The 57,047-nt window shown below is 54.7% G+C and carries 57 protein-coding genes and 2 tRNA genes (2 of these 59 cut by a window edge); 29 read left to right on the forward strand and 30 right to left on the reverse strand.

Features of this window, described 5'->3' with window-relative positions:
- A protein-coding gene (locus ABIE64_RS08160; protein WP_354377098.1) for an alpha-hydroxy acid oxidase crosses the window boundary here: on the forward strand, positions 1–4 show its end. The gene continues 1,160 nt to the left of window position 1, outside the view; only the last 4 of its 1,164 coding nucleotides appear in the window; its start codon lies off the left edge, out of view; it ends in the stop codon at positions 2–4.
- 179 nt (positions 5–183) lie between these two features.
- On the opposite strand, the gene rpsI is transcribed toward ABIE64_RS08160, so the two are convergent.
- From rpsI to ABIE64_RS08190, 6 genes are all read right to left on the reverse strand, one after another.
- Positions 184–669 carry a 30S ribosomal protein S9 gene (gene rpsI / locus ABIE64_RS08165; protein WP_007091635.1) on the reverse strand — a complete coding sequence of 162 codons (486 nt, stop codon included), beginning with the start codon at positions 667–669 and terminating at the stop codon, positions 184–186.
- The gene (gene rplM, locus ABIE64_RS08170) at positions 669–1,136 is read right to left on the reverse strand and encodes a 50S ribosomal protein L13 (RefSeq protein WP_007091636.1); all 468 of its coding nucleotides are present in this window, start codon (positions 1,134–1,136) and stop codon (positions 669–671) included. The genes rpsI and rplM overlap by 1 nt, the downstream gene beginning before the upstream one ends.
- Before the next feature lie 160 nt (positions 1,137–1,296).
- Positions 1,297–1,755 (reverse strand): PaaI family thioesterase, encoded by a 459-nt coding sequence (locus ABIE64_RS08175; RefSeq protein WP_354377099.1) that lies wholly within the window; start codon positions 1,753–1,755, stop codon positions 1,297–1,299.
- A gap of 157 nt (positions 1,756–1,912) precedes the next feature.
- A complete protein-coding gene (locus ABIE64_RS08180; protein WP_354377100.1) occupies positions 1,913–2,476 on the reverse strand; it encodes a hypothetical protein in 564 nt (187 codons plus the stop codon).
- A complete protein-coding gene (locus ABIE64_RS08185; RefSeq protein ID WP_156962635.1) occupies positions 2,476–2,814 on the reverse strand; it encodes a hypothetical protein in 339 nt (112 codons plus the stop codon). The genes ABIE64_RS08180 and ABIE64_RS08185 overlap by 1 nt, the downstream gene beginning before the upstream one ends.
- Before the next feature lie 206 nt (positions 2,815–3,020).
- Positions 3,021–3,923, reverse strand: coding sequence for a hypothetical protein (locus ABIE64_RS08190; protein WP_354377101.1), 903 nt, complete (start codon positions 3,921–3,923; stop codon positions 3,021–3,023).
- Positions 3,924–4,078: 155 nt separating this feature from the next.
- Here ABIE64_RS08190 and ABIE64_RS08195 point away from each other — a divergent pair, with 155 nt between their 5' ends.
- Complete coding sequence (locus ABIE64_RS08195) at positions 4,079–4,888, forward strand: enoyl-CoA hydratase (RefSeq protein ID WP_037987736.1); 810 nt, start codon at positions 4,079–4,081, stop codon at positions 4,886–4,888.
- Positions 4,889–4,975: 87 nt separating this feature from the next.
- Entirely contained in the window at positions 4,976–5,611 is a 636-nt protein-coding gene (locus tag ABIE64_RS08200) for a LysE family translocator (RefSeq protein ID WP_063093385.1), read from the forward strand.
- On the opposite strand, the gene ABIE64_RS08205 is transcribed toward ABIE64_RS08200, so the two are convergent.
- Complete coding sequence (locus ABIE64_RS08205) at positions 5,583–6,464, reverse strand: protein-methionine-sulfoxide reductase heme-binding subunit MsrQ (RefSeq protein ID WP_354377102.1); 882 nt, start codon at positions 6,462–6,464, stop codon at positions 5,583–5,585. The genes ABIE64_RS08200 and ABIE64_RS08205 overlap by 29 nt on opposite strands.
- A 208-nt stretch (positions 6,465–6,672) precedes the next feature.
- Here ABIE64_RS08205 and ABIE64_RS08210 point away from each other — a divergent pair, with 208 nt between their 5' ends.
- Positions 6,673–7,116 carry a CoA-binding protein gene (locus ABIE64_RS08210; protein ID WP_052268409.1) on the forward strand — a complete coding sequence of 148 codons (444 nt, stop codon included), beginning with the start codon at positions 6,673–6,675 and terminating at the stop codon, positions 7,114–7,116.
- A gap of 83 nt (positions 7,117–7,199) precedes the next feature.
- Here the strand turns inward: ABIE64_RS08210 and ABIE64_RS08215 are convergent, their stop codons facing one another.
- Together ABIE64_RS08215 and ABIE64_RS08220 are read right to left on the reverse strand one after the other, a co-directional pair.
- A complete protein-coding gene (locus tag ABIE64_RS08215; protein WP_007091645.1) occupies positions 7,200–7,841 on the reverse strand; it encodes a hypothetical protein in 642 nt (213 codons plus the stop codon).
- A gap of 173 nt (positions 7,842–8,014) precedes the next feature.
- Entirely contained in the window at positions 8,015–8,914 is a 900-nt protein-coding gene (locus ABIE64_RS08220; protein ID WP_354377103.1) for an OmpA family protein, read from the reverse strand.
- A 244-nt stretch (positions 8,915–9,158) separates the two neighbouring features.
- Between ABIE64_RS08220 and ABIE64_RS08225 the strand changes: the two genes are divergently transcribed.
- The 3 genes from ABIE64_RS08225 (at position 9,159) to ABIE64_RS08235 (ending at position 11,288) form a co-directional block, all read left to right on the forward strand.
- Positions 9,159–10,124, forward strand: a complete 966-nt coding sequence (locus ABIE64_RS08225; RefSeq protein WP_354377104.1) for a mechanosensitive ion channel family protein — start codon at positions 9,159–9,161, stop codon at positions 10,122–10,124.
- A 165-nt stretch (positions 10,125–10,289) separates the two neighbouring features.
- Positions 10,290–10,871 (forward strand): DJ-1/PfpI family protein, encoded by a 582-nt coding sequence (locus ABIE64_RS08230; RefSeq protein ID WP_037987738.1) that lies wholly within the window; start codon positions 10,290–10,292, stop codon positions 10,869–10,871.
- Between the two features lie 102 nt (positions 10,872–10,973).
- Positions 10,974–11,288, forward strand: a complete 315-nt coding sequence (locus ABIE64_RS08235) for a ribbon-helix-helix domain-containing protein (protein ID WP_007091649.1) — start codon at positions 10,974–10,976, stop codon at positions 11,286–11,288.
- Between the two features lie 38 nt (positions 11,289–11,326).
- Here ABIE64_RS08235 and ABIE64_RS08240 read toward each other — a convergent pair whose 3' ends face one another.
- From ABIE64_RS08240 to pyk, 3 genes are all read right to left on the reverse strand, one after another.
- Positions 11,327–12,265 (reverse strand): hypothetical protein, encoded by a 939-nt coding sequence (locus ABIE64_RS08240; RefSeq protein ID WP_007091650.1) that lies wholly within the window; start codon positions 12,263–12,265, stop codon positions 11,327–11,329.
- 5 nt (positions 12,266–12,270) lie between these two features.
- Positions 12,271–13,743 carry a DUF2336 domain-containing protein gene (locus ABIE64_RS08245; RefSeq protein ID WP_354377105.1) on the reverse strand — a complete coding sequence of 491 codons (1,473 nt, stop codon included), beginning with the start codon at positions 13,741–13,743 and terminating at the stop codon, positions 12,271–12,273.
- A gap of 345 nt (positions 13,744–14,088) precedes the next feature.
- Positions 14,089–15,513: a pyruvate kinase gene (gene pyk, locus ABIE64_RS08250; protein ID WP_007091652.1), complete on the reverse strand. Its 1,425-nt coding sequence runs from the start codon at positions 15,511–15,513 to the stop codon at positions 14,089–14,091.
- Between the two features lie 310 nt (positions 15,514–15,823).
- On the opposite strand from pyk, the gene ABIE64_RS08255 reads away from it, so the two are divergent.
- The 3 genes from ABIE64_RS08255 (at position 15,824) to ABIE64_RS08265 (ending at position 17,640) form a co-directional block, all read left to right on the forward strand.
- Positions 15,824–16,318 carry a deoxycytidylate deaminase gene (locus tag ABIE64_RS08255; RefSeq protein WP_354377106.1) on the forward strand — a complete coding sequence of 165 codons (495 nt, stop codon included), beginning with the start codon at positions 15,824–15,826 and terminating at the stop codon, positions 16,316–16,318.
- 279 nt (positions 16,319–16,597) lie between these two features.
- Positions 16,598–17,092, forward strand: a complete 495-nt coding sequence (locus tag ABIE64_RS08260; RefSeq protein ID WP_007091654.1) for a response regulator — start codon at positions 16,598–16,600, stop codon at positions 17,090–17,092.
- Entirely contained in the window at positions 17,092–17,640 is a 549-nt protein-coding gene (locus ABIE64_RS08265; protein WP_007091655.1) for a hypothetical protein, read from the forward strand. The genes ABIE64_RS08260 and ABIE64_RS08265 overlap by 1 nt, the downstream gene beginning before the upstream one ends.
- A gap of 67 nt (positions 17,641–17,707) precedes the next feature.
- Here the strand turns inward: ABIE64_RS08265 and ABIE64_RS08270 are convergent, their stop codons facing one another.
- Positions 17,708–18,046: a hypothetical protein gene (locus ABIE64_RS08270; protein ID WP_063093381.1), complete on the reverse strand. Its 339-nt coding sequence runs from the start codon at positions 18,044–18,046 to the stop codon at positions 17,708–17,710.
- A 268-nt stretch (positions 18,047–18,314) separates the two neighbouring features.
- Here ABIE64_RS08270 and ABIE64_RS08275 point away from each other — a divergent pair.
- The 8 genes from ABIE64_RS08275 (at position 18,315) to ABIE64_RS08310 (ending at position 25,400) form a co-directional block, all read left to right on the forward strand.
- Positions 18,315–18,391, forward strand: a tRNA-Asp gene (locus ABIE64_RS08275).
- A gap of 332 nt (positions 18,392–18,723) precedes the next feature.
- Positions 18,724–18,800: transfer RNA gene (locus tag ABIE64_RS08280), tRNA-Asp, on the forward strand.
- Positions 18,801–19,088: 288 nt separating this feature from the next.
- On the forward strand, positions 19,089–20,678 hold the full coding sequence (locus ABIE64_RS08285) for an ABC transporter substrate-binding protein (RefSeq protein WP_354377107.1): 1,590 nt from the start codon (positions 19,089–19,091) through the stop codon (positions 20,676–20,678).
- 15 nt (positions 20,679–20,693) lie between these two features.
- Entirely contained in the window at positions 20,694–21,761 is a 1,068-nt protein-coding gene (locus ABIE64_RS08290; RefSeq protein ID WP_110252306.1) for an ABC transporter permease, read from the forward strand.
- A gap of 6 nt (positions 21,762–21,767) precedes the next feature.
- Positions 21,768–22,691, forward strand: a complete 924-nt coding sequence (nikC, locus tag ABIE64_RS08295) for a nickel transporter permease (RefSeq protein WP_071241412.1) — start codon at positions 21,768–21,770, stop codon at positions 22,689–22,691.
- 2 nt (positions 22,692–22,693) lie between these two features.
- The gene (locus tag ABIE64_RS08300; protein ID WP_007091935.1) at positions 22,694–23,536 is read left to right on the forward strand and encodes an ABC transporter ATP-binding protein; all 843 of its coding nucleotides are present in this window, start codon (positions 22,694–22,696) and stop codon (positions 23,534–23,536) included.
- A 7-nt stretch (positions 23,537–23,543) separates the two neighbouring features.
- Positions 23,544–24,317 carry an ABC transporter ATP-binding protein gene (locus tag ABIE64_RS08305; RefSeq protein ID WP_503012844.1) on the forward strand — a complete coding sequence of 258 codons (774 nt, stop codon included), beginning with the start codon at positions 23,544–23,546 and terminating at the stop codon, positions 24,315–24,317.
- 54 nt (positions 24,318–24,371) lie between these two features.
- Entirely contained in the window at positions 24,372–25,400 is a 1,029-nt protein-coding gene (locus tag ABIE64_RS08310; RefSeq protein WP_354377108.1) for a dipeptidase, read from the forward strand.
- 67 nt (positions 25,401–25,467) lie between these two features.
- On the opposite strand, the gene ABIE64_RS08315 is transcribed toward ABIE64_RS08310, so the two are convergent.
- The 3 genes from ABIE64_RS08315 to ABIE64_RS08325 all read right to left on the reverse strand — a co-directional run bounded on the left by ABIE64_RS08315 (position 25,468) and on the right by ABIE64_RS08325 (position 27,328).
- Entirely contained in the window at positions 25,468–25,689 is a 222-nt protein-coding gene (locus ABIE64_RS08315; RefSeq protein ID WP_354377109.1) for a hypothetical protein, read from the reverse strand.
- Between the two features lie 28 nt (positions 25,690–25,717).
- Positions 25,718–26,752, reverse strand: a complete 1,035-nt coding sequence (locus ABIE64_RS08320) for a hypothetical protein (RefSeq protein ID WP_354377110.1) — start codon at positions 26,750–26,752, stop codon at positions 25,718–25,720.
- Positions 26,753–26,902: 150 nt separating this feature from the next.
- The gene (locus ABIE64_RS08325; RefSeq protein WP_007091942.1) at positions 26,903–27,328 is read right to left on the reverse strand and encodes an acyl-CoA thioesterase; all 426 of its coding nucleotides are present in this window, start codon (positions 27,326–27,328) and stop codon (positions 26,903–26,905) included.
- 272 nt (positions 27,329–27,600) lie between these two features.
- Between ABIE64_RS08325 and parE the strand changes: the two genes are divergently transcribed.
- Positions 27,601–29,583 carry a DNA topoisomerase IV subunit B gene (parE, locus tag ABIE64_RS08330; RefSeq protein ID WP_354377111.1) on the forward strand — a complete coding sequence of 661 codons (1,983 nt, stop codon included), beginning with the start codon at positions 27,601–27,603 and terminating at the stop codon, positions 29,581–29,583.
- Between the two features lie 86 nt (positions 29,584–29,669).
- Entirely contained in the window at positions 29,670–30,590 is a 921-nt protein-coding gene (locus ABIE64_RS08335) for a glutaminase (protein WP_354377112.1), read from the forward strand.
- A 23-nt stretch (positions 30,591–30,613) separates the two neighbouring features.
- Here the strand turns inward: ABIE64_RS08335 and ABIE64_RS08340 are convergent, their stop codons facing one another.
- On the reverse strand, positions 30,614–31,174 hold the full coding sequence (locus ABIE64_RS08340; protein WP_354377113.1) for a cytochrome b: 561 nt from the start codon (positions 31,172–31,174) through the stop codon (positions 30,614–30,616).
- 138 nt (positions 31,175–31,312) lie between these two features.
- Between ABIE64_RS08340 and ABIE64_RS08345 the strand changes: the two genes are divergently transcribed.
- Positions 31,313–31,927: a hypothetical protein gene (locus ABIE64_RS08345; RefSeq protein WP_354377114.1), complete on the forward strand. Its 615-nt coding sequence runs from the start codon at positions 31,313–31,315 to the stop codon at positions 31,925–31,927.
- A gap of 165 nt (positions 31,928–32,092) precedes the next feature.
- Positions 32,093–33,109 (forward strand): substrate-binding periplasmic protein, encoded by a 1,017-nt coding sequence (locus tag ABIE64_RS08350; protein ID WP_354377175.1) that lies wholly within the window; start codon positions 32,093–32,095, stop codon positions 33,107–33,109.
- On the opposite strand, the gene ABIE64_RS08355 is transcribed toward ABIE64_RS08350, so the two are convergent.
- Positions 33,106–33,843 carry an alpha/beta fold hydrolase gene (locus ABIE64_RS08355; RefSeq protein ID WP_354377115.1) on the reverse strand — a complete coding sequence of 246 codons (738 nt, stop codon included), beginning with the start codon at positions 33,841–33,843 and terminating at the stop codon, positions 33,106–33,108. The two genes, ABIE64_RS08350 and ABIE64_RS08355, sit on opposite strands and share 4 nt — an antisense overlap.
- A complete protein-coding gene (locus ABIE64_RS08360; protein WP_354377116.1) occupies positions 33,840–34,400 on the reverse strand; it encodes a hydrolase in 561 nt (186 codons plus the stop codon). The genes ABIE64_RS08355 and ABIE64_RS08360 overlap by 4 nt, the downstream gene beginning before the upstream one ends.
- 214 nt (positions 34,401–34,614) lie before the next feature.
- Here ABIE64_RS08360 and ABIE64_RS08365 point away from each other — a divergent pair, with 214 nt between their 5' ends.
- Positions 34,615–36,570 carry a DEAD/DEAH box helicase gene (locus tag ABIE64_RS08365; protein WP_354377117.1) on the forward strand — a complete coding sequence of 652 codons (1,956 nt, stop codon included), beginning with the start codon at positions 34,615–34,617 and terminating at the stop codon, positions 36,568–36,570.
- A gap of 86 nt (positions 36,571–36,656) precedes the next feature.
- On the opposite strand, the gene ABIE64_RS08370 is transcribed toward ABIE64_RS08365, so the two are convergent.
- Positions 36,657–37,103, reverse strand: coding sequence for an Rrf2 family transcriptional regulator (locus ABIE64_RS08370; protein WP_007091951.1), 447 nt, complete (start codon positions 37,101–37,103; stop codon positions 36,657–36,659).
- A 4-nt stretch (positions 37,104–37,107) separates the two neighbouring features.
- Entirely contained in the window at positions 37,108–37,605 is a 498-nt protein-coding gene (locus ABIE64_RS08375) for a GNAT family N-acetyltransferase (protein ID WP_223305055.1), read from the reverse strand.
- Positions 37,606–38,086: 481 nt separating this feature from the next.
- Here ABIE64_RS08375 and ABIE64_RS08380 point away from each other — a divergent pair, with 481 nt between their 5' ends.
- Entirely contained in the window at positions 38,087–38,563 is a 477-nt protein-coding gene (locus tag ABIE64_RS08380; RefSeq protein ID WP_062951764.1) for an Lrp/AsnC family transcriptional regulator, read from the forward strand.
- Between the two features lie 32 nt (positions 38,564–38,595).
- On the opposite strand, the gene ABIE64_RS08385 is transcribed toward ABIE64_RS08380, so the two are convergent.
- The gene (locus ABIE64_RS08385; protein ID WP_354377118.1) at positions 38,596–39,933 is read right to left on the reverse strand and encodes an MATE family efflux transporter; all 1,338 of its coding nucleotides are present in this window, start codon (positions 39,931–39,933) and stop codon (positions 38,596–38,598) included.
- Between the two features lie 707 nt (positions 39,934–40,640).
- Here ABIE64_RS08385 and ABIE64_RS08390 point away from each other — a divergent pair.
- Positions 40,641–41,339, forward strand: coding sequence for an alpha/beta hydrolase (locus tag ABIE64_RS08390; protein WP_063093368.1), 699 nt, complete (start codon positions 40,641–40,643; stop codon positions 41,337–41,339).
- A 240-nt stretch (positions 41,340–41,579) separates the two neighbouring features.
- Positions 41,580–43,274, forward strand: coding sequence for a methyl-accepting chemotaxis protein (locus ABIE64_RS08395; protein ID WP_354377119.1), 1,695 nt, complete (start codon positions 41,580–41,582; stop codon positions 43,272–43,274).
- Between the two features lie 89 nt (positions 43,275–43,363).
- On the opposite strand, the gene ABIE64_RS08400 is transcribed toward ABIE64_RS08395, so the two are convergent.
- The 7 genes from ABIE64_RS08400 to ABIE64_RS08430 all read right to left on the reverse strand — a co-directional run bounded on the left by ABIE64_RS08400 (position 43,364) and on the right by ABIE64_RS08430 (position 47,466).
- Positions 43,364–43,936, reverse strand: a complete 573-nt coding sequence (locus ABIE64_RS08400) for a YceI family protein (RefSeq protein ID WP_341363792.1) — start codon at positions 43,934–43,936, stop codon at positions 43,364–43,366.
- Positions 43,937–43,938: 2 nt separating this feature from the next.
- Positions 43,939–44,493, reverse strand: a complete 555-nt coding sequence (locus ABIE64_RS08405; protein ID WP_114094290.1) for a cytochrome b — start codon at positions 44,491–44,493, stop codon at positions 43,939–43,941.
- Positions 44,494–44,566: 73 nt separating this feature from the next.
- On the reverse strand, positions 44,567–45,160 hold the full coding sequence (locus ABIE64_RS08410) for a YceI family protein (protein WP_037991693.1): 594 nt from the start codon (positions 45,158–45,160) through the stop codon (positions 44,567–44,569).
- Positions 45,161–45,581: 421 nt separating this feature from the next.
- On the reverse strand, positions 45,582–46,025 hold the full coding sequence (locus ABIE64_RS08415; RefSeq protein ID WP_071241428.1) for a DUF2155 domain-containing protein: 444 nt from the start codon (positions 46,023–46,025) through the stop codon (positions 45,582–45,584).
- A 6-nt stretch (positions 46,026–46,031) separates the two neighbouring features.
- Positions 46,032–46,277 carry a hypothetical protein gene (locus ABIE64_RS08420; RefSeq protein WP_007091962.1) on the reverse strand — a complete coding sequence of 82 codons (246 nt, stop codon included), beginning with the start codon at positions 46,275–46,277 and terminating at the stop codon, positions 46,032–46,034.
- Positions 46,278–46,431: 154 nt separating this feature from the next.
- On the reverse strand, positions 46,432–46,947 hold the full coding sequence (gene mlaD, locus ABIE64_RS08425; RefSeq protein WP_037991687.1) for an outer membrane lipid asymmetry maintenance protein MlaD: 516 nt from the start codon (positions 46,945–46,947) through the stop codon (positions 46,432–46,434).
- A gap of 156 nt (positions 46,948–47,103) precedes the next feature.
- The gene (locus ABIE64_RS08430; protein ID WP_341363790.1) at positions 47,104–47,466 is read right to left on the reverse strand and encodes an NADH:ubiquinone oxidoreductase subunit NDUFA12; all 363 of its coding nucleotides are present in this window, start codon (positions 47,464–47,466) and stop codon (positions 47,104–47,106) included.
- Positions 47,467–48,448: 982 nt separating this feature from the next.
- Between ABIE64_RS08430 and ABIE64_RS08435 the strand changes: the two genes are divergently transcribed.
- Entirely contained in the window at positions 48,449–52,159 is a 3,711-nt protein-coding gene (locus ABIE64_RS08435) for a vitamin B12-dependent ribonucleotide reductase (RefSeq protein WP_354377120.1), read from the forward strand.
- A 74-nt stretch (positions 52,160–52,233) separates the two neighbouring features.
- Here ABIE64_RS08435 and ABIE64_RS08440 read toward each other — a convergent pair whose 3' ends face one another.
- The gene (locus ABIE64_RS08440) at positions 52,234–54,519 is read right to left on the reverse strand and encodes a hypothetical protein (RefSeq protein ID WP_354377121.1); all 2,286 of its coding nucleotides are present in this window, start codon (positions 54,517–54,519) and stop codon (positions 52,234–52,236) included.
- A 104-nt stretch (positions 54,520–54,623) separates the two neighbouring features.
- Here ABIE64_RS08440 and ABIE64_RS08445 point away from each other — a divergent pair, with 104 nt between their 5' ends.
- Together ABIE64_RS08445 and ABIE64_RS08450 are read left to right on the forward strand one after the other, a co-directional pair.
- On the forward strand, positions 54,624–55,190 hold the full coding sequence (locus tag ABIE64_RS08445; RefSeq protein WP_354377122.1) for an isochorismatase family protein: 567 nt from the start codon (positions 54,624–54,626) through the stop codon (positions 55,188–55,190).
- Positions 55,191–55,369: 179 nt separating this feature from the next.
- A protein-coding gene (locus ABIE64_RS08450) for an autotransporter domain-containing protein (protein ID WP_354377123.1) crosses the window boundary here: on the forward strand, positions 55,370–57,047 show its 5' portion. It continues 191 nt past the right edge of the window; 1,678 of the gene's 1,869 nt are visible here — the first part of the coding sequence; the start codon lies at positions 55,370–55,372; its stop codon lies off the right edge, out of view.

Consider the following 57,047-nt stretch of genomic DNA (forward strand, 5'->3'; position numbering starts at 1 on the left):
ATAACGCGACAGAGACTGCTCAGTCTTTAAACGCGAAACAAAAAACGGCGTCTTTCCTTCGCGAAGACGCCGTTTTTTTTGTTGGCTTTGCCCGCAGACAAAGCAACACCCGCAAAAAGAAAAAGCGCCACCCGAAGGTGACGCTTTTCCAATAAAATCGCGAGCCTGCTGCCCGAAAACGACTTAACGTTTCGAGAACTGGAAGCTACGACGTGCTTTGGCGCGACCGTATTTTTTACGTTCGACTGCACGGGAGTCACGGGTCAGGAAGCCGCCTGCCTTGAGCGACGGACGCAGTGCCGGCTCAAACAGGGTCAGCGCGCGCGAGATACCGTGACGAACGGCACCCGCCTGACCGGAAAGACCACCACCGGTAACGGTGCAAACGACGTCGAACTGATCTTTACGATTGGCAACGCCGAACGGCTGGTTGATCACCATGCGCAGAACCGGACGTGCGAAGTAATCTTCGAATTCGCGGCCATTGACGGTAACTTTACCCGAGCCCGGTTTGATCCAGACGCGTGCAATTGCGTTCTTACGACGACCGGTTGCATAGGAACGGCCCTGTGCGTCGATCTTCGGTTCCGGCAGGGTGCCTTCTGCAGCAGCAGCTTCACCGCCCTGTGCCAGATCTTTGAGATCTTCAAGAGTTTTGGTGTCGGCCATTACTTAGCACTCCGCTTATTCTTGTCGTTCATTGCGGCAAGATCGAGAACTTCCGGCTTCTGTGCATCATGCGGATGCTCGGTACCGGCATAGACGTGCAGCTTGGAAAGAACCTGGCTGCGCAGCGGACCACGGGACATCATACGCTCGACAGCTTTGATGATCACACGTTCCGGATGCTCGCCATTCAGCAGCTTGTCCATGGTGCGTTCTTTGATGCCGCCCGGATAACCGGTGTGCCAGTAGAACTTCTTATTCTGAAGTTTACGGCCGGTCAGTTTGACTTTTTCGGCATTGACGATGACGATGTGATCGCCACAATCCATGTGCGGGGTAAACATCGCTTTGTGTTTACCACGAAGACGGTTGGCAACAACGGCAGCAAGACGGCCGAGTACGACGTCTTCTGCGTCGACTACAAACCATTTGCGCTCGATGTCACTCGGTGTCGCAGTGAAGGTTTTCATAATTTAATACTCGAAAACTGGGTTCCACGGAGGGAATCGCCCCTCGTTGAAAGTCGGCGCAGTATGCCAGCATTAAACAGGAAAGCAACAGGAATATTTCGTTGAATTTCAACGACTTAAATCAATAGGTATTATTTTACCACACTGATTTTCATCATTTTCATACCGGTTTCGGCTCTGCTCCGTTTTCGGGCGGCATCGCATAGGTCCCGATGACATGTGCACAAAGTGCATCGTCAACAGCCGACCGGATATGGCATTCCGCAATCAGAAGACGCTTCCCAGCCTTGAGGATTTTCGCCTCCGCCAGCAAATCACCCGGCTTTGCCCCGGAGAGGAAATGCACCGTCGCCTCGGTCGTCACCGCCAGATCAGCCTTGGGTACCACAAGCCACGCCACCGCATAAAGCGCAATATCGGCCAATCCAAAGATTGCCGGGCCACAAATCACATTGCCCGGCCGGATGTGCCGTTCATTGAATGGCAGGCGCAACAAGGCACGCCCCCCCGAAAGTTCTTCGGTTCGTACGTTCATGTCCCCGACGAACGGAACTTTCTCGCGCATGATCACATCAAAATCAGCAGGTGTTATGCCCGTGCGGGGTGGCATGGCTGTCATTGCGGGTTCCTCCCTGTCGCCACCCTTGCCTTTGGTGGCGCTGTTCCCTTTGCACACAGCCTGACATAACGTTTACGTTAACGTCAATATTTTCAAACCAGCCCCCTTGATGATCACAACCGGTGCCGCATAGAAACGCCCCTGAAAATCCCCTCTCCTATCCGCCAAGAATTGACGAAAGCTCGATCACCGTTATCCAGATCACGGCCAAAATCACAATGACCGTAATCAGGAAGGATCCGATATTGGGCAACCACTTTTCCACTCCACGCCGCTTCACGGCAGCCCCAGACAATGCAGTCGGCCTGAGCGCATTTGCGTGGACAGGAATTTCTGGTGGATGCCCCGGCAAGGCTTCGGAAAACACACCGGGCCGGGTTTGTGGGAGCTTGGAATGCATCGTCTCGTCACCATCTTGGGTAACGGAGCGGTGTCCAAAGGGCGTCAGGATCGAAATGAAATCAGCAAACGGTTTACCGTCTTCGGATATCGTTTCGGTCGCTGCGGTAATGGGATTTGGTTTTTTGGGTTGCTCCCCGCTTTCGCGCGGATCACTGTCGCGGGCATCCTGATCCGGGTTAGGATCAATCGGGTCCTGCACCCCCGATATATTACCATCTGGCTGGTTATTATCCATGCCCTGCATGTGCGCCCGACGGCGGACACCGGCCGACACCAGACGCGCTGGCGCCGCGCGATCCACCCCTGATATACGTGCCATCATCGTGATAACAGAACCGCAAGTTCTGAATAGGTCGCGAGGATCACACTCGCAATTACGATACTGACAATCAGGGATGCACTGGCGCGCGGTAATTTTTTCCGCAACCAGTCATTCAGATCGAAATTGGAATTGATATCGGATGTGGGTCGTTCAAATCTTGGCCTGACCGGACCACGCAGGATAACTGTGGGCTTGTCCACTTCATCGTTGGACGCCCAGTGATACCGGTTTTCCGGAAGGTAAACCGGGTGGCGGTCTTCCTGACCTTTTACGTCACTTTTCATGGCGACTACGGCGCTACCTCCGCCGTCTCCTGCAACAAGGGTTAATGTCACATTCCAGCCCCTGCCTTACCCGGCATACCTTACCAGCCAATACAGGGTTCCCCCTTCGTCTTGCACTCTCCCCATTACGCATAATTACGAATCATAAAATCCCCTGTCACACGCTTAAGCGTGCAACACGGTATAATAGTCCCCACATTTAGGCAGGTTTGAGGCAAAGTTCAGGAATTGATATTCTATCCTGGATTGTCTTTGCGCTATCCGCTGATCAATTTGCCAAGCTCGGTATAAACCAGCACCAGAACATAGCCGACAGCAATGGCTGCAACCATATATGCACCCAGCTTCGGCAGGACTTTATCAAGCGCCAAAGCATTTCTGCGTTCCGTTGCTTTTTTGTTGGCCCGGCGCTGCTTGGTGGCTTTCCGGCCGCCCACGCGTGCCGAATGTGCCGGCGATACGATGCCGGCATTAAGTCGACGGGCTTCTTCCTGACTAAGCCAGTTTGCACTGTTATCAGGCAGATCGATATTGCCAGATCCATTGCGCGATGTGGATTTCAGATCATCTACACGACCGGCAATATCGTTATGCATATCCAGGCCGGTTTGCGCCCCATCGCCCAGACTTTCCAGATATTCCCTATACGCACTTCCTGTCCCGTCATCCCCGCCCCGCGGGTCTTCCTGCGCGGCATTTGCCTGCGCCCCATTGGGTTGGGCCTGATACAGGGCGGCATTTCCGGCAAGGACGTGACGATTGGGTTTCGGCCTGTCGCCCGGTTTACCGGTACTGCGCAGATCATTTGCGGTAACCGGCTTTATCTTTTTCGGCGCGGCGGGTTTCGGTCCCGCCATTGCCGTCCCGGAAATATCACGCGCCATATCGGGATCAGGGGCGCTGACATCCGGGTTATCCGGATCCTTTTCCGGTCGGCGGGGCTGAAGGATTTCGGGAACGTCAAACCCGCGGCTTAACAACCGGGCGCGTGCCTCGGCGCGCTGACGTTCCATGTCCCAGTCTATGGCCTCCTTACGGTCATAGCGTTTCATTTTCGTCTTGGCGACCGGCGAAACCGGCTGGCGCTTTTTAACGATTTCCTTGGTCGTGACAAAACGACCAGGAGCCCGCTGTGGTTTACGTTTTTCGTCGTCGGTCATTTCCCACTGCCCATAAACGGGACCGCCCCACAGGTCAGGATCATTATTGTGGTATTTTTGGTTTCCAACAAAACCGGGACGTGAAATTCTACAACGACAGTATATTGACGTAAAAGTAAAAAACATACAGTGCGCGCCATCACAGGGAGGCATAAATGACCAGAAACTCGCCCAACAGCCACACAGATGAAACCAGCCTTGTCCTGCGCAAGGACGAGGGTCCGGTCGCAACCCTGACCCTGAATGCCGCCAAAAGCCGTAATGCCCTTTCCGGGGCGATGATGGCGGCTCTGCACACGGCATTGGATCAGATCGCAGGCGATCCTGCCATTCGCTGTGTGATCCTTGCAGCAAACGGTCCGGCTTTTTGTGCCGGTCATGACCTTAAGGAAATGAACGGCATTTCCACCTGCGACGGCCATGCAGCTCTGTTTTCCCAATGCAGCGCGCTGATGATGCGGATTGTCACCCTGCCCCAGCCGGTGATCGCACGCGTTCATGCCGTGGCGACCGCGGCTGGTTGCCAACTGGTGGCAAGCTGCGATCTTGCCGTTGCCGGAACATTTGCAAAATTTGCCACACCCGGCGTCAATATCGGGCTGTTCTGTTCGACCCCGATGGTCGCACTCAGCCGCAATGTATCGCGCAAACATGCCATGCGCATGCTGTTGACCGGTGACCCGATTGATGCCCGAACCGCGTGGCAGATGGGGCTGATTTCCGATGTCGTCGAAGATGACGACCTGATCACCGCAACTGACGACCTTGCCAAACGCGTCGCATCACGTTCGGGCATGACGGTAAAACTGGGCAAGGAAGCATTCTACCGCCAGCTCGAAATGCCATTGTCCGACGCTTATGCCTATGCATCCGGGGTGATGACCGACAACATGCAAAAACACGATGCCCGCGAAGGGATCGGCGCATTCGTTGAAAAACGCCATCCGGAATGGCGGCATGAATAGGCGCGATATCGCCCGTTACTTTGCCCTCGACTTCCCCCGTCGGCTCTGGCTTGATAATTGCTGAAAATCACCCGAAGGAGGGGAATGATGAATTTGGAAATCTGGCTTACCTTCGTTCTGGCCTGCTCAATCGTGCTGGCCATTCCCGGTCCGACCATCATGCTGGTGGTCAGCTATGCCCTTGGCAAGGGCCGCCAGACCGCATGGGCGACGGTTCCGGGTGTTGCGCTGGGCGACCTGACCGCGATGACGGTTTCGCTGGCCGGTGCCGGTGCGTTGCTGGCGGCATCGGCAAATGCGTTTACGGTGCTGAAATTATGCGGCGCGGGATATCTGATTTATCTTGGCATCAAGATGTGGCGCGAAAAACCGGGCGCACTGGAAGATAACCCGGATGCCAAACGCAACCGACCATCACGCATGTTCCTGCAGGCCTATATCGTGACGGCCTTAAACCCCAAAGGCATCGTGTTCTTCATTGCCTTTGTGCCGCAATTCGTCAATGCCTCGATGCCCATATTGCCGCAATTCGTGATTATGACCGCAACCTTTGTCTCGCTGGCGGCGGTCAATGTTGCGATCTGGGCAATCATGGCCGGTGCCCTGCGCGAAAAATTCCGCAAACCGACCGCCATGTTGCGCCTGACCCGTGCAGGCGGTGCCGTCATGATCGGTGCGGGCCTTCTGACCGCCCTTACCCGCCGCGCGAACGCTGCGGTCTGACCGACAGGGATGATGCGATCTGGCCCAGCCATTCACGGCCGATCGCATCTCGCCCGAACAGGCTGATCACCGCGACAACCAATCCGCACAGCAACACATTCCATGCTGGTCGCAACGGCCACATGAAATCCAGATTGGCGACCAGAACCGCCGACGGCGGCACACCGGTCGCAAGCCCGTACCACGCATATTCAATCCCTGCGGTTACCAGCCCGGCCAGAACCGCGATTGAGACCAAAACGAACGGTGATCTCAACGACCAGTCACGCGCATGCGCCACGCGATACAGCATAAGTGCAACAAAAAATCCCGACATCAGGGTCGCTTCGCTGACATCGATCTTTGACTGCATAAAGAAATGCAGGGCCGCCAACACGCCAATGCCATAACTGATCTTGTGCAACCGGGTCCAGTTCCCGCCAAGCTTGCGCATGGCTGATTTGGTCGATGTCATCCCAAGAATGACAAGCCCCGTCAGCGCAACAAAGCCGATGGACAGATAAATCCGCACCAGAATTTCATTAGCCACACGCAGCACATCCCATGACTGGCTCAGCATATATAACAACAGATGGGTTAAGGCATATCCCAACGCCGCCAAACCAACCTGACGGCGAATTTGGACAAGCTTGCTGGCACGTATAATCCGGCGAAGCGGCGTGATCAGAAGCGAGATCAGCAACATCCGGATCGCCCAATCACCGCTTTCAAGGATCGCCTCCTTGACCGGAATGGTCGCCCCGCCTTCGGCAATCACCGGCCAGAGAATGAAACAGCCCGGCACAAGCAGCAGCACAAACACGGTCAGCTTAAAAACCGAAAATCTGCCGGACGGATCAAGCCATGGAAACATGCGGGATACCTTTGGTGTTTTGGGTAATGGGCAATATATCCCCTACTCAACCCTGTTTCGTTCAATCCGTCAGTTAAATTTGCCATCAACTTTCTGCGAGCGTCGCGGCATCACATAATCCCGACGCCAGAAGATTGCAGCAGCAGATCAAAACCTTATGTATCATACAGACATAACGATGCCGCATCGCAAACCAAAGGCAGATGACATGAGCGATTTTGAAAATCCCAACGACAATGCCACGCAGGCATTGCTTGAACGTACCAAGACAATTGCGCTGGTCGGTGCCAGCCCGAAACCCGAACGCCCGTCAAACGGTGTGATGAAGTTCCTTTTATCGCGCGGCTATCACGTCATTCCGGTCAATCCCGGCCAGGCTGGCGGTGAAATCCACGGTCAAAAGGTCTTCGCAACCCTTGGCGATATTCCTGAGCCGGTCGATATGGTCGATATCTTCCGCAATAGCGAGGATGCCGGTGGTGTGATTGACGAGGCCATTGCGATTGGTGCCAAATCCGTCTGGATGCAGCTTGGCGTCATCAACATCAGTGGTGCCACCCGCGCGCAGGATGCCGGGCTTGATGTCGTGATGAACCGTTGCCCGGCAATCGAAATCCCCCGTCTTTTCGCCCCGGACTGGAAAGTCGCCTGACACGGCGCGCCGGACCGACGCCAAAAACACAAAAGGCACCGCGTGATGGCGGTGCCTTTCATTTCATACCAAGCAGGCCGAAATCAGCCGCGACCGCACATTTTCATCAAATCGGGAACCAGCCCCTGATTGCCGATGAAATCCGGCTGCACGGCACTGGTCACCGTGTAGGTCGTCGTCGCTTCGTCAACCAGCGGATCGTAAAGTCCCGACGTTTCCATCACCAGCGACATCACGCCATCGGACTTGATCCGAAGCGCAGCAAAGCCATTGGCATATTCGGTACGGGCGCATTCCTTGCCAAGAATCTGGTCAAACTGCCCGACAAGCGCATAGCGCGGGTTTTCGATCAGATGGTCACGTTTGGCAACAGCACCGGCAATCAGACCGGGACGGGGAATATATTTGCCAAAACGAACCTGTGACTGGACGATATAACCGTCCGGGAAATAAACAGCGACGTCCTCGGCAAGAAGGATGCGATCACCGATGACCTGACCGGACCGCAAAAGTGCCTTGATCCGCTTGCCCGGAATTTCGCCCGAAAAGGCATTGAAACGAAGATACTTGCCGTCACCGCGCTCGGCGGCATAAAGCTTTTCAAATGGTACTGGTGGCGTTTTATCTGCAGCAGCCCCTGGTCGGGCAAAACTTCCGGCCATGATAACAACGGCCATCGCGCAGATACCGGCACCGCGCAATGAACGGCACAAATTTCTGATCATCTTCCCCCGTCTCTCCCTTTCGCGGCTCGGATATCCCGCAGACATTAGGTGTATTACGTCCAATTTCAACCGTTATTCACAGGATTAAATCTGTATTTAATCGACTATCCATAAAAAACAACGGGGTGGCATCATGCCACCCCGTTGCCGAAGATTTGGTAAACGATCGCGGATTAGTCGATCGAGATGGTCACGCGACGGTTACGCGGTTCACGAACACCATCCGGAGTCGGGATAAGCAGATCGCTCTCGCCAACAGCTTCGCTGTCAACCATGTCGCCTTTAACACCACGTTTGGTCAGCTCTGACAGTGCCGAAGAAGCACGACGCTCCGACAGCCCCTGGTTATAAGAAGCCGCACCCGACGCATCGGTATGGCCAACGACGGTCACGTTGCTCATGCTCGACGCCCACTGCTCGGCAGCGGCATCAAGAACACGCTCGGAAACCGGGGTGATCGCGGTGCTGTCAAAGTCGAAGAAGATGGTGAACAGACGCGGCGCGGCTGCAACCGGTTCCGGTGCCATTTCTTTCGGCTCTTCCGCACGCAATTCTGCCATTGCGGCTTCGAAATCTTTCCAGCACTGGCTGATCAGATCGGTCTGCCAGCCTTCTTCGCTTTCTTCGATCCAGCAATCGAAACGAGCCTGCGCAATTGCGGCCGTATCCGGTTTTGCTTCACGCTTGCCATCGTCAAGAAGAGCGATCAGTTCATCACGAACTGCGCGCTTCTGTGCGATTTCTTCGGCGTCAAAACGCCAGTTGGCCGGATCTTCCGGAAGAATCGTTTCGTTTTCAGCGACCTTGCCTGCTTTCTTCGCAAAGAAGTCGGCGTCGAAGAAATCGTACCATTCATCGGCTTCGCGCTGTGCGTATGCGATATATTCGGCTTTAAGTGCCTTGCCGAACGCGGTGGTCGGCTCTGCACCGGTAACCGCACTGTTGACGGAGTTGCCATAAGTCAGCGGGTTACCACCGTACATGACGGCCGTACCCGAGTTGTCGACACTGCTACACGCGCTAAGAAGGGCGATGCCCCCGATAGCACAGATAAAAGACGGACGAAGCTGCATGTTTTTGCCCCTATAGTTCAGGTTGTTATTCAGTAACCTACAATATCACCAATGATGGTCATATTATGTCTCTAAACGACCGAAAATACGAAAAGTTCCATAACACTAGGTTCAGGTGGTACTTTGAGGTCACTTTTCAAGATCGCCTAAACCTGCGATGCTGAAGCATCATAAGCTAGTATGTGGGCTTTATACTACAACCCATGTTAGCAGCACATACAATCTCTGAGCAAGTGAGGTTTAAATGATGGAAACAGATATGGCGACGATTGCCGAAATGCTAAAGGCATTTGCGCTGGGCTTCGGGATGGATCTGCTGGGTGCGGTTCTGATTCTGATTGTCGGCTGGTGGGTCGCTGGTCGCGCCTCCGCCCTGGTCCGCCATTCCCTGAAGAATGCAAAATTTGTCGACGCGACGATCAAACCCCTTGCCGCAAACATTGTGCGCTACCTGATACTGATCTTTGTCCTGATCGCCGTTCTGTCGAATTTCGGCGTCCAGACCGCAAGCATCATCGCCGTACTTGGTGCCGCCGGTCTTGCTATCGGCTTGGCCCTGCAAGGGACATTGTCCAACATTGCCGCTGGCGTAATGATCCTGATCCTGCGACCAATCAAAGTCGACGAATTCATCGAAGCGGGTTCGGTTTCGGGCACCGTGGTTGAAATCACCCTGTTCACGACGCTGTTCAAAACGGCAGACGGGGTCTATGTTTCCGCTCCGAACTCGCAAATCTGGAACAGCGCGATCAAAAACTATTCGCGCAATCCGACCCGTCGTCTGGATATCAAGGTTGGTATTTCTTATGACGATGATGTCGATGCCGCACTTGATTTCCTTAAAAATCTGGTTGCAAGCGATCCGCGCGTTCTAAAGGACCCCGAACCCATGAGCTTCGTCGCCAACCTTGGCGAAAGCTCTGTCGATCTGACAGCACGCGGCTGGACCAGCACGCCCGATTACTGGGCGACTTTCTGGGATCTCAGCCGTCGTTCGAAAACGGAACTTGAAGCCGCCGGTTACGCGATTCCCTTCCCGCAGCGCGACCTGCATATCAAAGAAGGTGTCGAAACCGCATCAACGGCCCTTCCGACAAAGGCCGCCCCGGCGAAAAAGCCTGCAACACGCAGCACGGCAGCAAAACCGGCGACCAAGGCGACGGCAGCCAAAAACCCCACTGCCAGCAAATCAACAACCACCAAAAGCTGATTTGTCATAAAAATTTGATCTGCCAAAGGCGGCCCCATCCGGGCCGTCTTTTTTCGTTTCACGCAATCCGTTTCGCCCGTTTTGACGCGTAGTAGCCCGCTGTTACCCGCTGATCCCTGCCATGATCTATAGTTTTCAGATCACAACAAACGGGAGGATAAAATAATGTCAGCGAAAAAAATCCTGATGCTGGTCGGCGATTATGCCGAAGATTACGAAACCATGGTTCCGTTCCAGACGCTGCTTGCAGTTGGTCATTCGGTTGACGCCGTTTGCCCCAACAAAAAAGCCGGTGATTCGATTGCGACCGCCATTCACGATTTCGAAGGCGATCAGACCTACAGCGAAAAGCGCGGGCACAATTTTGCGCTGAATGCCGATTTCGAAAAAGCCCGGGTGCAGGACTATGATGCCCTTCTGATCCCCGGCGGGCGCGCCCCGGAATATCTGCGCTTAAACGAGGATGTCATCCGTCTGGTTCGTGACTTCAACGATGCCGACAAACCGATTGCCGCGGTCTGCCACGGTGCGCAAATTCTTGCTGCGGCGGATATCCTCAAAGATCGCCGTGTATCTGCCTATCCGGCCTGCGCACCCGAAGTACGCCTTGCCGGTGGGACTTATGCTGAAATCGCGATTGATGATGCCTGCATCGACGGCAATCTTGTCACCGCACCGGCATGGCCGGCACATCCAAAATGGCTGGCCGGTTTCCTGACCCTGCTTGGGACTGAAATCAGCCTCTAGAACAATCGGCGATTGCCTTTCGGCACGGTTTGCCGGACCATGACCCTGTAACCAGCCACCGACGTTCCATCGTCGGTGGCAAAAACAGGAGAGGTCGTCATCATGTGTCAGATCTATTCCGGCACCAACCCCGAACTCTATCAGTCCGTCAGTCGATCTTTGCGCATCAATGGCGTTGTAACCAGTGTCCGCCTTGAACAGCGATTCTGGCAGATCCTTGATGAAATCGCCGCGGGCGAAGGCTTCAGCACCCCGCAATTTCTTGGCAAACTGCATGATGAAGTTGTCAGCCAGCGCGGCGATATTCCCAATTTCGCATCGCTTCTGCGCGTCGTCTGCACGGTTTATCTGGAACATCAGGCAGGCTTGGCCACGCACCCGGAAACAACAAAACCCGCCAGTCGTCTGGCGGGCTGAACAGGCATTGCCGGGTGTTGCAGCACGTCTGGCTTAAATCAGTTCAGCCAGGATGAAATTTCACGTGAGCTGAACCCGCCACTGGCCATCATCGACGGAACGCTTTGCCGTTTCAGGGTTGGCTGCTGGGGCTTGATGATCGCATTGCGGCTTTGAAGCCCAGCTGCGGCACCGTAATCAAGTGACGAACCGCCAAACCAGTTTTTCGATGTTTCCGGCGCTTCTGGCGTGGTCTTTTCCCGTGCCTTGCTTTCGTAGATCCAGCGCAGTTCCTGTTTCAGGGTCTGGTATTCCGGCGTATCCGGCGCAGAGTTAACCTCGTTAACAATCTGCAGCTTGACCATCTGCGGAAATTTATCAAGCCGCTCCAGAAGCATGAATTTGACACTTGGACGCACGGCGTCGGAACGCATCAGCTTCATCACCAGACGACGATAGATATCAATCCGCAGATTGCCATGGGATGCCAGTTCGATGAATTCCTCGACAAATTCGCGCGCGGCCATCTTGCCATCCAGAAGCGCGCGCAAATTGCCCGCCATCGCCCGGCGATAGGCTTCGCGAATTTCGACAACATGGTTGCTTGCGCGGTTGCGAACCAACTGGAACGCTTCCGGGCTGAACGCATTCCGCGACAGAAGCTTGGCGCAATCGGCCACCAGTTCATGCTTGGTTGCTTCTGACACCACTTCAAAAACGCCGGTAATAAGTTCCTTGCACTTGGCGTGCGGTCCCATACGGATCGCTGCGGCCAATGCCATCGGGCTTTCCGGATCCTTGGTTGCAATCACCGCAAGTGCCAGCGGATCATCATACTGCATCAATGCCAGATCATTGCTCAGCAAATGCTCCGGCATCAGAAGCCGCTGCTGCGCCCCTGCCCCGGTAACGGTCAACGGTTCGCCACTGCGATAATTATCTTTGATGGAAAGGGCATATTTCAGCCCGTCATAGGAGATTCCGAGATCCTTGCGCATCCCGTTTACTCTCCCTTCGGCCCCTGGGGTCGTTCATCCGGCAAGCGGCGTGTGCGACCAGATTTTTCGGAACCGTGCGGCGATGCCACAGCCGTCGTACCCGCCGCACGACCACGCGGTCCGGAAGGCTGAAGCTCGTTAAAGAAATCGATATACCAATCCATATCCGTCGATGCCATGGCATAACGGCCCCCCGCCGCCGGGCGCTCGATGCTGTCTTCGGGGATCGCAGCACTCATCTGAAGGACAACCGCCGACGGGGCGCTCATACCCGCGCGCCAGGCCAGGGCGGTAATGGCGCGCGCACTTCCCGAATCAAGGATTTTGGAAACGATTGCAGCAGGCATCTGCGCATAATGCGCAAGGCTCTGAACCACCAGCGCGTCTTCGTTACGCGACAACGCATCAAGAATGTAATGATCAATGGTGACCGGCTCGACCGGTCTGCCCTGCTCGCCCGCATCGTCATGCATCACATCGTCAAACTCATGTTCCACCGGAACCGGTGCCGTGCGGCTTACAATGCGACTCTCGAACTTTGCTTTTTCAATACGCTGGCGCACTGATTGGCGCATGGCGCGTGCCACTTCGGCCCGCATGCGACCGCGTTCGACCAGCGTGTCGAACAACGATGCCAGAATGAAATGCGCCACACGGCGCTGCGCCTGACGGGAAATCTTGTTGCGACCATCCGCCATTTCATCATGCGGCGTCTTGCTGGCGTCTTCCTTCCTGCTGCCGAATTTCGGGGTCAGGGCCACCACATTGCGCGGCGCGTCATCCGATGACAGCAACCGGTTAAGCAACCCGCCCTTTTCCTTTTCCGAACGATCCCGTGCCAGACGTGCCTGTGCCGCGGCCTCCTGTTCGGCTTCCAGCTTTTCGGCGGCTGTTTGCACAAACTCGCCACGCCCACGCAGAATATCAAGGAAATCGGCATCGCTTAAAAGTTCGACATATTCGCCAAGCGACACCCGGCCAATCGCCGCAATATCCTGACGCAAACGCATCGCGGCCTGGCGTGTCATATAAGGTGTATGGCTCAGTTCCTGCTCAATCAGGGCAATGACCTGCGGGCGATAACAATCGGCCATATTGCCGATCGCCGTTACGAATTCCTCGACCATATCAAGGCGTTCGGACGGGCTAAGATCATTCAGATGACGGCGCAGGCGGCGCGCAACATCCATGCGGACGTCGCTGTCAAAATCCGGCTGGCCGTCTTCATCTTCGTCATCATCGGCAAGGTCGGCCGACAGGCGCGCGGCATAATCAAGGCCACTTTGCGCCAGTTGACCATCGGAATCTTTTTTACGCGGGATACGGGGGGCACGCGAATTTGCCTGTTCGGCCGCGCCAAACTCGTCTGGCGCGATGCTCCGGACCGTTTCCGCCAGATCACGAAGTTTCGCCGCCGACTTGTCGTCAAGCGCGCCGTCATCCTTCGATTTCTGCCGATTGAACATCCAGTTCAGCATTATCGCAGTAATTCCCCTGTCCCCTGCCTTTCGGCAAATCGGCGTCAACCCCTTGCAACGCCAACATTTTTTATCTGGCCTTGGATCGCTTATAGCAAAGCAATCCACCCCAAACAACAATACAAGAGCCAAAAACCTTTTAAACTCATGGTCATGACCGTTTCTCGGAAATACCAAGGATACAGGTCAGAACACTTTGACTATCACGGCAAACACTCAAAAAAACATTAACAATACAAACCACTATCCGGCGGTATGGCCGGTATTTCAAACATCGCGAAACTCTCGCACAAAAAAACGGGCGGCTTGTTGCCGCCCGTCTCGTTTCGTCACGCAATAGTCTGATCAGTTTTTCGCGGACAACCACGCAATGCGCAGGATATTGGTCGCCCCCGGGGTCCCAAACGGGACACCTGCGGTAATCACCAGCGAATCCCCAGCCGCAGCAAACTCTTCACGTTTGGCCACCTCGCAGGCAATGCCGACCATCTCGGCAAAGTTGGTCGCATCACGGGTAAAGACCGCATGCACGCCCCAGCACAACGTCATCCGGCGTGCCGTCTGGATTTTCGGCGTCAGTCCAAGGATGGGAACTTCCGGGCGTTCACGCGCCGCACGAAGCGACGTTGAACCCGACGTGGTATAGGTCACGACCGCCTTGGCACCAATCGTTCCGGCAACCTGACGGGCCGCAGCACTGATCGCATCCGGCGCATTATGCTCGGGATCCGGACGGTTGGCATCGCGCAGACGATAATAAAGTTCGTCCTGCTCCACCCGGATCATGATCCGGTCCATGATGCTGACGGTTTCGATCGGATATTTGCCCACCGCACTTTCGGCTGACAGCATCACCGCATCGGCACCGTCATAAATGGCGGTCGCAACGTCGGATGCTTCGGCACGGGTCGGGGCCGGGTTGCTGACCATCGAATCCAGCATCTGGGTCGCAACAATCACCGGCTTGCCAGCTTCGCGGCACGCCTTGATGATGCGTTTCTGCAGGATCGGAACATCTTCCGGCGGGCATTCAACACCCAGATCGCCACGTGCGACCATGATGATGTCCGAAAGTGCCACGATTTCATCAAGATGCTCAATCGCCTGCGGCTTTTCCAGTTTGGAAACGATTGCCGCACGACCATTGATGATCTTGCGCGCCTCGGCAACATCTTCGGGACGCTGGACGAATGAAAGAGCGACGAAATCAACGCCCATCTCAAGACCGTAATCCAGATCAATACGATCCTTGTCGGTCAGGGGCGACATCGGCAGCATCACGTCGGGCAGGTTAACGCCCTTGCGGTTCGACAGCGGCCCTCCGGTAATAACGGTGCACTCGGCTGATTTGCTATCGCATTTTTCCACCCGCATGCGCAGCTTGCCATCGTCAAGCAACAGGTTCGCACCGGGCTTGAGTGCTGCAAAAACTTCGGGATGGGGCAATGAAACGCGGGTTTTATCCCCCGGTTTCTTGTCCATATCGAAATGGAAGGTCGCACCGGCTTCAAGTTCGATCTTTTCGTCGGCAAAGGTACCGCAGCGGATCTTTGGCCCCTGCAAATCCATCAGCACGCCAATCGGACGGCCAAGCTTGGCCTCGACTTCACGGATTGTTTCAAAACGCGCCTGATGCTCTGCATGTTCACCATGCGAGAAATTCAGCCGGAATACATCAACACCCGCCCTTACGATCTTTTCCAGAGTTTCCGGATGAGAGCTCGCTGGCCCCAGGGTTGCGATGATCTTCGCCTTACGTTGTCGGCGCATCGGCTCTTACCTCTTGTTTTTTGGTTTCCATTGGGTCTCTCCGCTTCGGCCATAGCTTCCCGGCGAGGCGTCGAGACGTCCTGATTTTTCTCTGGGGGTATCCCCTTAATAGTCAATCAAGCCCTGTTTGAACAGGGACTTTTCGCTAAATGCCTTTACAAAAATGTGATTTTTCTCTGGACAATTACAAGCAGGCACTCCTTTAAAGAAGCAGTGCAGCAATCAATTGCTGGCAGGCGGCCCTGCCCGGCAATCGCTTTTGATAACCGCACATTTACAACCGTGCGCGAACACATCGGGGATCGGACAAATGAGCAAATGGCATCATCGCTTCCTGGGACTGGCATCCCATATTGCCGAATGGTCAAAAGACCGTAGCACCCAGGTCGGCGCGGTTGTCATTGGCCCGAAAAAAGAAATTCGCGCCGTTGGCTATAACGGGTTTCCCCGCGGCGTCGATGACAATGTCGAAAGCCGCCATCAACGCCCGGAAAAATACGCCTATACCGAACATGCCGAACGCAATGCGATCTATAATGCCAGCTACACCGGCACATCGCTTGATGGCTGCGCGCTTTATGTCACCCATTTCCCCTGCTGTGACTGCGCGCGCGCCATCATTCAGGCCGGCATCGCCGAAGTATTTGTCGATAAAAGCAAACTGACCACCGATTTTCTTGAACGCTGGCAGCAGGACATGACCATCTCGACCGAAATGTTTGGCGAGGCGGGCGTGGCCGTTCAGGTCATTGACGAAGAAGGCACAACCGAACCCCTGCCCGACACCGTTTCCGATCATTCCTGATCTTGCCCTTTTAATTTTGCAGACCCGCCCAATATAGGGTGATCTGTGGGATCATGAGCATGAACAAAAAGAACGTAAACGTCGTTTGTTCAATATCTGCACAAGGTTAGGCGTCAGTATTTGTCAGAATTCCAAGCTGACAAAACGCCGCTTTAGCCTTGCTGCTAATCAGACAAAGGTATAAGCAATTAGGATCACGCTAGTACGATCATCACGCGAAAAAAGGCCCTGACCAGAACAAGGACCGGGACCGTGACGACGCACAGGATAAAAGGCCGAATGAGCGCAAAGATCGATTTCAGTAAAATCAGTTTTCTGGTCGTCGATGGCGACAAGATTTCGGCCCAGGTAGTTTTCGATACACTTTCGTATCTTGGTGCGACAGCCGTGCAGCGTGTCCGCTCCCCGAACGATGCGTTCGAGGTTCTCCGGACCCAGCAGATTGATATCATCGTCACCGAATGGCGTCTGCGCGGGATGGATGGCCTTGAATTCCTTGATGTTCTCAGGAATTCGGTCAATTCGCCCAACCGGTTCATTCCGGTAATCATGTTGACAGCACATTCGGAGCAGCGATACGTCACCACTGCGCGTGACCTCGGCATCACGGAATTTCTTGCCAAACCGTTCAATGCCAAGGCACTTTATAGCAGACTGGTATCGGTCATCACCCGTCCGCGGCATTTCGTCAATACCGGCACCTATTTCGGGCCGGATCGCCGCCGCAGACAGGTCGCCTTCGACGGCCCCGACAGACGGAGCCCCGATGATTAATGACCCATTTTGACTGGGGGACCGGAGCAATCGTGACGCCCGAAAAGAAAAAGAAAAAAGCCCAGATCATTCCGCCTCAGACGGATCTGAAGCGACGTACGGTCAATTTCGTCAAGGGCTTTGACATCAATCTATCCCCTCAACAGCTCGACGAACTTGAGCAGGTCGTCCAGCGCAGCACGGAAACCTTTGTTCGCGATATAGGAAAGGACCTTGCCGACTGCCGCAAACTGGTCGTTGCCGCCATCAGCGATAATTCAAAGGCATCAACCGCGCTGGAAAACAGTGCCGACCTTGCCTATTCGGTGAAGGCACTGGGTGGAACATTCCAGTATCCGCTGATGACACAGATCGCAAAGTCACTTGAAATCTTTGTCGCAGACCGGACCACCGCCAATATGAAGCAGCTTCTTGTCATTCAGCTTCATATTGATTCTCTTTACGTCATTCTGGCAAGCCGCGTCACCGGGTTTGGCACCACCGTCGAACAGGCAACCGTTGCTGCACTGACCAAGCTTGCCGAACGCTACGAGCTGCCACGCGAATAGCCTGCCAGCAAACCAGCCATCAAAGGCCTTTGCCCGCATCGGACAGGGATGCTGACGATGCATGCCATCACCGTGCGTTCCCGTTCACCGCGAAAAGCATGATCTGTCCCGCCGCGTCACGCTCATTGTCATCAATGGCATGCTCCATGCGCGCCTCGATCCTCTCCAGCCGCTCGGTAATTTCGGGCAGCTGATCCATGATCCATTGACGGACTTCATCACTCCCCCCTGCCAAGGCGGCGTTCTGTCCACTCCACAGCAAAATCAGGCTGCGCACGATCCGCATATCGCACGTCACGCCGCCTCTGGGGCGGATTGCAGACGATATCGCGTTTGATCTCGTCGCAAGATCGGCTTTTAACCCGGCATCTATATCATCAAGCACGGCAAGGATCGTGTTCCCCATGAAGCCCCCGCTTCGGTTATTCCCCGTCAGGGCCCCGCACCCTGTTTTTGAATCATCCCAAACTTTTACATCTGCTTACCGACCTGTACTTTGATCAGCATCAAACAGGTCCCGGAAACAATCTTCAGCAGATATCCATCACCTCAAGGATATATTTTGCACGACACAAAACGCGCCATGGTGGCGACAGCTAAAAAAGTATCGAACACGATCAAAAAAGGTCTTGCGCCCCCTCGGACCTGCTGTTAGAAACCGCGCCACACACCGAGCGGGTGTAGCTCAGTTGGTTAGAGCGCCGGCCTGTCACGCCGGAGGCCGCGGGTTCAAGTCCCGTCACTCGCGCCACTTTCCACCTGATGGAAAGTTCAAAAAAGACGCCACGGTTCGCCGTTGGCGTTTTTTTGTTTCTCATCCCCTTTTTCGTACCGAACCGACATGCCGACGAGCGACGTGGCGTCCATCGCTCATACGCAACACGTCGAAAAAACAGGCAGGTCGATTTTCCCATCCCGTGCTGCGCGAAAACGGCGCGACCACACGACCGCCAAAGCATTTCGTCTCCCGGTTTTCAACGCATTTGCAAAGCCCCCTTTACCCTGACCAATCAGGGCTTCATTTTTTTGAAAAAAAGCCCTTGCCAGACCGAACCACCCCTTATATAAACCGCGCCACACCAAGCGGGTGTAGCTCAGTTGGTTAGAGCGCCGGCCTGTCACGCCGGAGGCCGCGGGTTCAAGTCCCGTCACTCGCGCCACTCTTTTTAAAGAGTACGGAAAGTCGCTTTAACAGCGGCTTTTTTTGTGCCTGAAATCAGGCCCCCTCCCATCTCCTGCCCCTCACCAACCAGACCATCACAACCCAAACGTGAACAGGCAAGATACCACACAATATCTTGCGTGTTTTTTGGGCATTCCTGACCGTCTGGTCATTGATTAATCGTATAATTTATGCTTCGCTCTACAGGTTCTAGTCGAAGATCCTACAGGTCGCCCCACACAGAATGACCTGTTGATCCAACAAGCAACAAAACGGGAGGCGCAAAATGCGCAAACTGATCGCAGGGCTGGTTCTGGGAACCGCACTGGCTACCGCACCAATGGCGGCACAGGCCGAAACCCCTAAAAATGCCCTCGTCATGGCATTTGCCATCGACGACCTCATCACACTCGATCCGGCCGGGATGTTCGAATTTACCGCCTTGGAATATGCTGGCAACACATATGACCGCCTGATTGGCTTTGATAATGACGACGTCTCGAAAATTTATGGTGTCGTCGCCGAAAGCTGGGACGTCTCCGAAGACGGCCTGACCTTTACCTTCAAGATTCGCGACGGCATCAAATTCGCATCGGGCAACGACCTGACCGCCGAAGACGCGGCCTTCTCGCTGCAACGCGTCGTCCTGATGGATCAGTCCCCGGCCTTCATTCTCGGCCAGTTCGGCTTTACCGCCGACAACGTCAAGGACAGGATTCGCGCGACCGACGCAAACACGCTGGTCATGGAAGTCGATAAGCCCTATGCGCCTAGCTTCGTGCTGTACTGTCTGACCTCGGGCGTGGGCGCTGTTGTCGACAAGGAACTCGTCCTTGAACATGAAAAGGACGGCGACCTGGGCGCTGAATGGATGAAAACCAACTATGCCGGTTCCGGTCCGTTTGTCCTGAACAAATGGACCCCGGGCGAAAGTCTTAGCCTGACGGCGAACGAGGAATACTGGGACGGCGCACCGGCCATGAAGCGCGTCATCATTCGCAACGTCAAGGAAGCCGCTTCCCAGCAGCTCCTGTTGCAGAAAGGTGATATCGATATTGCGCGTAACCTCGAAGCCGATCAGCTTGCCTCGGTCAAGGGTGACGAAAACATCAAGCTGCTGTCCAAAGGCAAAGGCGCACTCTGGTATCTTGGCCTGTCACAGAAAAACGAATTCCTGTCCAAACCGGAAGTTCGCGAAGCGCTTAAATATCTCGTCGATTATGATGGCATTACCGAAACCATCATGGCGGGCCGCGCCCAGACCCATCAGGCATTCCTGCCCGAAGGTTTCCTTGGTGCCTATAACGAAAACCCCTACTCGCTTGATATCGAAAAGGCCAAGTCGCTGCTTGCCGACGCTGGCCTTGCCGATGGCTTCAAGGTGACCATGGATACGCGCAACACCACGGCAGTGATGTCGATGGCGCAGTCGATCCAGGCGACCTGGGCACAGGCAGGTATCAATCTGGAAATCATTCCGGGTGATAACAAACAGACCCTGACCAAATACCGCGCCCGCCAGCACGATATCTATATCGGTCGCTGGGGCCCGGATTATCAGGATCCGCACACCAACGCCTCCACCTTCGCGTGGAACCCCGACAATTCCGACGATGCATCGGCCAAGCCGCTTGCATGGCGTAACTCCTGGAACCCGGGTGACATGACCGCCGAGGTCGACAAGGCCATTCTTGAACGTGACGGCGAAAAACGTGCTGCAATGTATGTGGACCTTCAGAAAAAGGTTCTCGAAAACGGCCCGTTCGTAATCATGTTCCAGGAAACCGAAATCGCCGCGATGCGGGACAATGTGAACAATTTCGTCCTCGGTCCGTCGTTCGATAACAACTATTATCGTTTTGTCACCAAGGACTAGGGAGGCAACGGTCGGATGACCGCAGCTACGCGAAAATCACGGGACGGGCGCACACGCGCCCGTCTCTTTTCCAGCACGGGCGCAAACCTTGTGCGTATTGCTTCATCGCTCGCCATAACCTTTTTCGGACTTTTGCTGGTCACCTTCCTGATCGGGCGCGTTTTGCCAATCGATCCGGTACTGGCCGCTGTCGGCGATCATGCCTCCGAACAGGTCTATGAGCGCGTCAAAGAAGAAATGGGCCTGAACCTGCCGCTTTGGCAGCAGTTCTTTGTCTATATCAGCAATGTTGTCCAGGGTGATTTCGGAACGTCAGTTCTGACATCAAACCCGGTCCTCGAAGACATCAAACGCGTCTTCCCCGCCACATTGGAACTGGCCACCCTTGCCACCGTCATCGGTGTTTTCCTTGGCGTTCCGGCCGGTGTTTTTGCCGCGATCAACAAGGGCAAATGGCCCGACCATATCGTGCGCATCATCGGGCTTGCCGGGTATTCGATGCCGATCTTCTGGCTGGGCCTGATGGGGCTTCTGGTGTTTTACCTGAAACTCGACTGGGTTGCGGGTCCGGGCCGACTGGATGCCTTCTATGTCGATTTCATCGAACCGACCACCGGTCTGATGCTGGTCGATACCCTGATCGAAGGCGACATGGACCTGTTCTGGAATGCCGTGTCGCACATCATTCTTCCGGCTTCGATTCTTGCCTATTTTTCACTGGCCTATATTGCGCGCATGACCCGCTCTTTCATGCTTGAACAGCTCAGCCAGGAATACATCCTGACCGCAAGGGTAAAGGGCATTTCCGAAACCCGCATCATCTGGCGTCATGCCCTTGGCAATGTGATGGTGCCCCTCGTCACCGTTATTGCGCTGTCCTACGCCAACCTGCTCGAAGGATCGGTTCTGACCGAAATCATCTTTGCCTGGCCGGGACTGGGTCTTTACATCACCAATTCGCTGCTCAATGCCGATATGAACGCGGTTCTGGGTGGTACCGTCGTCGTGGGTGCGGTGTTCATCGGGGTCAATATGCTGTCCGATGTGCTCTATCGCCTGCTTGACCCGCGCGCACGGAGATAGGTTACCATGAATATCACAAGCAACGCCGTCAAACCCGGCCTGAAACAGTGGCTGACATCGGACACCCCGCAATCACGCTGGCAGGCCAAATGTGGCCGGGCATGGCTGGGCTGGCTTAAATTCACCGAAAACAGGCTCGCCATGATCGGTCTTTCGATCGTTCTGGCCCTGATCCTTGTCACCATATTTGCCCCGCTTCTGGCACCTTATGATCCGCTGGCCGCCGACCTTGCCAATCGCATCCAGTCGCCCAGTGCCGAACACTGGTTTGGTACCGATCAGCTGGGTCGCGATATCCTGTCGCGTCTGATTTACGGCGCGCAATACACCCTGATGATCGTGGCCCTTGTGGTGATTACCGCGGCCCCCGTCGGGCTTCTGGTCGGCACCGCTGCCGGGTTCTTTGGCGGCTGGATTGATGCGACATTGATGCGCATCACCGATATTTTTCTGGCCTTCCCGAAACTGATCCTGGCCCTTGCCTTCGTTTCTGCATTGGGACCGGGGATCGAAAATGCGGTTCTGGCCATCGCGTTGACCGCATGGCCACCCTATGCCCGCATTGCACGCGCCGAAACCATCACCGTCCGCAGGTCCGACTATATCGAAGCCGCCCGGTTGCAGGGTGTCTCGAATATGGGTCTGATCCTTGGTCACATCACCCCGATGTGCATAAGCTCGCTTGTTGTGCGTGTCACCCTTGATATGGCGGGCATGATCCTGATTGCGGCGGGGCTTGGCTTCCTTGGCCTTGGCGCACAGCCGCCGATGCCCGAATGGGGGGCAATGGTGTCCGAAGGCCGCCAGTTCCTTCTGGAACAATGGTGGGTATCGACCGTACCGGGCCTTGCAATTTTCGTGGTCAGCCTTGGTTTCAACCTTCTGGGCGATGGCCTGCGCGATGTTCTTGATCCACGTGGGGGCGACTGATCATGACAAACGAAACCCTTCTGTCTGTCAAAAACCTCGCCATCACCTTTTCCACATCCAAGGGGCCGGTCCATGCCGTGCGTGGTGTGTCGTTCGATCTCGGACGTGAACGGCTCGGTATTGTTGGCGAATCCGGTTCGGGCAAATCCCAGACCGGGCGCGCCATTCTGGGCCTGACGGCGGCAAACGGCAAAATCACCGCCGATCAGATGCAGTTCCACGATCTGGACCTGCGCAATCTGTCGAAACGCGACTGGCGCAAGGTCCGTGGTGCGCGTATTTCCATGATCATGCAGGACCCGAAATATTCGCTAAATCCTGTCATGACCATCGGTGATCAGATCATCGAAGCCTATCGCGAACACCACAAGGTCAACGCGACCGAGGCCAAACGCCGCGCCCTTGATATGCTCGCCGCGGTCAAAATCCGCGATCCCGAACGCGTGTTCAAATCCTACCCGCACGAAGTATCGGGCGGGATGGGCCAGCGCGTCATGATCGCCATGATGCTGATCCCCGATCCGGAAATCCTGATTGCCGATGAACCGACATCGGCTCTTGATGTCACGGTACAGCTCCAGGTAATGGCGATCCTTGATGATCTGGTGCGTGAACGCGGCATGGCGCTGGTTTTCATCAGCCACGATCTGCATCTGGTCTCAAGCTTCTGCGACCGGGTTCTGGTGATGTATCAGGGCCATGTCGTCGAAGAAATCCGCGCATCCGAACTCGATCAGGCCAAACACCCCTATACGCAGGGCCTTCTGAACTGCCTGCCGAAAATGGATGGCAACCACGCCGAGCTTCCCGTCCTGACCCGCGAAGCCAGCTGGGCGGAGGCCTGAGATAAAAATGACTGCAATGATTGAAATCACCAAACTCAATGCCTGGTTTGACGACAACCACGTGCTCAAGGATGTCGATATTTCGGTCCCGGCCAACGGATCGTTCGGTCTGGTGGGCGAATCCGGTTCGGGCAAATCAACCGTCCTTCGCACCATCACCGGTCTTGTCGATGACTGGGAAGGCAATATTGTCGTCAATGACAGGGAACTGACCAAAAAGCGCGACAAGACCTTTTACCGTCTGGCGCAAATGGTCTTTCAGGATCCGTTCGGATCGCTTCATCCGCGTCACACCATTGACCGCATCCTGACCGAACCGGTCAATATTCACGGGCTCGGCAATTCCGATGCCCGCGTGGTCGAGGCATTAAAACAGGTCGGTCTCGATAACTCCTTCCGCTTCCGCTACCCCCATCAGCTTTCCGGCGGGCAGCGCCAGCGTGTCGCGATTGCACGTGCGCTTATTCTCGAACCGAAAATCCTGCTGCTTGATGAACCGACATCAGCCCTTGATGTCTCGATCCAGGCCGAGGTGCTCAACCTGTTGACCCGGTTGCGCAATGATCTGGGACTTACCTATATCATGGTCAGTCACGATCTCGCCGTGGTCGCCCATATGTGCGACGATATCGCGATCATGAACCACGGCCGCATCGTCGAACGCGCCACCGCCGCCCAGCTTGCCGACGGCAAACTGGAAAACCCCTATTCACAGCAGCTTTTCAAGGCCGCCGGGGGATATGACCGCGCCGTCATCGACAGCTTCGTGGATTGGGACTGAACAGCGGCCCCGCACGCGCCAGAAGAACCACGTGCCAGAACAACAAGGGACATCATGAACGTCACCACCGCCCCGAACACGTCCGCCAACAGGTCACGCCATCGCCCCACTTTCACGTGGGATGCGCATGCCTGCCTGCCGCTTGATCCCAAAACACCGATCAGCCTGCTTGATAACTATGTCGCGGGTGATGTTGATTATGTCTGTGTCAATGTCGGCATGGATATGAATTCCGTTGCGCATATCCTGCGCGTCATTGCCGCCTTCCGGGCCAAAATCGCCGCCCACCCGGACAAATACATGCAGATCGAACGCTTTGATGATCTGGCAATTGCCAAATCAAAGGGCGTGCTTGGGGTTGGTTTCGATCTCGAAGGCTCGGTCATGTTGCAGGACATGCCCGAAATGGTCCCGGTCTTTGCCAAACTGGGCGTGAAACAAATCCACTTTGCCTATAACCGCAACAATTCGGTGGCCGGTGGTTGTCATGATGATGATATCCCGCTGACCGCGCTGGGCCATGCCATGGTCCGGGCCGTTAATAACGGCGGCATGATCATGGATTGCTCACACACCGGCCGCCAAAGCAGCCTTGATATCATGCGGGCATCAACCAAGCCGGTCGTCTTCAGCCACGCCAACCCCAAGGTGCTTGGCGGGCATGAACGCTGCATTGATGATGAACAGATCAAGGCCTGTGCCGATACCGGCGGGGTGATAGGCATTTGCGGCTTCCAGCGCTTCATCAAATCACCCAACGCGCCTGAAGTCCCTGACATGATCCGCCATATCGACTATGCGGTAAAACTGGTCGGTGTGGACCATGTCGGCATCGGCCTTGATACGATGCCCAGTGTCGCGGGCACCAACGACTTCCCCGATGGCGTTGACCGCGCCTATTACTGGCCCACCGAACGCGGCTATGGCCCGGGTGCTGGGGGTGCCGCGGTGTTCGACCCGAAAAAACTCCCCGCCCTTGCCGACGCCCTGATCGCCGGAGGCTACAAACCCGACGACGTCGATAAAATCATGGGTGAAAATTTCGTTCGGGTGGCGAAGGAAAGCTGGACGGCTTCAAGCTAGAGTATCCCCATGCCCGTCAGTCGCCTCTCTTCTGAAATGACGGGCATGGCATTAAGCCTTGCCGATATTACTCGTATCCCTTTCGAACCCTAGGGTTCTTCATAATAAAGCTATTCAAGCCGCTTCCCGCATCAGCCAAAATTTTCATCTGCTCAATATTTTCGGCTCCAGCAGAGCGGTATGAGTACCTGTAGGTGCTGCCAGTAGTGAATGTAACTACAATCCAATCGTTGCCATACTCATAAGAATCCACACCAGAATTACCGTTACGATTTGCATATTTGGGCATTATGACATTCTCCTAATTGGTGTCAGTTTTAGCCCACCCCCAAAATCTCTTTTTCAATGACCTTGAAGCGGTCATTAACGTCGCCGCCATTGTAGAAGGACAACATATCTTCTTTTGTTAATATACCATCTTGTAGAAATTTTGAGAAATATTTCTCGTGAAACTCTAAAAGAAGAAATGATTTTTCCAGTTCAGATAAAATCTTCTTGTTCGTTGATATGTTTTGCTCAACTAGGGACCTTATTGATTTTATAGAAATAATATCCCGAACGAGAGCCGAAATCATAAACCCGAGCAAATCACCGTCAACGTCTCTAACTTTGAGTTTCGTTGCTATATCTCTAGCCAAGAGATAGGCGATGGCGACGTTCTTATAATCACCTTTCTGAGAGTCAATAATCGCGACAAAACCTATTCCAGAAATGTACTTAAGATAGCCAACCTCTTTTTGAAGATTTGAATCAACCACTTCAGCATCAAGAACGACGATACTCACCTTACCTTCACGGTTCGCATCCGCTTCAATCAGTTGGCTCCACACAGTATCTGACTTACGAGAGAAGACGTCTCTCGTAGAAATATCTCCCATGCGGATATTTTTGCTAAGTTTGCATTCTATCACTATTCGAAAATCATCACTTCCATCGACTTTGCATAGAATATCGCCCGTCTTATTTCGCTTCAAATTACCAGATGTATTTCCTGTAAGTTCCACAGTATCTTTAAGTTTATTCGTTTCGAGAAATTCCCTTAAATACTCTGCAACCTCATCTTCAGCTGCCACACCTTTGACCGAAGTTTTATAAAAAAGCTCCTGCTTCATATCGAAGATGCGCTTGAGGCTCTCAAGTTCTGTCCCCAACTCATTTGACGTCTTAGCCAAGAAAGCAGAAAAGCGGTCCTCCATCATCGCCAGTACGCCGATGTATAAAGCTCGCAGGACAGCTTCATCTCGCTCCGAAGCTGCCAACTTGTCAAAATAGTTAAAAACGATCTCGTTCTCGGTCCCAAACTCCGAAAACGACACACGTTTCTTTTTTTGATCCAGAGAAACAATCGGCATTTGAACCTCCACTTATTAGAGATGAAACACCCATACCGCCCCTAAACTCGAAACAAGGCGCAGCAACCCGCTGTCGTGGTTGTGGGATTTCCTCGCTATCTCTAACTACCAGCCCATATGCCTGTTGGCACTTGGGTTGTACCCGCAGGCTTAAACAGCAACCTCATCCTTGCGCACCGGGCGCGGGCGGCCTTCGGCGTCAATCGCGACAAAGGTAAAGGTTGCCTCTGTCACCTTGATGCGCGGCGGCTGGTTTTTGCGTAGCACCCAGCTTTCAAGATGCAGCACCATCGATGTATTGCCGATCCGTTCGATATCGCCATACACGCACACCACATCGCCAACATAGACCGGGCGATGGAACGTCATGCCATCCACCGCCACCGTGGCAACGCGTCCCTCGGCGATCTGGCTTGCCATGACGCCACCCGCGATGTCCATCTGCGACATCAGCCAGCCGCCGAAAATATCGCCGCTCGGGTTCGTGTCGGCCGGCATGGCAAGGGTTCGGGTGCACATGTCGCCGCGCGGCATGCTGTTGTCGGTACCGTGTGTGATCTCACTCTCATTCGCCATCGGGCTTACTCCTGTCTGGGCCGACATTGTTATTGGACCAATCGGTCACGGTTTTCGTCACAACCTTGTCATCGTTTTCTGCGCTGCCACAACGAAATTATGATCTCTGGCAAGACCACCGCTTGCATTCGCGATCAAAAAACATTTTTATGGGCCGCATCTGAAAACATATGATACTCGTTAAGCCTAGGGTCAGAACTTCGTAAAATCAATTAACAGATATGCGTCGTTGGACCTTGTTTTAACATAATAAAGAAGTTGCGTTCCGGGGCATGACCGACCTTTTCGAAGATTCAAACCAATCGACCACAAACGCCTATTCCGCCAAGGATATCGAAGTTCTCGAAGGCCTGGAGCCTGTGCGCCGCCGTCCCGGTATGTATATCGGGGGCACGGACGATGCCGCACTGCATCACCTGGTTGCCGAAATCCTCGATAACTCGATGGACGAGGCCGTCGCCGGCCATGCCGACTGGATCGAGCTGGAACTCAGAACCGACAACACCGTCATGGTGCGCGATAACGGCCGTGGGATTCCGACCGATCCGCATCCGAAATTCCCCGATAAATCCGCCCTTGAAGTCATCCTGACCACGCTTCATTCGGGCGGCAAGTTTTCGGGCAAGGCGTATGAAACCTCGGGCGGTCTGCACGGGGTGGGTATGTCGGTGGTGAACGCACTGACCGACAAATTCCGGGTCGAAGTCGCACGTGATCGCAAACTCGTGTTTCAGGAATATTCCAAAGGCACCCCGCTCGGTCCGCTTCAGGATGGCGGTGCGGTCAATAACCGCCGTGGCACCACGGTCATCTTCCGCCCCGATCCCGAAATTTTCGGCAACCGGGCCAAGCTGAAACCCGCCACGATCTTCCGTATGGCGCGGTCCAAGGCCTATCTGTTCAAGGGTGTTGAAATCCGCTGGTCGGTCGATCCGGAATTGCTGACCAGTGACGATCCGACGCCGCAGAACGAAGTCCTGAAATTCCCCAACGGGATTCTCGATTACCTGAACATGACCATCGAAGGTCGTGATCTGATCACCGAACGTCCGTTTGCCGGCGAAGCCAAGTTTTCCGAAAGTGCCGGTCGCGTTGAATGGGCGATTGCATGGCCGGACGGTGGCGAAGGGTACTTCCATTCCTATTGTAACACCGTCCCGACCCCGCTTGGCGGCACGCACGAGGCCGGTTTCCGCTATGCCCTGACCAAGGCGATCAAGACTTATGGCGACATGGTCGGTCAGAAAAAGGCCGCTGCCATCACCGCCGAGGACGTCTTTGGCGGTGGCTGCATCATGCTATCGGTCTTTATTCCCGATCCGCAGTTCCAGGGCCAGACCAAGGAAAAGCTCGGCACCGCATCGGCAACCAAGCTGGTTGAAACCGCGGTTCGCGACCATTTCGATCACTGGCTGACCGGTGATACCGAAAATGCCAAACGCCTGCTCGAACGCATCATCCTGCGCGCCGAAGAACGCCAGCGCCGCAAGGAAAAGAAAGAAACCAAGCGCCAGTCAGCAACCCGTCGCCTGCGCCTTCCGGGCAAGCTTGCCGATTGTTCACGTTCCATCGCGGCTGGCACTGAAATCTTCCTGGTCGAAGGTGACTCGGCAGGTGGTTCTGCCAAACAGGCACGTGATCGTGAAACACAGGCCGTCCTTCCGCTGCGCGGTAAAATCCTTAACGTGGCATCCGCGACGCGTGAAAAGATGATGGCCAACCAGGAAATCAAGGACATGATCGAAGCCTTTGGCTGCGGTTCCGGGTCCGATTTCCGGCTTGCCGATCTGCGTTATGAACGCATCATCATCATGACCGATGCGGACGTCGACGGCGCACATATCGCATCCCTGCTGATGACCTTCTTCTATCAGGAAATGACCGGCCTTATTGAAAACGGTAACCTGTATCTTGCCATGCCGCCGCTTTACCGCCTGACACAGGGCGGAAAATCAATCTATGCGATGGATGACGCGGAAAAAGAGGTCCTGCTCGATACCGAATTCAAGAACCGTGGCAAGGTCGAGATTTCCCGATTTAAGGGTCTGGGTGAAATGCCGCCCCCGCAGCTTCGCGAAACCACAATGGCGCCGAAGAAGCGGACATTGCTGCGCGTCTGCCTGCCCGATGCGGCCGAACCCGATGCCCGTGGCCAGACCAAGGATCTGGTCAATCGCCTGATGGGCAAAAAGCCGGAGCTCCGCTTCCAGTTCATTCAGGAACATGCCCGCTTTGTCGAGGATATCGACGTCTGATCGGATTAAAATTCTTCATCATCAAACCCGGTGCCCTGCGCCGGGTTTTTTGTCCCTGACAGCCTGATAAACAAAGCGGACACATAATGACCCACAATTATGCCGCCATCCTCCAGGATATTTCGGACGCGATCCACCAGACCGATTTTACCGATGCCCGCAAGGTCGATTATATCCCGGCCCTTGCCAGCGTCCCCGACGATCATTTTGCCATGGTTCTGCGCACCGCCGATGGAAACGAACTTGCCATTGGCCAGCCCGACCTGCCCTTTTCCATTCAAAGCATTTCCAAGGTCTTCGCCCTTGTGCTGGCCCTGCGCGCGCATGGTGATGATTTGTGGAAAGCCGTGCGGCGCGAACCATCTGGTTCGGCCTTCAATTCGCTGATCCTGCTCGAACAGGAACACGGCATCCCGCGCAATCCCTTCATCAATGCCGGGGCGATCCGTGTTGCTGATCTGATCGCATCACGCTACGCCAATCCGGACCGTTCGGTTGCGGAATTCCTTGGTCAGCTTTGCGGCAATCCCGGCATTCGCGTCGATAACGATGTCTATCTGTCCGAAGATCAGCACGGGGATCGCAACCGCGCGATTGCCTATCTGATGAAAAGTTTCGGCAAGCTCGACAACCCGGTCGAAGACGTCGTGCGGGCCTATTTCAAGCAATGCTCGGTCGCGATGACGGCCCGTGAAATGGCACGTGCCGCCTTCTTCCTTGCCAACAAGGGTGTTGGCATTGATGGCCGCACCGTGATCACGCCCGAAGAAACCAGCCGGATCAATGCCCTGATGCTGACTTGCGGGATGTATGACGGGGTGGGTGATTTTGCCTTTACCGTCGGCATCCCGGCCAAAAGCGGGGTTGGCGGCGGCATCATCGGCGTCATTCCCGGTGAATTTTCCGTCTGTGTCTGGTCGCCGCGCCTTGATACACGCGGCAATTCCGCCGCCGGCATCAAGGCGCTTGAAATGCTGATCCGCGCCATCGGACGATCCGTTTTCTGACCGGGTTTTCCGATCAAAAAGGATCAGGAATCGCGCCTTCGCAATGATGGCACATAACGCGCCAGCACATCATCATGGCGTATATAATGGTGCCAAATGGCGGCAATCACATGCAGCACTACCAGCGTCACCAGAACCGGCACGAAAAATTCGTGAATTTCCTCGGCCCCTTCATGCAGCCATTCGATCCGCCCCAGATCCGGCAGGGAAAATAATCCGGCGACCGGAAAATTGCGTCCCGATGTCATCACCGCCAGAAGCCCGGTGACCGGCATCGCAATCATCGCCAGATACAGCACACCATGCGCAATGCGCGCCATGATTTTAACCAGAAGGGGATCGTCCTGTACCGCTGGTGGGGACAGGCGCAAAACCGCCAAAATACGCGGCAGGAACAGGACCAGTACCGAAATGCCAACAAGCGCGTGATATCCCATGATTTCAGCCCGTTCGGCACGCGGGACTTCTTCCATGACCTGACCGATGCCAAAGGCGGCCGCCATCAACAATGCCATGATCCAGTGTAGCGCCGGAACAGACCAGTGTGGCCATCGCGAAATTTGCGTTTCAGAGACATCTGACATAATTGTAACCTCATTGCTGACTATGACGTAACTGATCCCGGCACCAATCTAGCCGCAAAGTTTCGCAAGGTTTTGTCGCATCTGTATCAATTTGTCGCAGACCGGACTTTTATCGCCCCGCACCCGCAAGGAGCCCCCATGAGAATCCTTTTCAATGCGTCTAAACGATTGTCTCCGCGTGTCACCTTGCGCGTGCTTGCAGGGGGCGTTTTGGGAAGTGCCCTGCTGCTGGCGGGATGTGGCAACATCACAACGATTGAACCGCCAACCTATCAGGTCAATGATGTGCAGACCTTCAAGGTTTACGGTGCGCCAAACCAGATCATGATGGTCGAAGTCCACGACAAGCAATCATCTGTATCGCCCGAAACATGGGCATCCGCCCTGTCCGGTCACGGATTTCCCCCGCGCCTTGATTTCATCACCGATGCCACCCAACTCGGCCCGAATCAGGTCCTGCGCGACGGGTATCGTGTTGTCGTCGTCGTAAGCCCGTCACAAGCCACGATGGGTGAAAAAATCTGCACCACGCCCGAGGCTACCAACTACCCCGCAGATACAACCAGAATCCCGACACGCATTGCCTTTTGCGCAGGCGACAAGCCGATCTCGGAACTGCGTGCGAATTTCGTAAAAGCTGATTTTGAACAACAGGTTACCAATAATAGTGGTAGCATCATCGCACAGCTTTTCCCACGCGAAATCCGCGATGACAGTGATCGTCGTTGCGGCATGTTCCGTGCCGGTTGCTAAACCCGAAATAGCAATTGGTATAATTCTGCCCCTATCATGCTTGCTCTTGCCCTTTATTCCGGGCACCCTGTTGCCAACTACTCTGAAGGGTAGGTTTCAGGCATGAAAATAAGTGCCGATAAAAACAGGGAAGACTACTCGAATGGGGAATAACCGTTGCCAGAAATGGCACGTATCGGCAAATTGCGCGCGCCCATCTGGTTGCCTCTGGCACTGGCTGGCGACCCTGAAATGAAAAACAGGGTAGAATTGACGTCGCATATTCTGTCCGTCTGGCAATCGATCCGGCCATCCTTGTTCCGCATGGCATGTGCCGGTCTTGTCATCGCCGTTGTAATCACCGGTTTTGGCGCGGGGCCAAAGGCCAGTGATGGCCATCCCGATGTTGCGCCCGATGCCGCCAATGCAACCAGTGCCGATGACCTGCATCTGACCGTGCTTGCCGATCAGGAATTCTATCCGCAAAGCTATCAGCTTAACGGCCATGCCAATGGCGCGCTATACGATCTGCTGCGTGATTTCAGCAAGCTTCAGCAGATCGATATGTCCTTTCAGCAATTGCCGCTCAAACGCGCGCTTGAAAACAGCGGCAACAATCGCGCAGGCTTCATCGGCATTCCCGGCAACACGGCAAGCAATACCGTTATCTTTTCGGACGGTATCAGCACGACAAGCCTGCATGCCCTTACCCTTAAGCAGCGCGACCTGAACATCACAACTGCCGCCGACCTTGACGGGCTTCAGGTTTCCATCGCGCGCGGCCTTGAACTGCATGGCCCCTTGGCCCGCCATCTGCGCGAAGGTCGATTTGATATCACCCGGTTCAATTCAATTCGACAGTCAATTGCCCTGCTGCTTGCCGGGCGGGTTGATGTTGCGCTGATCTATTGCGGATATGCGCAAAAGGCATCGCTTAAACAGATCGCCCATTTGACCGATGATGAAATTGCCGCATTGTCGATCCACCCGACATCGCTGATGAATACGATCAACCGCCTGATATTGCCCGCCACCCCCGGCAATGCCCGCCTGATGCGGCACTTTAACAGCTACCTTGCCAGACAGCGCAGCAGTGGCGCATTGGAAAAACTCTATGCGCAGTATCTGACCAATGAAAACACCATCGAAATGGTCCTGAGCGATACACTCACCCCGTCCGACACCAAAACATCTACGCCCTAGGTAATAAGCGCACAAAGCGCATCGGCGCATATATCGGGCTGTTCCAGCGGCACATAATGCCCGGCCCCGGCAACCACGATCATGCGTGCACCGGGAATGCGGGCCGCCATGTCATGATGCGATGCCGGGCTGATCACCCGATCAGCCTCCCCCACCATCACGGTGCAAGGCATATCGAGTTCCGATAACAACGCCATGCTGTCCGGTCGGTTGGCAACAGCTATGATCTGACGTTTGAAAACATCCTCGCCAAGATCCTCCGCCATATCCGAAAGCAGGCCGACAAGTTCTCGATTGTGCCGATGATCGGGATGGAGCATGTCGTCAAGCATCGCGTCATTGATCCCCCTGAACGGCAGGTTCCGACCGGAAAGCCGCGCCAGCAAAAGCCTGCGCCGTCGCATCACCGGATCATCGGCCGTCGCGCGCGTATTGACCAGCATCAGATGCGATACCCGTTCCCGCGCCATGCGCAGGATTTCAAACGCGACATAACCGCCCATCGACATCCCGACCAATACAAAACGATCCGGCACCAGATCAAGGACATCCCTTGCCATCACCGCCACATCATCCTTGGTATCAAGTGCCGGGATCATCGGCGTGATCGCCGGGGCAACACCCCGCCGGCCACGCGCATCCACGCGGGCCATAACCGGCTGCCACATCCGCTGATCGGCCAGCATCCCCGACAGAAAGACAACCGGAATGGTCGTATGGGGATTGGCCGTCATTTAATCAGTGCGCTCAATTCCTTGAATTCCGGGGTACCTGCCACGCGCAGCCATTCAAACATCACGCTTTCCCGCGTCACGATTTTCGCCCCGGCATCGCGCATGCGTTCCAGGCCGAAAATCTTGTCATGAATGCTGCGCGATGTCACCGCATCGGCGACCACATAAACCTCGCGCCCGCGATCAATAAGCTCCATCACGGTCTGAAGCACACAGACATGGGTTTCCATCCCGGCAATGACGATCTGGTCGCGGCCCGGTGTTTCTTCGATCTTTTCCATAAAGCCATCGGCTGGCACACTTGAAAAACTGACCTTGGAAACGACATTGCCGCCATCGACCGTATCGGATGCCTTCATCACCAGATCAAGGATAGCGGGTGCCGTATGGCCAAGCCCCTTGGGATATTGTTCAGTCACAATGACGGGAACATTCAAACGATTGGCGCATTTGACAAGAAAGCAGCAATTCTCGACGGTCTGATCAGGGTCCTGACAGGCCGGATAGAGTTTCTCCTGAACATCGATAATCACCAGACTTGCACGTGATGCATCCATCAACACCGTTTTTCTCCCCGTTTCATTGTCTATTTCACCAGATTACGCTTCCGGTCTGTGGCAAACAAGCCTCTCGCACCGGGTTAATTTGCCTCTTTAACCCTTTTTTGAGGCGTTTTTCTTGACTTAATTAAGGCTTCGCTTTACGACGCAAGCTGCTTTATCGCAGCGATAATCACATCATAACGCATTCTATTGCGGGAAAACGAACCATATGAATTTCGCCGATCTCGGTCTGAGCGAAGATATCCTCAAAGCCGTCGCAGACGCCGGCTATGATACCCCGACCCCCATTCAGAGCCAGGCCATTCCGTCCGTTCTGATGGCACGTGATATTTTGGGCTGTGCTCAGACGGGTACAGGCAAAACCGCAGGCTTCGTCCTGCCGATGCTTGATATTCTGCATCATGGCCGTGCGCGCATGCGGATGCCCCGTTCGATCATTCTCGAACCGACCCGCGAACTCGCGACCCAGGTAGCAGCAAACTTCGACATTTACGGCAAATACATGTCGCTGTCCAAGGCACTGATCATCGGCGGGGAATCCTTCGTCGAACAGCAGAAAATCCTTGAAAAAGGTGCCGACGTCATCATCGCGACCCCGGGTCGCCTGATCGATACCTTTGAACGCGGCAAACTGCTTCTGTCGGACTGCAAATTGCTGGTGATCGACGAAGCCGACCGCATGCTTGATATGGGATTCATTCCCGACATTGAAAAAATCGTCAATATGCTGCCCAAGCAGCGCCAGACTCTTTTCTTCTCGGCGACCATGCCCAAGGAAATCCGCCGCCTTGCCGACAAATTCCTCTCCAATCCCAAGGAAATCACCGTTTCCCCGCCCTCGACTATGGCGACCACGGTGGAACATAAACTCCTTGTCATGGATGAAATGGACAAACGCGAAGCCCTTCGCAAACTTGTCCGTCAGGAAGACGTCAAAAACGCCTTTGTGTTCTGCAACCGCAAAAAAGACGTCGATATCCTGTTCAAATCGCTGACCAAGCACGGTTTTAATGCCGGTCGCATGCATGGCGATCTGGTCCAGAGCGAACGCACCGAAACGCTTGATAAATTCAAAACGGGCGAAATCACCCTGCTGATCTGCTCGGACGTTGCCGCGCGCGGTATCGACGTTGCCGATGTCTCGCACGTCTTTAACTTCGACGTGCCCTTCAACGCCGAGGATTACGTGCACCGTACCGGTCGTACCGGTCGTGCCGGCCGCGCAGGCAAGGCCTTCATGCTGGCCGTGCCCGAAGACGGCAAACTTGTTGCTGCGATCAACAAATCCATCAACATGGACATTCCGCTGACCGAGCTTGAAGGCATCGAAACCCTTGAACTCGACTTCACCGGCAAGAAACGCCGTGTGAAGAAAAGCCGCAAGGCGCCGCAGCGTGATGCATCCCCGCGCAATGATCGTCCGGCGCGTAGCAATAACCGTAACGACCGCGCAGAACGCGACAGCAAGGCCGCCAATGCTGGTGCCAATGCCCCTGCCGCCGCGCCAGAAGCAAAGCAGCAGGACACACGCCCGGCCCAGCAGCCGCGAGACAATACGCCGCAGCGTGACGCAAAGCCGCGTAACGAACGTTCGAACCGTCCTGAACGTCAGGATCGTAATGATCGTTCTTCAGGCCGTTCCGCGTCGCGTCGTGATCGCGATGATCGTCATGACCGGCATGATCGTGACGACAAGCCGGTCATCGGTTTTGCTGACCATACTCCGGCCTTCCTTCTGACCCCGGTCCCGGCCTCTAGCCTTGGCAAGCCGCGCGCCGACGAGGTCGAGAAAAAAGCACCGGCCAGAAAAACATCGTCAAAGGCCTCTGCCGAAAAAGTAACGGCTGAAAAATCCGCGTCGGAAAAAACCGGTACGGCGAAAACCGCACGCGCCAAACCGACCCGCACCAGAACCACACGGGCAACCGCAAAAAAGGCAAGCCCGGCACCAGAGACCAAGGACGAGGCAGCAGTCGTTTCTGCTCCTGCTGCATCTCCAGCTCCAGCTCCGGCTCAGGAACCGGCATCTGCACCGGTGGCCGATGACGCGCCCGCCAAGGAAGAAAAACCGAAAGCCGCCCGTCGTCCGCGCAAAAAACCGGCCCCGAAAAAGGCCGCCAAAACCGAAACTGCGGACGCCGAAACGACCGGCAGCGAAGGCTGATCCCTACCGGTTCATCGAATGCGAAAAAGGCCGTCAGATTGCTCTGACGGCCTTTTGATTTTGGTGCGATTATCTTAAATGGCGGCTTATACCGCGCGGAACAATCCGGTCGACCGCGGTTTTTCCGGGCGGCGCTTGCGCATCAGTTTCAGCATGGTTTCAATCGAAATCGACAGAAGCGTCGCATGGGTGATTTCCTCGATCTCGTCCATCACCTGCGACAGCGCAACACCGGCATTGGTGTCCTGCACAATGCCGCTTGTCGGGCCTGCACCGACTTCCTCAAACAGCCTGACAACATCAAGCAACGTCGTGCGCTTGGCATTGCCACAGAAACGATAACCGCCACCGGCCCCACGGACCGATTCAACCAGGCCCGCCCGGCCCAGATCGCGCAGGACCTTTGCCAGATGGTTGGTCGAGATATTGTATCTCTCGGCGATTTCGGATGCCGAAAGCTGCCGGTCCGTATCCTCGGCCAGTTCCAAAACGGCATACAGCGCAAACAGGGTCGCCTTTTGCAAAGACATCATGGCGTTACACCCCTTCGTCCATATCGGTTTCAAGCTGGATAAAGGGTCCGGCCATCATACCCTGCGCGCGGAAGAACGACATAAGGTCGGTCGCATCGCGCGGGATCATGGTGCGGATCTTGGTCACACCGGCCTTGCGGAAACAGCGGCAGATTTCCTTGTAAAGAATGCTGCCGATCCCGCCCATGCGCAAATTCGGCTCGACACTGACAGTGCCGACCCAGCCGCACGGGACCGAGTTGAATTCCCATGACCGGACTTCCCCGAAAATGCAGCCCAGCAACGTATCGCCTTCTTCGGCAATCAGGAAAAACCGGGAATCCTTCCTGTTGCCATAACGGGTGAACAGGTCATCCCAATATTCCGGCTTGCGAAGGCCCGTTGTGCGGTCGTCAAGCGCGACCACATTGGCAAGGTCATCCTTGACCGCCGGACGGATATTGATTTTATGCTCGCCAATCGAGACCAGGTTATATCCCGGTGTATCTTGCGCAGCGTCCACCACGTAATGCCTTTCTTGTCCTGCAGGTTGGCAAAACCCCAACCCCCCAGCTCCTGACAGGAGAATAACCACCGTAAAAATACGTAAATTGGTACGATTATACTACACTGTCATTACCACGCGCGGCAACGATAAGTTCCGCCGCAAGTGCGAACAAAGCAAAGCAATGCAAGGATTTGAACGACATAACGCCGATATTTGTTCTATGCAAGTCCTAACGCTTTTCGCACTGCAAACCAGACTGTTTTGCCCTGTCCGGCAACCGGGAATTTCGGGGTCTTTTGGTCCGGCTTCGAAATCACAATCTGTTACCGTAAAAAGATCACGCCCGGATCACGCAAAGATTGACAGGAACGCGAAGTCATGGCTTATCGCGCAGCATGATTTTTGCGCTGGCGGGTAATTTATGCAAAGCCCGCAATGCGGCAAAATCAACCCGGATCACAATAATATCTATCGAGTACAAGGAGTGGGGCACGCCATGGCGCGCAACGGTTTCGACGCAATTGATCGCAAAATTCTTCGCGAGATTCAGGAAGACGGGCGCATCTCGATGGTCGAACTGGCCGATAAGGTCGGTCTTTCCGTGTCTCCCTGCCTGCGCCGCCTGCGCAAGCTCGAAGAAAGCGGCGTGATCCGCAAATATGTCGCCCTGCTGGCTCCGTCACATCTGCGTCTGGGGGTGAATGTCTTTGTCACCGTGTCCCTGACCCAGCATGACGAACCGTCATTGCGCCGCTTTGAAACTGCGGTGCAATCCCACCCGGAAATCGTTGATTGCTATGCCATGGTCGGCAATCAGGATTACATGATGCGCATCGTCGTGCAGGACCCGGCCGCCTATCAGCGTTTCCTGTCCGAAGTCATGATGAAGCTGCCTGGTGTCGCCAACATCAAATCAAGCTTCACCCTGCACGAAGTCAAAAACAGCACCACCCTGCCCGTGCCGGAGGCATAACCGCCGGTTTTCCGGCATCCGGCCTCGCCACCCTAGGCCGTCGCCTTGCGACCTGCGGGAATGATCGTCGGGAATAGCACCGCCAGCGTCACCCCGCGCAGCAGGAAGAACGCATTGAACGACGCCCAAAGCAGATGATTGCTGTCTGCCACTACCGCCCCCCATGCCATCCCGGCATAGATCGCCACCGACAAAAGCATCATGTTGCGCCAGTGCTTGGTCTGCATCGCGCCCAGAAACACCCCGTCGAACTGAAAACCAAGCACCCCGGTAATCGGCAACATCACCGCCCATAACAGATAGCTGTAAGATGCATCGCGGACTTCCGGGATCGAGGTCAGGCCATCAATGATCCACGGCCCCATAAGGCCAAAGATCGCCGCCATAACCACCGCCGATACAATCGCCCAGATCGTGGTCTTGCGCACCGCCCACAGGAACTGTTTGCGCCGTTCCGCCCCATAGGCCTGCCCGACAAGCGTTTCCGCCGCATGGGCAAACCCGTCCAGCGCAAACGAGCCAAACATCAGGAAATTCTGCAAAACCGCATTCGCTGCCAATGTCACCTCGCCAAAGCGGGCGGAAAAACTGGTGAAAATTGCAAAGGCAGATGTCAGCGCCATGGTGCGCACAAAGATATCGCCATTGATTTTCATCAGGCGCGCCAGTTGCGTACGATCAAAAATACCGATCCCACGCCACGTCCCGCCAAGCCGTTTTAAATGCGGCTGCATCAAAAACCAGCCCAGCATCACACCGGAATAATCGGCAATCACCGTGGCTCCTGCCACCCCCTTGACGTCCCAACCAAAGCCTTGGACAAACAGGATATCCAGAACCATGTTCAGACTGTTCAGAACCACCTGAAAAATAAACACCGCGCGCGCATCACGCATCGCCAGCAACCAGCCCAGCATGCAGTACTGCATCAATGTCGCGGGCGATGCCCAGATGCGCACATGGAAATAATCCCGTGCCGCCGCCTCGACCGCTGCGGTCGGCCGGATCAACGCCATCGCAAGCTCGATAATCGGCCATTGCAGCACCATAACCGCAAGCCCCGCCGTCACCGCAATCAGGGCCGCACGGGCAAACACCGCCCGGACCCCGTTGGGATCACGCCGCCCATCGGCCTGTGCGGCAAGCCCGGTGGTCGCCATGCGCAAAAAGCCAAAGCTCCAGAACACATAGGAAAAAATCAGCGCCCCGACCGCAACCGCCCCGATATAATGCGGACTGTCCAGATGACCGACCACAGCCGTATCAACCGCGCCCAGCAACGGAACGGTGGCATTCGAAAGGATAATCGGCAGGGTCAACGCCAGAACGCGTCGATCCCCCTTGCCGAACCAGCGACGCGTGCGGCTCACAGGGGAACTCGTCGGGGAACTCATCGGGGCCTCGGAAAATCGTCTGATCGGATGGGGCGAATTCCGGATCACCCGGATGACTTCTTGTGACACAGTTTGCACCGGCGCAAAAGGCACCTTTGGAACTGTTATGCATCAAAGAATCCACATTCGTGAACAACCTCCGCGGCTTATTCACCCTTTAGGTGATTTTTGCGCGTGCCCGGCATCGGTAAATTTCCGGTTTGTCGTGGAACGACGTTTCACAGTTTTTTTCACAATCCCCCTCAAACGACTGTGAAACTGCGATAAATTTATAAAAAAATTTTCGGCCATTTGGTCATGCTTCCCGTCCAAAATACTATCCCAATGCATAGCCTCTCGACGCAGTTTCATACTTTCACAGCATAAATACTGATCAATTCCGACTATACCGGGCCAATCATCCACACAGTTATCCACAGGCGCTATCACAACCCGGATCATACCCCTGTTCCGTCATTTACATGCCCGATGCATACCCATCCGGCATTTGTCCGACGGACCTGCTCTTTGGCCTGATGCAATCCTTGGCAAACCGATCATCTTTCGCATCATTTAGGGGAACCCAGGCCGGTCAAATTGCGACCACAGGAAATCACCAGATATCAGCAGATATAAAAAGACTGGCCGTTGCCACGCAGCATTGCTAATCAGGAACAAAGACAAACAAAGGGATCTGATCTGACATGACCGCTGAAACCGCATTGAACGGCCCGATGCTGCCGGCCGCATCAGGCACGACCAAAAGCATCGTGATCCTGCTGCATGGCTATGGTGCCGATGGCAATGACCTGATCGGGCTGGCACCGCATTTTGCCCGTGCCCTGCCCGACACCGCGTTTTATTCGCCCAATGCCCCGTTTCCATGCGAAATGTCGCCGTTCGGACGGCAATGGTTCAGTCTGGCCGAATATGATCCGGAATTCCTCCGTCGCCAGCCGGAAACCATGTCCGGCGCGCTTCGCGCCATGGCCGAGGGGGCGGCGAAAAATGCCGCCTATATCGACAGCTTCATCGACACCCTTCTGGCCGAACATGACCTTCCGGCGGATAAACTGGCGCTGATCGGCTTCTCGCAGGGCACGATGATGGCCCTGCAAACCGCCCCGCGCCGCGATCCGGCCCTGGCTGGTGTTGTCGGTTTCTCTGGCGCGCTTCTGGGCGACGAAGCCTTTGCAAGTGCGATCAAAACCAGACCGCCGGTTTTGCTGGTCCATGGCACCGCCGATCCGGTCGTCCCGATCGAGGCATCGCGCCTGGCACGTGATACCCTGACCTCCAACGGCTTTGACACCGAACTGCACGAACGCCCCGGCCTTCAGCACGGCATCGACGAAGAAGGCATCATGCTGGCGACGAAATTCCTGCAAGAGCATCTTGGCTGATCTGCGCATCTGTCGCGATCATGACTGCGAAAAGGCCATCCGGTTTTTCCCGGATGGCCTTTTTTCTTATGGCTCATCTTGAAACCTTCACCGCCGCAACAATATGCCTAAAGCCTTGTGAAATTGGGATAAATCAAAAACATTCGTACATCATCATGTTAATGATCAAATGCCGGTGATCCGATTGATCAGCGGAAACAACGTCGCCGCGTGTGCGAATTGAAAACGGATCTGCATAAAATGCTGCAAAACATCAAAATCGGATACAAGCTGGCTCTACTGTCGCTTATCGCCCTGATCGGCCTGATCATCGCGTCCAGTGTTCAGCTCATGACACTCAAAGACACCCTTCTCGAAGACCGGAAGGACAAAATACGTGCCACGACCGAACTTCTCCATAGCATGGCCGAAGGTTATCAGGCGCGCGTCAAGTCAGGCGAACTCGAACAGCAGCAGGCAATTGACGCCTTCTACAAATCCGTTTCATCGGGCCGGTTTGACGGTGACATCGGCTACTACTTTTCCTACACCGAAACCGGTCGCAACGTGATGCATGCTGCCAACCCCGCGCTGGTCGGCAAGGAAATGTACAATATTCAGGACCCGACCGGTGCCTTCATCATTCAGGATATGATCAAGGCAACCCGCACCGATGGCTTCTTTACCTATATGTGGCCCAAACCCGGCGAAGCCAAAGACGTGCTGTTTGAAAAGCTCTCTTTTGCCATGGTTCTGCCGTGGGGCGACATTTTTGGCACCGGCATTTACATTGATGATGTTGAAACCGCCTTTCGCAGTGCAGCCACGACCGCAATCATCATCAGTGTCGTTATCGTCGTGGTTTTGGTTCTTTCCGGTTTGGCGATTGGCCGCAACATAACATCCGCCCTTGGCCAGCTATCGGGTCGAATGACCCAGATCGCCAATGGTGACCTCAAAGGTGAAATTGAAGGTCAGGATCGCGCCGACGAAGTTGGTGATATGGCGCGCACCGTTGTTGCCTTCCGCAAACAGGCGCATGAAAACCTGCAATTGCAGGATCGCCAGAAACAGATGGAAGCAGATGCCGAACAGAAACGCCGTCAGGATATCCTCGACATGGCCGGCAGTCTCGAAAGCCGCGTCAAGGGGCTGATCCGGTCCATATCAGCATCGATTGCCGATATGAAAAAGGCGACGGCAAACATGCAGTCGGCGACCGAAATGAACAGCAAGCTGTCCGGTGCGGTTGCAACCGCCACAGCCCAGACATCCGGCAATGTTCAGACCGTCTCGGCCGCGACCGAGGAACTGACCGCATCCTCCGATGAAATCGCCCAGCAGATCGCGCGTTCTGCCGATATCGCCAACCAGGCCAATGACGAAGCCACCCGCACCAATGAAACCGTGACCGGCCTTGCCGATGCGGCGCAAAAAATCGGCGACGTTGCCAAACTGATCGGTGACATCGCCGAACAGACAAACCTTCTGGCCCTGAACGCCACCATCGAAGCCGCCCGCGCGGGCGATGCCGGCAAGGGCTTTGCCGTGGTTGCCAGCGAGGTCAAAAACCTTGCCAACCAGACCGCCAAGGCGACCGAGGAAATCAACCAGCAGATCACCTCGGTCCAGAACGAAACCGGCGAGGCCGTCGACGCCATCCGCCGCATTTCCGAAACCATTGCCAAGGTCGCCGATAGCTCCACCGCCATTGCGGCCGCGGTCGAAGAACAGCACGCCGCCATCGGCGAAATCGCGCGCAACGTCGAAGAAGCCGCCAACGGCACCCGCGAAGTGTCAGAACGCATTGAAACCGTCAATGACAATGCGGGCAAGGTATCTTCGGGCACGACACAGCTTGCCCAGACCGCCGAAAAGCTGGTCACCGAAGCCGTATCCCTCGACGAAGCCGTCGAAAGCTTCCTTGCCGAATTGCGCCGCAGCGCCTCGGCCTGATTTCAGCCAGCTCTGCGATCCAAATAAAAACAGCCGCCTGTAATCCGGGCGGCTGTTTTGCATGGATCAGAACCAGACGGCGATCCGGATTACCGGGTCGCGTCGATATCAATACGAATGGTGACCTCATCACCAACCTGGCTGGTGTCGCTCCACTGGCCCTGCCCGACGCCGAAATCGGTACGCTTGATCACAAGCGTCCCTTCCGCATCGGCTTCGTTGCCTTCGATTTCAAGATTGAAGGGCAACACGACTTCCTTGGTCACGTCCCGGATCGTCAGATCGGCCAGTGCTTCATACTGGCCTGGGCCAACTTCCCGGAACGACTTGGTTTCAAACTTTGCTGTCGGCCACTGGGCGACATCAAACCAGTCTGCGGAAATGATCTGGCTGTCGCGATCGGCATTTTCGGTATCAACCGACGCGATATCGATCAGAACGCTAACCTTTGATCCGGCAAGATCATCCGGTGAAAATACGATCTCGGCGGTAAATTTATCGAACGCGCCCTCGAAATCCGCACCAAGCTGGGTGCCTGAAAATTTAATATCGCTGTCATCGGCTTTGACCTGCCATGTATCGGCGGCAAAGGCCGGTACCCAAACGGCAATCGCCGGCACAATCACCGAAGCCCGCAGAATATTTTTAAACAAAGACGTCATGATCAATTCCCTTTCCCCGTCCCCGGAAGCATCCGGCGGAGCGTCGCATCGCGATTGATAAAATGATGTTTGAAAGCCGCCGCCACATGCAGCCCGACAAGGCCGACAATCACCCAGGACAATATCCAGTGGGTAAAGCGAAGCTGTTCATAAAGCACCTTGTCCGGCCCGACCAGATCAGGAAGCGTGAACAGGCCAAACACACTGACCGAAAAATTCGCCGCCGACGACATCAACCACCCGCTAAGCGGCATGGCCAGCATCACGGCATAAAGCGCGAAATGCGCAAGCTTCGCGGCCTGTCGTTCCCATGCCTTTTCGCCCAGCCCTTCCGGTGTCTGTTCGGCCAGACGCCAGATGATGCGTAAAACCACCAGCAAAAGGATGGTCACACCAATCGATTTATGGCGCGAAATCCATGCCAGCTTTTCCAGTCCCAGCGGCAGAAGATCCATATACCAGCCAATCGCAAACATGGTGACAAACAGGATCGCAATCAGCCAGTGAAACCCCTTGGTCACCGGACCAAAGCCCGTTTGCGTACTGCGAAGCGCCATATGTGATCCTTTCTGATCAAAAACAGGCACACCGGCGGGGCCATCATCTGCCGCCGCCGGTGTGTCAGTATCATTATTTCTGTTTCAGGAACTCGGCCGAAATCTGAAGTTCGACTTCGTCGCTGACAGCCGGAACCAGATAGTTCATGCCATATTCCGAACGGGTCACCGTGCCGGTCGCGCCAAAGCCAAGAACATGATCACCGGTCATCGGGTGATCGCCTTCACCGGTCAGCGTCACGTCCAGAACCAGCGGCTTGGTCTGGCCCAAAAGGGTCAGATCGCCGGTGATGGTGGCGGTTTTGTCGCCAGTCATCTCAACCGAAGTGCTTTTGAACGTCGCGGTCGGGCTCTGTTCAACATTCAGGAAATCAGCGGTTTTCATGTGATTGTCGAGGCCCTCGACACCGCTATCGACCTGTGTCAGGTCAATCGAAATGGTGGCCGACGATGCTGCCGGGTTTTCACGGTCCAGGGTAAGTTCGCCGCTCGTGCCGCCAAAACGGCCCTGGAAGTTGGAAAAACCAAGATGGTTAACGATGAAAATCACGCTGGTATGCGTCGGATCAAGTTTGTAATTCTCGGCTGCCTGCACCGAAAAAGCCGCACCCGAAAGACCCGCCGCAATCGCCAGAACAAAACCGGCCTTTTTGATCGAAGTAAACATATGCACATCCCTTGTTTCAAAATCGTCCGACACACAATACCGCATCGCAACAAACTGAACAGAGAATGACACTTGACCTCCGCCGCCTCAAGTCGGGCAGTCCTCAACACTCATTTTCTCATATGGAAACAATCATCGGCGTTTCCGCCTTATTTTATCCAGAATGAGAACGGTCTTATATTGAAACTAAAATCACGGCACTTTGCCCGCAATTTCGCGCAACAACAGGCAAACGGCGCATCATCCACGCTGCGAATCCCCCGCATGACGTAACGTCAAACCGCTTGAAATCACGCCGTCACAAATCATCCCGTACAAACAATTGTGGCCGACACACTGTGCATCGGCCAGCATTGGGAAACAATTGATGCTCCGAAGGTTTTAGGGACACATGGCGCATCACGCATTCCCGGCGGCAAGATTATTGGGCCGGTGCCGGTTGCCCCTGTTCGGTGGCCCCGGTTCCCTGATCGCCTGCATCAATGCATTCCTTGACCCAAACGTCATAAACCGGGTGTTCAAGGGCTGACAGACCGGGGGTAGATGCAAACATCCAGCCGGAAAACAGTTGATCAACCGTGCCACTGGCATCTTCGCGCTGGTCCGAAATTTCAAGGAAACTGGCACTTTCCGGGCGCTCTTCCGGCGGCGTGCGATAACAGGCATCCACCCGGATCGAAAGCGTGCCGAATTTCGCCATCTGCCCGACCGGTACCTCGAATGTCGAAATACGCGCGGTGATTTTATCAAGCCCCTGAAGCTGGGCGATCTCGGCCGGGCGGTAATCCAGCGCAAAGGCAGACGTCATTGCCGCCACCGAAACAACCGCCCCAACAGCAGCACCAAACACTATCTTGGTTTTCATCAATAATCAGTCCTGATCGTCTGGCTTGCCATAGGGATTGTGCAGCTCTTCAACGACGCTGCGCATCACCTGGCGGAACTGTTCCTCGTCGCAGCCCATCAGCAACGCGTCTTCCATGGCGTCCTGCATCATGTCGCGCAGTTCGCCGAAATTCTCGTTCAGAACCTTGATTTTCTCCACACACGAAAGCGGCGCCCCTTTCGGGTCCTGCCATGTGGGGAAATTCTTGTTCATGCTCTCAGACTTGCTCATCAATTGGCTCCGCTGCCTTTCGATCTGCTCTGGATATCTGCCGAGAATATCGGTGTCGACATCGCTTCACGCAAGCTGCCCAAAGGATATTCCGGGAAACTGACCTGCAAAACCGGCAAAATCATGGCCGCCTTTACCGATCTGCCCTGTCTGCCTATTGCGGGCTTTCTTCCGATGAAGTGCTGCCCGCCTCATTATTGGCACCCCCACCGGAGCCACCACCAGCACCGCCACCGGACGAATAAATCACCTGCCCGATCAGTTCTTCCAGATTGACCGATCCTTGCGTGTATTCAATCTCGCCGCCCGGGGCCAGCATATCGATATCCCCGCCCGGCTCCAGCGATACAAACTTGCCGCCGAGCAAACCGTCCGATGCAATCTTGGCCGAACTGTCGGTCGGCAATTCGATATCCGAACGCACCGTCATCCTGACGACGGCCATATAGGTCTGCGGGTTCAGGTCCTGTGCCGTGACCGAACCAACCTTGACGCCCGAAATCCGCACATCGTTGCCAACCACCAAACCATCAACCCTGTTGAAGTTTGCCGAAAGTTCGTATCCGTCAACAGACTCGATGCCCGCCCGGGAATAGGAATAGGCCGCAAAGCCGACCGCCACTGCGATTACGGCTGCCCCGGCAAGGCTCTCGATCAGTCTGTTGCTCATGGATACGATCCGTCTGTGGTATCTTGTTGATCTGCATATTGTCTTGTGCGACCCGAAAAAACAACCGGGTCAATTACCATCAGGCAAAACACAGCAAAAACACAACCGGGCGCCAACATATTGTCGCGCCCGGATGCAGAATATACCGATCTTTGATCAGCCTTCCGGCGACCATGCCTGATAGTCACCGGTCGCTTTCGCACGCTTGCCACCGCTATATTCATGGCCTTTCGGGCGATAGGCATGCTTGGTCCCCGTCAGGTTCGGCAGATGTTCTTTCTGCCAGTCATAACGGTCTTCGGCCTTTTCCGACAGCGGCGCATCAACGGTGTAATGCAGCCATGCATGCCATTCAGCCGGAACCTTGGACCCCTCGGTAATACCTTTATAGATCACCCAGCGTTTCGCACGGCGACCATTGGCGGCTTTCTTTTCGGTGTAATAGATATTTCCAAAACGGTCTTCGCCGACGCGTTTGCCATACAGCGCGGTATAAATGCGGGTCCCGACGGTGGCCATGTGTGGTCTCTCTCCAGATCTGGTTCTTCCGCCTTCGGCGGCGCGCAGACAAAAGGCCCGTATATGCAAACCGGTTATGTGCAAACCGGTGTTTGCTGGCGGGTCTGATTTTGCGGCCTGTGTCCGGCGGTCAATAAGGACCTTATATGTCGTGATGTTAGCGCAAAGTCAATGTTTCAGACAGGCCATCATATCGCATTTCCCGCACACGGCCGCCCGAAACCACCACAGACACACAATATACACACAATATGGGGTATGACTCCGCGAAAACACCATCAAAACAACCCACAACCACTTGTGTATGCCCGACTCATTGCAACACAATCATCACGCCGCCTTGTCCACCTGTTTATCCACAGCATTTCAACGCGAACGGTTTGAAACATACCCTGCCCGGCTTGAAAATTCGCGCCGGACGGAAACAACGATTTTCACATAAATATCAAAATGTTATCGAACTTTTTCATGCTAACAAAACAGCAGGAACAAGATTGTTTGTGCTTGATGCTGGATTTCAAATCCAAACGGCGTTAGCTTGTTTTTGCCTTGTGGGGGTTCTCTCGTCCCGGCACAACATGTAGTCCGAGTCTTACGGGCTTGCCCTCGCTGCCGCCGCGGCAAAAGCGCAGTATTCCGCGGGCTTGCCGCGCGTTTAAACAATCTTAACGAGATTTTCCAAACATCAGATATGCGCGACGTCAATTGAAACACTACATCTAGTGATAAAAATTGATGTCAACCACAAAGTTTGGTGGACGAGCCCGAAATTTTCCCCTTATAGTCCTGCCCACGGACAGGACGGTTCCAAGGGGGGACAACCAAGGAACCACCACCACAGATTACCGAATTCCGTTCGCCCAATCATGGCCGTTTATAAGGGCCAGGGGGCAGCGTATGAGCGTTGAGCAAACTATATAATGTTCAGGCCGTGTTGGTGCTTATGCGCACGACATCAAGTCTGACCAAAACGGAGCAGACCATGCGGATCAGCAGAAAGTTCACCCAGGAAGGTGTCAGCCCCTACGCAGACATCGATTTTCGTAAGTCATCCTGCGTCATCAAAAACCCCGATGGATCGGTTGTTTTTGAAATGAAAGATATCGACGTCCCGTCCTCCTGGTCGCAGGTGGCAAGTGACGTCCTGGCGCAGAAATACTTCCGAAAGGCGGGTGTTCCGGTCGCGCTGAAACCGGTCAAGGAAAAGGACGTTCCGTCCTGGCTCTGGCGTCAGGCACCGGACAAGGCCAAGCTCGAAAAAATGCCGAAAGAAGGCCGCTATATCAGCGAAACCAGCGCCACCCAGGTCTTTGACCGCCTTGCGGGCACCTGGACCTATTGGGGCTGGAAAGGCGGCTATTTCGATGCCGAATCCGATGCCCAGGCTTTCTTCGATGAAATGCGCTATCAGCTCTCCCACCAGATGGGTGCGCCGAACTCGCCGCAATGGTTCAATACCGGTCTGCATTGGGCCTATGGCATTGATGGCCCGGCGCAGGGTCACTCCTATGTTGATTTCAAAACCGGCGAACTGACCAAATCGGCCAGCGCGTACGAACATCCGCAGCCCCATGCCTGCTTCATCCAGTCGGTTTCCGATGACCTCGTCAACGAGGGCGGCATCATGGATCTCTGGACCCGTGAAGCCCGCCTGTTCAAATTCGGTTCGGGCACCGGTTCGAACTTCTCGAACGTGCGCGGCGAAGGCGAAACGCTTTCCGGTGGCGGCCGTTCTTCCGGCCTCATGAGCTTCCTTAAAATCGGGGACCGTGCTGCTGGTGCGATCAAGTCGGGCGGCACCACGCGCCGTGCGGCCAAAATGGTCGTGGTGGATATCAACCACCCGGACATCGAAAACTATATCGACTGGAAAGTCGTCGAAGAACAGAAGGTCGCGGCCCTCGTCGCCGGTTCGAAACTGGCCGAAAAGCACCTGACCGACGTTCTGGCTGCCTGCACCAACTGGGACGGTGCCGCCGATTCCGAGGATCGCTTCCTGCCGCGTGCCAACCCGCAGCTCAAAGAAGCCGTGCTGGCCGCCCGTGCGGTGATGATCCCCGATAGCTATATCAACAAGATCATCGAATTCGCCCGTCAGGGCTTCACCGAAATCAGCTTCAAGACTTACGACACCGATTGGGACTCCGAGGCATACCTGACCGTTTCGGGTCAGAACTCGAACAACTCGGTTCGCGTCTCGAACGACTTCCTTCAGGCTGTTCTTGATAATGGCGACTGGGAACTGATCCGCCGTACCGATGGCAAGGTTCATAAAACCCTTGCCGCCCGCGAATTGTGGGACAAGGTCGGCGAAGCCGCATGGGCGTGCGCCGATCCGGGCATCCAGTACGACACCACCATCAACGAATGGCACACCTGCCCGAATTCGGGTCGCATCAATGCGTCCAACCCGTGCTCGGAATATATGTTCCTTGACGATACGGCCTGTAACCTGGCGTCGCTGAACCTGATGAATTTCCGTTCTGACGACGGTGGCGTTGACGTCGCGGCATATGAACATGCCGTGCGTCTCTGGACTGTTGTTCTGGAAATCTCGGTTCTGATGGCGCAGTTCCCGTCGGATCGTATCGCCGAACTGTCCTATCGTTACCGCACGCTTGGCCTTGGCTATGCCAATATTGGCGGCCTGCTGATGAGCATGGGCATCCCGTATGACAGCGACGAGGGCCGCGCAATCGGCGCATCGCTTACCGCGATCATGTGTGGCGTTTCCTATGCGACCTCGGCCGAAATGGCGTCCGAACTCGGTGCCTTCCCGGGCTATGCCGATAACGCCAAGGAAATGCTGCGTGTCATGCGCAACCACCGTCGTGCCGCGCACGGCGAACAGGAAGGCTACGAAGGTCTTTCGATCAATCCGGTGCCGCTGGTTGCCGCTGATTCTCCTTATGCCGAACTCCCGATTGCCGCACGTGCGGCTTGGGACAAGGCGCTGGAACTGGGCGAAAAGCACGGTTACCGCAACGCACAGACCACCGTTATCGCGCCGACCGGCACCATCGGTCTGGTCATGGATTGCGACACGACGGGGATCGAGCCGGACTTCGCGCTTGTGAAGTTCAAAAAGCTTGCCGGTGGCGGTTACTTCAAAATCATCAACCGCACCGTTCCGGTGGCACTCGCCACACTCGGCTATACCGAACGCCAGATCCGCGACATTGAAAAATACGCGGTCGGTCATGGCACCCTGGTGGGTTCGCCAACCATCACCCATGACGATCTCAAGGCCAAGGGCTTTGACGATGATGCGATTTCGAAAATCGAAGGCGCACTTGCCAACGCATTCGACATCAAATTCGTGTTTAACAAATACACCTTTGGCGAAGAATACTGCGTCAAGCAGCTTGGCCTTGATGCCAAGGCACTCAACAGCATGGACTTTGACATGCTGGCCGCCCTTGGCTTTGACAAAAAGCAGATCGAACTGGCAAACACCTATGTTTGCGGCGCGATGACGCTCGAACAGGCCCCGCATCTGCGGGACGAAGACCTGCCCGTTTTCGATTGCGCCAACCCGTGCGGCCGTATCGGCAAACGTTACCTGTCGGCTGAAAGCCACATCCGCATGATGGCCGCGGCACAGCCGTTCATCTCCGGTGCGATTTCGAAAACCATCAACATGCCGAACAATGCCTCGATCCAGGATTGCAAGGACGCCTATATGCTGTCCTGGCGTCTCTGCCTCAAGGCAAACGCACTCTATCGCGATGGCTCGAAACTCAGCCAGCCGCTGAACTCGGCCCTGGTCGAAGAAGACGATTACGCCGATCAGCCGACCGCTGCCAAGGCCGCCGCTGTTTCCGAACAGATCGTCGAAAAAATCATCGAACGCGTCATTCGTGGCGACCGTCGTTCCCTGCCGTCACGCCGCAAGGGGTATACCCAGAAGGCCACCGTCGGCGGACACAAGGTCTATCTGCGCACCGGTGAATACGAAGACGGCAAACTTGGCGAAATCTTCATCGACATGCACAAGGAAGGCGCTGCTTTCCGCTCACTGATGAACAACTTCGCGATTGCGGTTTCCATCGGCCTGCAATATGGCGTGCCGCTTGAAGAATATGTCGAAGCCTTCACCTTCACCCGCTTCGAGCCGTCCGGCATGGTTTCCGGGAACGACGCCATCAAAATGGCAACCTCGATCCTTGATTACATGTTCCGCGAACTGGCCATTTCCTATCTGGGCCGTAACGACCTCGCCCATGTCCAGCCGTCCGACGTTCTGCCGGACGCCGTTGGCAAGGGCGTGGCTGAGGGCGACCTTGGCGAGGAAGCCAAGGCCGAAGACCGCGCGATTGAAACCATCCGCAAGGTCGCATCCAGTGGCTTCGTGCGTCGCAACCTTTACGTTGTCGATGGCGGTGCCCCGGTCGAAGAACGCGTGGTGATGAAAGCCACCGGCACCGATCATGCCCACTCGCATGACCACAGCCATCAGGCCGAAACCGCTAGCATCGCAACCACCGCTGCCCCGACCAGCAGCGAAACCGCGATCCTGAACGCCAGCGAAGAAGTCATGTCGGCCACGGATGCCAAACTGGACCGCATCCGCGAAGCCCGCATGAAAGGCTACGAAGGCGACGGCTGCCCCGAATGCGGCAACTTCACCCTTGTACGCAACGGCACCTGCCTGAAATGTGACTCTTGCGGAAGCACCACGGGCTGCTCGTAAGCCGACCGGTACCCCCCAAATCTGATCTGATCAGCAAACCGGCCGGGATTATTTCCCGGCCGGTTTTGTTTTGATTATTCCTCTACTACCTCTCCACGCCCGGCTAACATCAAATAATCATAGGGACGTCCCCAAGATTCTGTTCCCCGACCGAAAACAACGCATGTTTTGACGTTCTCATTTCCCTCAAGGGCGTCTCCAGCTAAAGCCCCCATAGTACTCTTCGCATGATCACGAAGTTTTTCAGGGAACAAATGAAATATTATGTGGGCCTTACGCTCTTCTGGAGGAGTAATTTGAAGGGAGTTTAGATGCAATGGATCTCGATATTTTTTTCGAACCATAGACCGAAGTTTATCCAAAGACCTTTCAATTGCTTTTTGCTCTGCCGGGTCTGCACACGAAAGTAGATGCAAGCCTACCGTAGTCCAGCCAGGAGGTTTTCTATCAATTAGAGATTTAATAATACTCCGAAACAAAGGCCGCATTTCCGGTTTAGGTTTTTCGCGTCGGATACCAGCTTCCCTGCCCATGAAAAATTGATCAATTGGCTCCGACATTCCACTGAGAACCAAATTCTTATTTTCTTCACCAAAGATAACGTTGTTGAACCCAGTCAAAAGATATAGCCCAAGAAAATCAAGCTCGTCTCCCAACAGGCTTAAAGAGCTTTGGAAATGTGAGCGTTCGTTTAAGTAGTGGAGAAATAAAATCGGATTATCGAGTACTTCTTCGACACAACTCAGGTCCGAAAGCAGAAATGTCGGAGCTAGTTTATGATCATTGTCTAACCAGCCAACCTTCTTAAACTCCGATTCAGCAGAGCTAAGCAGGGAGAGATCATCTAACGTCACGGAAATCCTGATAACCCGATCAATCTTTGATGGATCAATACGTAACTCTTCCATAATTCGAAGAGAATCCTGATTTCCTTCTTTGGCATCCCAAATTAGTTTTTCAAGGCGCTCTGATTGGAGCGAGGGATCTATCACCATTTCGTTTATGTGGCGCCTTACTCTATCAGGGGCACCTCGAAGTCCCTCAGCGGTAAGACGATGAGACTTTGCCTCTGCAATAAGAACCGTCTTATCAATAACCACCAACAAATCAGTTTCGTATTCGGTATCCCCAAGACGCCATTTGACACTAGGACGGATTTCCGCGTCCGGAAGAGCTTTCCGAAATAGAGCCTCAACTTTTTGCTCAAGAAAAGTCGATCTCAGAGCCGAAAATTTCTGCTTAATGTTTGCTCCACTCACCAATCGGTCAAGGATACGATTAATATGACTAAACACAGCTTGCGGCAGTGCCGAAAAATAAGCCCCATCAAATTTTACAAACGGCTTATCCCATACTGGGTTTCCTAAGAAAAAGAATTCTGGATTATTTCCTACAAGTGCACCTAAAGGAAGCGACAGTTCGTCTAAAACAGCCTCAACCAGCTCTTTCGGTTTATTTGTTCTGGTTGCTATTTCATCTGCAGTGAATGTTGCCAAACCTGCCAACCGAAGATCAAAATGAGCCATAATTAAGCTCATCAACTGAATTTTTGTAATATCCTGCGGCAAACTGGCTAGCGAAACTGCGGAATCCCCTTCAATGTCCGGGACTAACTTGTAATACATTTTAAGCATTTCCCGGGGATTCCTCGCACGAAGAACCTTACCAATTACTTCCCAGTGCAGACTTTGCCTCTGCTGATATTCATCTACGACCGATTTTGCGACCTCGACGAAATCAGTTCCTCCAAAGCCATAGTGCTTTTTCAAATCTTCATCAATGGGAGCAAGTAGATCATTTACAAGGGATACCACTTGCCCAAAATATCCCCAATTGCGAACCATTTGCGTGTGAAGACGAACTCGCTCTTGCAAAGAAATCACTAGCAATTCTGTTTTATCTTCAACACGTTCCGCGTCTAAAAAACGCTGAAATAGGAATGTCTGGCCAACTTTGGGAAGACCGTCGAAGACAACTTGCATCACGCCTGGCGTTAAAATACTAGGATCGAGTTCATCTTCCGGAACAGCAAGAAAGATAGCTTGCATCAGTTCCACATGATGTTGATCAATCTCGATAGATTTTTTTGCAGGTGCCTTAATTCCCTTACTTGAGGCAAAAAAGCTGAGCCCGTAGTGTGACAGTGATGCAATTATTCCAAAACCATCACTACTTCTCAGTTTTTCCTTCATCAAATCAAAATATTTAGGAAAATCTGCCACTCCGGCAGCTGCATTCTCCAATAAATGCGCCTTAAATTCAGCACGTTTATCTGGGTCAATTAAAAATTGGTTATATTGAACCTTTAAGTCGTGGGCACTAGAAGTAACAACCTCGTCACCATTAAGATTCTTTTTCATTGCTCAATACCCACCAAATTTATAGCAGTGGTAAAATAGCATTAACCATCAAAAGTAGAAATTTCTAACTTATCCCCGTAAAAATCGAACGGTATAATAGAAAAATGTTCTCTGTTAGTTCGGACACCGCCCTTGTCGTCCTTGACGTGCAAAAGGCCATCGACGATCCGAAATGGGCGTCAAAAAACAATCCCGGCTATGTCGATAAAATCGTCGATCTGCTGGCTGGTTTTCGCGCAGCCAGCCTTCCGGTGATCCATATCCGTCATGACGAACCCAATCCCGCCTCGACCTATCACACCGATGGGCCGGGCAACGCGATCAAACCCGAAGTCGCCCCGCTGGCCGACGAACCGGTGATTGCCAAAAACGTCAATTGCGCCTTCATCGCCACCGATCTTGAAAAATACCTGCGCGATCATGGCATTACCCGCCTGATCTTTACCGGTGTTGTCATTCACAATTCGATGGATGCCTCGATCCGGGTCGCGCACTGTCTGGGCTTTGATGTCATCCTGCCGCTCGATGCCACCACCGCGATTGATGTCACCGATGCCAAGGGTATCCGTCACGATGCGCAAACCGTGTTTGACCTGTTTGCCGCGGTTCTGGGATCGGAATATTGCGCGCTTTCGACGACGGATGACGTGATCGCCGCCCTGCCCGCATAACGACAGTGCGGCCCGAAAACCGGGCCTTCTATCCACTTTGCGCAACGACCATCCACTTAGTGTCAAGAAACGACACAATCCCCCCTTTAAGCATAGCCCCCACAATGCGCCGCCCCTAAAGCTCTTGCAACGGACCGATCTATCGGCACCGATCAAAAAGGGTATGGGCATGGCAAACAATGAATAAGATCAGAAGCACCTTCAAACAGGAACGATCTGATCGTTCGCTCCTCGCCGGGTGCAAATCTGTTGTGAAAAAAGGGCTTTGTGCGCTGGCCCTGACAGGCTTGTCGCTGCCCTTTGCCAACAGCGCCTTCGCCATTAGCGTCGGTTGCGGTTTTTGGAACCTTACAATTAGTACCAGCGCCATAGTGACTTCCAACGAAGTTTTTAGCGCGTGGGAGGTCGCCAAGGTCACCTTCACACATCAAAGCGGCAATTCGCCAAACAACTACACCTTCACCTATACCGACAACGATAACGCCGCCAATTCGCGGTCTGTCACGCCCGGCAGCACCATCATTGGCGACACCGTCACCCTCACCCTCCAAATCCCGGCCGATACGACAGACGGCAAGCTTTCCATAAAGGCCATTGGCGCGACGTACAACATGACCGCAACCTGCGTTGCCGGAACAGAACCGGTCGCGGAAGCAGAAGAGTTAAAATCCTCCGCCAGCACCACCTCCGCCGTTGTCAATGCCGTCTCGCGCTCCCAAACCACCGTCATTCAACAGAATATCGGCGCGCGTGTCTCATCCGTGATCAGCACTGCCAACAATACCAATACCGATAGCGTGCCCGCCCGAACAGCCTCAATGGTCGAAACTGGCCCCCATCGCACCAGCCTGACCGGCACAACGCTCGATGATGATCGCAACAGCAACAGCATCACCGACCGCGATGACGCCCTGCGCCGTATCGCGATGATCGGCAGCTTCGACAGCTCCACCGGCAAAGGCATGCAGATGCTTGGCCTTGGCCCGACCGACCGGGGAAATAGTGGTGATGTTGGCGGCGCTGGTGGCATTGACGGACGGTCTGCCTTTGCCGCAACCACGCCCTTTACCGTCTGGGGGCATGGTTCCTTTACTGCGGTCGATAACGACCATGTCAATGGCACCACCGACAGCCGCTATGACGGTGATGTCTGGGGCTATAATATCGGGCTGGATTACCGCTTTGCCGATGCCCTGATTGCCGGTCTGTCACTTGGCTATAACGACACCGACCTGACCACATCCTTTAACAATGGCAGCTATCAGGAAACCGGCTGGGTCGCATCGCCCTATGTCATTTACCGCCCGATTGAAAACCTGACCATATCGGGCGAAGCCGGATATGGCATGGGCGATATTGACGTCACCCGCGATAATGGTGCGGTATCGGGCAATACGGAATCTGACATATGGTATGCCGCCCTGACCACCTCTTATCGGGTCCGCCCGATTGAAACCCTGCCCGTGTCCCTCACCCCGTCACTGGCCTTTATCGCCGCACGCAAGACGGTTGATGCCTATCGTGAAAGCGATGGCACAACCAATGCCACCACCCGATCCAACACCCGGCAGATCAGACCGGCGATCGAGGCCGCCTATGACTTCACCCCGACCCAAAGCCTGATCATCTCGCCCTTCCTTGAAACCGGCCTGATCCATGACTTCACCGATGAAATCAACAATGACAAAACCGCGTTCAATATCGGCGGCGGGGTTCGAATGTCTGACAGCCTCACGGGGTTGAATGCCGCCCTTGAAGGCAACTATCTTGCCGGGCGTGCGGATTACACCGAATACACCATCGGCGGCACGGTGACCTATGGCTTTATCCTGACCGGCGATGATGGCCGATCCCTTG

Origin of the sequence: Thalassospira sp. MBR-102, assembly GCF_040549275.1 — a bacterium.
Lineage (GTDB): Bacteria > Pseudomonadota > Alphaproteobacteria > Rhodospirillales > Thalassospiraceae > Thalassospira > Thalassospira xiamenensis.

Coding starts and splice junctions, on each gene's coding strand:
- rpsI (WP_007091635.1), bottom strand. CDS start 669: ATGGCCGACACCAAAACTCTTGAAGATCTCAAAGATCTGGCACAGGGC.
- rplM (WP_007091636.1), bottom strand. CDS start 1,136: ATGAAAACCTTCACTGCGACACCGAGTGACATCGAGCGCAAATGGTTT.
- ABIE64_RS08175 (WP_354377099.1), bottom strand. CDS start 1,755: ATGACAGCCATGCCACCCCGCACGGGCATAACACCTGCTGATTTTGAT.
- ABIE64_RS08180 (WP_354377100.1), bottom strand. CDS start 2,476: ATGGCACGTATATCAGGGGTGGATCGCGCGGCGCCAGCGCGTCTGGTG.
- ABIE64_RS08190 (WP_354377101.1), bottom strand. CDS start 3,923: ATGACCGACGACGAAAAACGTAAACCACAGCGGGCTCCTGGTCGTTTT.
- ABIE64_RS08195 (WP_037987736.1), top strand. CDS start 4,079: ATGACCAGAAACTCGCCCAACAGCCACACAGATGAAACCAGCCTTGTC.
- ABIE64_RS08200 (WP_063093385.1), top strand. CDS start 4,976: ATGAATTTGGAAATCTGGCTTACCTTCGTTCTGGCCTGCTCAATCGTG.
- ABIE64_RS08205 (WP_354377102.1), bottom strand. CDS start 6,464: ATGTTTCCATGGCTTGATCCGTCCGGCAGATTTTCGGTTTTTAAGCTG.
- ABIE64_RS08210 (WP_052268409.1), top strand. CDS start 6,673: ATGAGCGATTTTGAAAATCCCAACGACAATGCCACGCAGGCATTGCTT.
- ABIE64_RS08215 (WP_007091645.1), bottom strand. CDS start 7,841: ATGATCAGAAATTTGTGCCGTTCATTGCGCGGTGCCGGTATCTGCGCG.
- ABIE64_RS08220 (WP_354377103.1), bottom strand. CDS start 8,914: ATGCAGCTTCGTCCGTCTTTTATCTGTGCTATCGGGGGCATCGCCCTT.
- ABIE64_RS08225 (WP_354377104.1), top strand. CDS start 9,159: ATGATGGAAACAGATATGGCGACGATTGCCGAAATGCTAAAGGCATTT.
- ABIE64_RS08230 (WP_037987738.1), top strand. CDS start 10,290: ATGTCAGCGAAAAAAATCCTGATGCTGGTCGGCGATTATGCCGAAGAT.
- ABIE64_RS08235 (WP_007091649.1), top strand. CDS start 10,974: ATGTGTCAGATCTATTCCGGCACCAACCCCGAACTCTATCAGTCCGTC.
- ABIE64_RS08240 (WP_007091650.1), bottom strand. CDS start 12,265: ATGCGCAAGGATCTCGGAATCTCCTATGACGGGCTGAAATATGCCCTT.
- ABIE64_RS08245 (WP_354377105.1), bottom strand. CDS start 13,743: ATGCTGAACTGGATGTTCAATCGGCAGAAATCGAAGGATGACGGCGCG.
- pyk (WP_007091652.1), bottom strand. CDS start 15,513: ATGCGCCGACAACGTAAGGCGAAGATCATCGCAACCCTGGGGCCAGCG.
- ABIE64_RS08255 (WP_354377106.1), top strand. CDS start 15,824: ATGAGCAAATGGCATCATCGCTTCCTGGGACTGGCATCCCATATTGCC.
- ABIE64_RS08260 (WP_007091654.1), top strand. CDS start 16,598: ATGAGCGCAAAGATCGATTTCAGTAAAATCAGTTTTCTGGTCGTCGAT.
- ABIE64_RS08265 (WP_007091655.1), top strand. CDS start 17,092: ATGACCCATTTTGACTGGGGGACCGGAGCAATCGTGACGCCCGAAAAG.
- ABIE64_RS08270 (WP_063093381.1), bottom strand. CDS start 18,046: ATGGGGAACACGATCCTTGCCGTGCTTGATGATATAGATGCCGGGTTA.
- ABIE64_RS08285 (WP_354377107.1), top strand. CDS start 19,089: ATGCGCAAACTGATCGCAGGGCTGGTTCTGGGAACCGCACTGGCTACC.
- ABIE64_RS08290 (WP_110252306.1), top strand. CDS start 20,694: ATGACCGCAGCTACGCGAAAATCACGGGACGGGCGCACACGCGCCCGT.
- nikC (WP_071241412.1), top strand. CDS start 21,768: ATGAATATCACAAGCAACGCCGTCAAACCCGGCCTGAAACAGTGGCTG.
- ABIE64_RS08300 (WP_007091935.1), top strand. CDS start 22,694: ATGACAAACGAAACCCTTCTGTCTGTCAAAAACCTCGCCATCACCTTT.
- ABIE64_RS08305 (WP_503012844.1), top strand. CDS start 23,544: ATGACTGCAATGATTGAAATCACCAAACTCAATGCCTGGTTTGACGAC.
- ABIE64_RS08310 (WP_354377108.1), top strand. CDS start 24,372: ATGAACGTCACCACCGCCCCGAACACGTCCGCCAACAGGTCACGCCAT.
- ABIE64_RS08315 (WP_354377109.1), bottom strand. CDS start 25,689: ATGCCCAAATATGCAAATCGTAACGGTAATTCTGGTGTGGATTCTTAT.
- ABIE64_RS08320 (WP_354377110.1), bottom strand. CDS start 26,752: ATGCCGATTGTTTCTCTGGATCAAAAAAAGAAACGTGTGTCGTTTTCG.
- ABIE64_RS08325 (WP_007091942.1), bottom strand. CDS start 27,328: ATGGCGAATGAGAGTGAGATCACACACGGTACCGACAACAGCATGCCG.
- parE (WP_354377111.1), top strand. CDS start 27,601: ATGACCGACCTTTTCGAAGATTCAAACCAATCGACCACAAACGCCTAT.
- ABIE64_RS08335 (WP_354377112.1), top strand. CDS start 29,670: ATGACCCACAATTATGCCGCCATCCTCCAGGATATTTCGGACGCGATC.
- ABIE64_RS08340 (WP_354377113.1), bottom strand. CDS start 31,174: ATGTCAGATGTCTCTGAAACGCAAATTTCGCGATGGCCACACTGGTCT.
- ABIE64_RS08345 (WP_354377114.1), top strand. CDS start 31,313: ATGAGAATCCTTTTCAATGCGTCTAAACGATTGTCTCCGCGTGTCACC.
- ABIE64_RS08350 (WP_354377175.1), top strand. CDS start 32,093: ATGGCACGTATCGGCAAATTGCGCGCGCCCATCTGGTTGCCTCTGGCA.
- ABIE64_RS08355 (WP_354377115.1), bottom strand. CDS start 33,843: ATGACGGCCAATCCCCATACGACCATTCCGGTTGTCTTTCTGTCGGGG.
- ABIE64_RS08360 (WP_354377116.1), bottom strand. CDS start 34,400: ATGGATGCATCACGTGCAAGTCTGGTGATTATCGATGTTCAGGAGAAA.
- ABIE64_RS08365 (WP_354377117.1), top strand. CDS start 34,615: ATGAATTTCGCCGATCTCGGTCTGAGCGAAGATATCCTCAAAGCCGTC.
- ABIE64_RS08370 (WP_007091951.1), bottom strand. CDS start 37,103: ATGATGTCTTTGCAAAAGGCGACCCTGTTTGCGCTGTATGCCGTTTTG.
- ABIE64_RS08380 (WP_062951764.1), top strand. CDS start 38,087: ATGGCGCGCAACGGTTTCGACGCAATTGATCGCAAAATTCTTCGCGAG.
- ABIE64_RS08390 (WP_063093368.1), top strand. CDS start 40,641: ATGACCGCTGAAACCGCATTGAACGGCCCGATGCTGCCGGCCGCATCA.
- ABIE64_RS08395 (WP_354377119.1), top strand. CDS start 41,580: ATGCTGCAAAACATCAAAATCGGATACAAGCTGGCTCTACTGTCGCTT.
- ABIE64_RS08400 (WP_341363792.1), bottom strand. CDS start 43,936: ATGACGTCTTTGTTTAAAAATATTCTGCGGGCTTCGGTGATTGTGCCG.
- ABIE64_RS08405 (WP_114094290.1), bottom strand. CDS start 44,493: ATGGCGCTTCGCAGTACGCAAACGGGCTTTGGTCCGGTGACCAAGGGG.
- ABIE64_RS08410 (WP_037991693.1), bottom strand. CDS start 45,160: ATGTTTACTTCGATCAAAAAGGCCGGTTTTGTTCTGGCGATTGCGGCG.
- ABIE64_RS08415 (WP_071241428.1), bottom strand. CDS start 46,025: ATGAAAACCAAGATAGTGTTTGGTGCTGCTGTTGGGGCGGTTGTTTCG.
- ABIE64_RS08420 (WP_007091962.1), bottom strand. CDS start 46,277: ATGAGCAAGTCTGAGAGCATGAACAAGAATTTCCCCACATGGCAGGAC.
- mlaD (WP_037991687.1), bottom strand. CDS start 46,947: ATGAGCAACAGACTGATCGAGAGCCTTGCCGGGGCAGCCGTAATCGCA.
- ABIE64_RS08430 (WP_341363790.1), bottom strand. CDS start 47,466: ATGGCCACCGTCGGGACCCGCATTTATACCGCGCTGTATGGCAAACGC.
- ABIE64_RS08435 (WP_354377120.1), top strand. CDS start 48,449: ATGCGGATCAGCAGAAAGTTCACCCAGGAAGGTGTCAGCCCCTACGCA.
- ABIE64_RS08440 (WP_354377121.1), bottom strand. CDS start 54,519: ATGAAAAAGAATCTTAATGGTGACGAGGTTGTTACTTCTAGTGCCCAC.
- ABIE64_RS08445 (WP_354377122.1), top strand. CDS start 54,624: ATGTTCTCTGTTAGTTCGGACACCGCCCTTGTCGTCCTTGACGTGCAA.